Here is a 57,671-nt window from a genome sequence, read left to right as displayed (position 1 = left end):
CTTGGGACGCCTGTGCTGGAGCAGCTGGCCGTGAACTGGCTGTTCAGCACCGGTGGTTGGGAGAAGGCGGTGGACGTGCGGCGTGGTCAGGCCCGGGACAATCGGGAGGCGCTGGTGGCTGCGGTGCGCAGGCAGCTGCCGGAGTGGGAGTTCGAGGTGCCGCGCGGTGGTCTGACGCTGTGGGTGCGGACCGGGGGACTGTCCGGGTCGCGGCTTGCGGAGGCGGGGGAGCGGGTGGGGGTACGGGTGCCGTCCGGGCCTCGCTTCGGGGTCGACGGGGCCTTCGAGGGGTATGTGCGGTTGCCGTTCACTGTGGGGGGTGCGGTGGCGGAGGAGGCTGCGGCGCGGCTGGCTGCTGCGGCTCGGTTGGTGGAGAGCGGTGGGGCTGGGGGAGCCGGGGGGACTGAGACGCCTCGTTCGTTTGTGGCGTAACTGTGTGGGGGGCGCGGGGTGGGGTGCCGCGGCCCGGCGCTTGCGGTGTGCCGCCTGCGCCCACCCGTGCCGCCCCAGGCGGCACGAACGCCCGCTGCTTGGCGCACGCATGCCCGCAGCTTGACGTTCCGGCTACGCGGGTTCCACGGCGGCTGCCTTTTCGGTGAGTTGCTTGGGTTCCGGCTCTCCCGACTCTTCCGGCAGTTGTTCCGGTTCCGCGTCCGCCGGTGTTGTTTTCGGGGGGAGGAGGGCCAGTACCGCCTGGCGGTGGGCCTCTGTTGTGGTGTCGTCGTAGGGGTCCGGGGTGGCGGGGACCTGGAGGCGGTGGACTTGGCCTGTGCCGAGGCGGGCGTAGCCGCGGCCAGGGGGGACGTGGGTGACGGGGGTGGTGTGCGGGGGTGTGCCGAGGATCGTCTTCAGTTGGTCGGCCGTGGCCGGGCCCAGGACGACCCGCGCGCGGGTGTGCTGCCGTACCGGATCGCTCAAGATGTCCAGGCTGTCGAACTGGTCGGCCACGACCACGCTGACGTTCGCCGCACGACCGTGGCGGAGCGGGACCTGGAGCAGGGACTGCGGGTCCTTGCGGCCGTCCGCGGCGGCGACGTGGGTGAAGGCGCTCGGGCGGTCCAGGAGGATCCACAGGGGACGCTTGGTGTCGTCCGGCGGTGGGTGGCCCGCCTGACGCGCGCGATTGACCGCGATCAGGCGGCGCTCCGTCTCGGCGGAGGCCCACTCCAGGCTCGCCAGCGCCCCGGCCAGTGCGCACTCCACGGCCAGCACACCGTCCCGGCCGGTGAGGCAGGCGTACTCGCCGGTGCCGCCGCCCTCGACGATCAGGACGTCGCCGTACTGGAGGGCCTGGAGGGCGATGGAGCGCAGCAGGGTCGAGGTGCCGCTGCCCGGCTGCCCCACGGCCAGCAGGTGCGGCTCGGTCGAGCGGACGCCGGTGCGCCAGACGACCGGTGGGACATCGCGCTGTTCCTCACCGAAGGTGAGGGGGAGCGTGCGCTGGACCTGGATGGGGTCGGTGAAGCCGAGGACCGTCTCGCCGGGGGACGTGACGAAACGCTGGGCGGCGATGTCGGTCGGCAGCGGGGCGAGCACTGTGACGGTGAGCAGGTTGCCCTCCTCGTCCCAGGTGAAGTGGTACTCGCGGCCGCGTCCGGACTTGGCGGTGATCAGATACTCGATACGGGCCCGGGCCTCGGCCTCGCCGTCCGTGAAGTACGCCGGGTAGCGGATCACCAGGTGCGTGACGCGGCCGGTGTCGTCGAAGCCGTGGGTCGGAAAGGCCTTCTCCCACGCGCCGCCGTGCGCGTACAGGGGCGCGGGGTCCTCGGCGGTCGAGAAGTACGGGACCAGGGCCTCGTACAGCGCCTGGAGGCGTTTGGCCTGCGACTCGTCGGGGCCGTCCGGGGCCGGCCGGGTGCGGTCCCGGCCCTGCCAGGCTGCCGCCGCCATCACGGTGATGACGGCCAGCAGTGGGCCGTACGGAAGAAGCGCCACGACCAGGATCACCGAGGCCACCAGGAACAGCAGCGGCCCGCGCCGGTCCTTGGCGGTGTCGGCCCACTTGCGCCGTCCGGCCCCTGCCAGCCGGCGCAGTCCGCGGGTGATCGTGATCAGCGGGTGGAGAACATCGGTGGCGCTGTCGGCCGCCGTCCGGGCCAGCTCCCGGCTCCGGGCGAGCTGTGCGCTGCCGTTGCTCAGAATGCGGGGGAGGGGGCGGCGGGCCACTGCTGTCTCCTGAAGATGCGTGCGTACGGGCGGGAGGGCGGCGTCAGAACTTGATTCCGCCGAGGAGGCTCGCCAGGCTCTCGCCGCCGGCCTTGATGCTCGGGGCGATCGCCGTGCTCGCCAGATAGAAGCCGAACAAGGCCGAGACCAGGGCGTGCGACGCCTTGAGGCCGTCCTTGCGGAAGAAGAGGAAGACGATGATGCCGAGCAGGACCACGCCTGAGATGGACAGGATCATGTGAGTTCTCCTGGTTCGCGGGGACAGTCACCATGAGTACTTCCAGGCTCACAGGATGTATCCATACTATTAAAGGTGCAACTGGGTGAATTTCGGCAGATTTCCCCCACCCGGCGTAGTGTTCATCGGCGGTTCGGGCAGGTCGGGGCGCACCGTGCGGTCCTGCGATGATCATTGCCCCGCGCGCACCCGGTCATGTGCCCGGGAAGCCAGTACGCTGGCGATTCACCCGTACTAGTGAGAGGTGGTCCGGCCGATGACTGAAGCCCCCGACCCCGAGGTCGTGGAGCTGGCAACCAAGATCTTCGATCTTGCCCGGCAGGGGCGGACCGAGGCGCTCGTGGCCTATGTCGACGCGGGTGTACCGGCCAACCTCACCAACGACCGCGGTGACTCCCTGGTGATGCTCGCCGCCTATCACGGGCACGCGGACGCGGTACGGGCGCTGCTGGCCCGGGGTGCCGAGGCGGACCGGATCAACGACCGGGGGCAGACACCCCTCGCCGGGGCCGTCTTCAAGGGTGAGGAAGAAGTGATCCGAGCCCTCCTGGAGGGTGGCGCCGACCCGGCCGCGGGTACTCCGTCGGCCATCGACACGGCTCGGATGTTCGGCAAGGCCGAACTGCTGGAGTTGTTCGGCGCACACTGATCTCAACGTCCTGACCAGGCAAAACAGAAATCCGAAGCAGGCAGGAAACGAACAACGGGGGAGGCGGTACGGGGCCGCCCGAAATTTCGGTCGCGGCAGGCAGAACTGCCGAGTCATCATGACGTCGTGATTCACGGACGCGATGGCTGGGCAGATGTTGCCGCACCGCGCGGGCCGTGAGCGGTCCGCACGGGCCACCAACGAGAGGCAGAGGAAGATGGCTTACAGCAAGCAGGAAACGGCGGGCGCCCCGACGTGTTGTCACGCGGCCAGGTAGAGCAAGATCCCGGTTGCGTCGACGCTTGATGTGAGGCTGTTTCCCATGTTCGATCCGGTCATAGCGCCCAGCGGTACGCTGCTCGGCCTGCTCCAGCGGGGCCGCGGCGACGGCACGCTGCACGCGCTCACCGCCCCGCGCGCCGAAGCGCTCGCGGCACTGAACCACTGCGTGCTGCACGACCCCCGCCACGACTGGCAGGTGGAGAACCGCTCGCTGTACTACGCCCGTCTCTACCTCGACCTGAACGGCGAGCTGGACGAGATCGAGGCCCACCTCTTCGACGTCGAGGACGCCCTCGACACCGAGGAGTCACGCACCGGGCTCGCCCTGGCCGTCCTCGGTCACCTCGCCTCGTACGGCAGGCGGGACGCCCTGGAACTGCTGCGCAGGTATGCCGCCGTGGGCTCCAACTGGGCCTGGGCGCTGGACGAGCTCGCCCTGCGGGACGACGACGCCGGACTGCGTGCCCTCGCGGCCCCCGTCCTGGCGCGCTTCCCCGCCGATGCCGAGGGTGAGGCCGAGCTGGCCGCCACCGTGCGTGACGCCTTCGAGCCACGGCCGTGGCGCCTGTGGGCCGAGGATCCGCGCGAATCCATCGCCACGCGCGTGCGTGCCGCCCAGGAGACCGGCTGTTTCGACCGCTGGCAACGCCAGATGAGCCCGAGCGGACCGCGTCCCGGGTGGAGCGTGCAGGCCGTCTTCGAGTGGGCCCAGCAGGGCGTGGAACGCGGCGTGGCGCTCCATGTTCCGGCCGCTCGCTGTCTCACCGCCGTGGCCGGCCCCGAGGATCGGCCGGACATCGTCGCCGCCGCCAAGGACGGCACCGAGGGCGCCCGCTGCACCGCGCTGCGCTACCTCGCCGACAGCAACGATCCGGATGCCCTCCATCTGATCGAGGGCGCCGTGGCCACCGGCTCGACGGCCGTCGTGGAGGCCGCCGTCGGCACATTCGAACGTATGCGCAGTATTGCCGCCGTCGACCGGGCCCGACGCTGGGCCCGGCGGCCCGACGTCCTGGGTGCCGCCGCCGGACGGGTGCTCGCGTGCCGTGGCGGCGCCGGGGACCGAGACCTGGTTCTGGGGGCGCTGCGGGATGCCGTACGGGGCGAAGGGCCCGACGCACCGACGCTGTGGACCTTGGTGGACGGCGCCGGGCGGCTTGAAATCGCCTGTGCGGCGCCCGTATTGCGGCATATCTACCGCGAGACGGCGTCATCCCATCTACGCGGCCGGGCCGCCCGGGCCCTCGCCGCCACCGATCCCTCCTTCCCCGCCGGGTTCTCCGTCGAATGCCTCTGGGACTGCGAGGAAGCCACGCGCGAGATCGCCGCCCGGCACGCCGAGACCGGCGATGCCCGGGTCGTGGAGCAGCTGCGCAGGCTCGCCGCGGACCCGGCCGAGGAGGCCGAGGTCCAGACAGCCGTACGCGGCCGGATCGGCCCCGACGCGCCCGCTGTGTGAACACGAGATGACTCGCGGGTCAGGGTCCTATGGACGGGATCTGGCCTGATTGGGTGGACAGCGGAACGCTCACGAGTCGTTCGCCGTTGGGAAAGATCCACGTTGACGCGGCCACGTCCAGTACGGCGACAACACCCGTATGCGTGTCGTCATCGTGACCGAATCCTTTCCCCCCGACGTGAACGGCGTGGCCCACTGCGCGCTCCAGACCGCCCGACACCTCGTCGATCGCGGTCACGCTCCACTCGTCGTCGCTCCCGCTCCCGCTCCCGGGAACAAAGCGGCCGGCCTCGCGCCGTGCCCCGTTGTCCACGTCCCCTCCCTACCGCTCCCCGGCTACCCCCAGGTGCGCGTCGCTCTCCCCAGCCGACGCCTCGCCGCCGCGCTCATCGAGCACCGCGCGGACATCGTCCATCTGGCCAGCCCCTTCATCCTCGGCGTCCGCGGCATGGCCGCCGCCGCCCGGCTCGGCATCCCCGCCGTGGCCATCTACCAGACCGACCTGGCCGGCTACGCCCGCACCTACGTCGGCGCCGGCGAGGCCGCGGCCTGGCGTCGTATCCGCTCCGTCCACTCCGCCGCCGACCTCACCCTCGCGCCGTCCAGCGTGTCCCTGCGCGACCTGGAGGCACACAGCGTGCCCCGGGTGAAGCTGTGGCCGCGCGGCGTGGACACCGTCCGCTTCCGCCCCGACCTCCGGGACGAGGCACTGCGCCGGGAACTCGCACCGAACGGCGAGGTGATCGTCGGCTACGTCGGGCGGCTCGCCCCCGAGAAGCACATCGAGCTGCTCGCCGGTGCCTGCAAGCTGCCCGGCGTCCGCGTCGTGATCGTGGGCGACGGACCCAGCCAGCCGAACCTGGCCGAGGCCCTGCCGGGCGCGGTCTTCCTGGGCCGCCGCACCGGCGACGACCTGGCCCGGATCTTCGCCTCCTTCGACGTGTTCGCGCACACCGGCCCCTTCGAGACGTTCTGCCAGACCGTCCAGGAGGCCATGGCGAGCGGTGTGCCCGTCATCGCGCCCGCCGCGGGCGGTCCGCTGGACCTGGTCGCCCACGAGCGCACCGGGCTGCTGGTGCCGCCGCGTGACGCGGGCGCCGTACGGGACGCGGTGCGGACGCTGGCCGCCGACCCCGCGCTGCGTACCGCGTACGGCACCGCAGCCCGCGACATGGTCGAGGGCCGCACCTGGGCGGCCGTCGGAGACCAGCTCATCGGGCACTATGCCGAGGTGCTGAAGACACGGAAGAAGACGGTGGTGGCGGCGTGAACGAGTCACTGCGCATCGTCCGGCTGGCGAACTTCGTCGCGCCCGCCTCAGGCGGTCTGCGCACCGCCCTGCGCGAGCTCGGCAAGGGGTTCAAGGCGGCAGGGCACGAGCCGGTGCTGATCGTGCCGGGTGAGCGGTACTCCGACCGGGAGACCGAGCAGGGCCGGGTGATCACCCTGCCCGGGCCGCTGCTGCCCGGCACCGGCGGCTACCGCGTGCTCATCGACAAGCGGCGTGTGGCCAAGCTCCTGGAGGAGCTGGGCCCCGACCGCCTGGAGGTCTCCGACCGTACGACCCTGCGTTGGACCGGCAAGTGGGCGCGCCGCGCCCGGGTCCCCGCCGTGATGGTCTCCCACGAGACCGCCGACGGCGTGCTGCGCACCTGGGGTCTGTCGGAGAACCTGTCCCGGCGGACCGCCGACGCCCTCAACGTCCGTACGGCGCACACCTACTCGCGGATCGTGTGCACCACCGAGTTCGCCGAGCGCGAGTTCGTGCGGATCGGGGCACGCAATGTCGTACGGGCCCCGCTGGGCGTCGATGTGATGGAACGGCATCCCGCACTGCGGGATGCGGGTCTGCGCGAGGAGTACGCGCGCGTGGACGAGATTCTGCTGGTGATGTGCTCCCGGCTGTCGGTGGAGAAGCGGCCCAGCACCGCGATCGACGCCGTCGACGAGCTGGTCCGGCGCGGGCGCCGGGTGCGGCTGGTGGTGGCCGGTGACGGTCCCTTGCGGGAGCGTCTCGAGCAGCGGGCGCGGGAGCGTTCGCTTCCGGTCACCTTCCTGGGGCACCTCAACGACAAGGGCGCGCTGGGCGCGCTCCAGGCGTCCGCCGATGTCTGCCTGGCGCCCGGGCCCGCCGAGACGTTCGGACTCGCCGCGCTGGAGGCGATGGCCTGCGGCACGCCGGTGGTGGCGAGCGCCTCGTCGGCGCTGCCGGAGGTGATCGGCTCCGCCGGAGCCACCGCCGCGGACCGCGGAGCGGCCTTCGCGGACGCCGTGGACATGCTGCTGGAGCGGTCCGAGGCGGACCGCCGGGAGGCCGCACGCGCGCGTGCCGAGTGTTTCGGATGGGGCGCGGCGGTCGAATCGTTCCTCGCCGCGCACGACGCGGTGGTGACAGGACAGGTGCACCGGGTCGTGCCGGAGCGTGTGATATGAGACCGCTGCGTTTCGTCTCCCTCGGGGATTCGCTCACCGAAGGGGTGGGCGATCCCGTCGGGAAGGTCTGGCGCGGCTGGGCCGCGCTGCTCGCCGACGGGCTCAGTGTGGAGCCCGCGCAGTTCACCAACCTCGCCGTGAGCGGGGCGCAGACGCGTGATGTGCTGGAACGTCAGCTGCCCGCCGCGCTGGACCTGCGGCCCGACGTGGCGTCCGTCGTCATCGGCGTCAACGACACGCTGCGCTACACCTTCGACATCCACGCCGTGGCCGAACGGCTCGACAAGGTGTACGCGGCCTTCGCCGCCCAGGGCACGATCGTCCTCACCGCCTGTCTGCCCGACCCCGGTTCGATGCTGAGGCTGCCGGGATCACTGGCCCGCCCGCTGGCTCGGAGGCAGCGCGCGGTCAACACGGTGGTCCACGCGCTGTCCGAGCGGTACGGCGCGGTGCATCTGCACGCCGCCGAGGAGGAGTGGGCCCAGGACCGGGCGATCTGGAGCGCGGACCGGCTGCACCCCAGCGAGCGGGGGCACCGGGAGCTGGCGCTGCGGTTCCACGGGCTGCTGGCCGAGAGGGGGGTCGCGAAGGGGTTCGCGCCCTCGCCCGTGCCGGAGCTCGCGCCGCCGACCAAGTCGGCGAGCCTGCTGTGGCTGGCCACCGCGGGTACGGCGTGGGTGATCCGGCGGTGCACCGATCTGTTGCCCAACCTGTTGACGCTGGCCGCCGACGAGATGCGGCACCGTGCGCGCGGGACGAGTGCGAAGCTCGATCTGCGGGCGGCGCATGCGGTGTCCGCTGCGCTGGCTGCGCTGTCGATGGAGTTGGACCAGCAGCCGGAGCCGGATGCGGCGTAGCTCCGCTGGTTCGGCCGTGGATATCTGCGGGTGCGTTGTGGCTGGTCGCGCAGTTCCCCGCGCCCCTGACGGGGCGCGGTTGCGCACCCGGCGTTTGCAAGGCCCCGACGGTGACACGCAGGGGGTCAGCGGTGGCGTACGGGGATGAAGCGGACCGGGGTTCCGGGGGCTGCCTGGGCGGCGGGTGGGAGGTCGGGGGTGCGGACCACCGCTATCACTGGGTAGCCCCCGGTGGTCGGGTGGTCGGCAAGGAAGATCACTGGGCGGCCGTCTGGGGGCACTTGGACTGCGCCCAGCACCATTCCCTCGCTGGGGAGTTCGCCGGGGAAGGCTCGCTCCAGGGCGGGTCCTTCGGTGCGTAGGCCGATGCGGTTGCTGGAGGCGGATACGCGGTACGGCCGTGAGGTGAAGGTGCGGATCGCGTCCTGGGTGAACCAGTCGTCGCGGGGGCCGAGGGTGACGTGCAGGATCAGTTCGGCCGGGGGAGCCGGATGCGGGGCCGCGTCTACGCGCGCGTGCGGTGCGACGGGGTGCCCCAGAGGCAGCACCGTGCCGTCCGTGAGTGGTGGTGGGCCGAGGCCGGAGAGCAGGTCGGTGGAGCGGCTGCCGAGCACGGGGTCGACGGCGATGCCGCCGGCGACGGCGAGGTAGCCGCGTACGCCGGAGACGGCGGAGCCGATGTCCAGCACCGACCCTGCCGGAACGCGGACCGGTGTGCCCCAGGCGACGGGGCGGCCGTCCACGGTGACGGGGCAGGGGGCGCCCCCGACCGCCGCGGTGACCGCCGAACGGGGGCGTACGGCGCAGCCGTTGAGCGTGGTTTCCAGGACGGCGGCCTCGGGGGGATTGCCGACGAGGCGGTTGACGAGGGCCGCAGCGGGCCCGTCCAGGGCGCCGGAGCGGGGCACGCCGAGGTGCGCGTGACCGGGACGCCCGCGGTCCTGCACGGTGGTCAGGGCACCGGCCCGTACGACGACGAGCGCACGGTCCGTCATGAGGGCCCCACCGGGACGAAACGGACGGGCGTGCCCGGTGACAGCAGCGCGGCCGGCACGCGCGCGTGGTCCCACAGCACGGCGTCCGTGGTGCCGATCAGCTGCCAGCCGCCGGGCGACGAGCGCGGGTAGACGCCGGTGTAGGGGCCCGCGAGTCCCACCGCACCGGCGGGGACGGCGGTCCGTGGCGTGGCCCGGCGTGGGACGTCATAGCGCTCCGGCAGACCGGACAGGTAACCGAAGCCGGGCGCGAAACCGCAGAAGGCGACGCGGAATTCGGTCTCCGCGTGGATACGGGCCACCTCCCGCTCGGGCACACCCCAGTGCGCCGCCACATCGGCCAGGTCCGGACCGTCGTAGCGCACCGGGAGCTCGATCACGTCACGCGCGCGTGGGGGAACGGGCGGTACTGCGGTGGCGGTCAGGTCGGCGGCCAGCCGGGTCGGGTCGGCGAGGCCGTCGAGCAGGACCGTGCGGGCCGCGGGGACGATCTCGCCGACGGAGAGGGAGCCCTCCGCGCGGCGCCGCAGCAACTCCGCGTGCAGGGCCTGCGCCTCGTCCCCGGAAGCGACCTCGACGAGCAGGGCGCCGTCACCGACAGGCAGCACCCTCATCCGAAGGCCTCCACCCGGACGCCGGACTCCTGGAGCCCCTCCCGGACCCGGCGGGCCAGCTCCACCGCGCCCGGGGTGTCGCCGTGCAGGCACAAGGACTGGGCCCGTACGTCGATCTGCGCCCCGGAGTGGGACGTGACGACGCCGAAGCGGGCCAGCCCCACCGAGCGTTCCACGACGGTGTCCGGGTCGGTGACCACGGCGCCGTCCTGCCCGCGCGGGACGAGCGTGCCCTCCTCGGTGTACGCGCGGTCCGCGAACGCCTCTGTGACGGCCGGCAGTCCGGCCTTCCCGGCCAGCTCCAGCAGCCGGGAGCCGGGCAGCCCGAGCACGGGCAGAGAGGCGTCCGCGAGGAGCACGCCGTCGACGACCGCGCCGGCCTGCTCCTCGTCGTGCACGACGCGGTTGTAGAGCGCGCCGTGCGGCTTGACGTACGACACGCGCGTGCCCGCCGCGCGGGCGAACACCTCCAGGGCGCCGATCTGGTACGCCACTTCGGCCGCCAGCTCGGCGGACGGCACGTCCATCGCGCGCCGCCCGAACCCCGCCAGATCCCGGTAGGCGACCTGTGCCCCGATCCGTACCCCGCGCTCGGCCGCCAGCTCGCACACGCGGCGCATGGTGACCGCATCCCCGGCGTGGAAGCCGCAGGCCACGTTGGCGCTGGTGACGACGGACAGCAGCTGCTCGTCGTCGGTGAGCCGCCAACGGCCGAAGCCCTCGCCGAGGTCGGCGTTCAGATCGATCGCGGTCATCGGTCCCCTCTGGTGTTCATGCCGCTGTTCATGCCAGTGCTCATGCCGCTGTTCATGCCACGCGGAACTGTTCGTCGCGGGCGTCGGTGAGGAACATCTGCCCCGGTGCGTGGGTGATGGCGAACGGCGGTCGCGACGCCATCACGGCGGCCTGCGGAGTCACTCCGCAGGCCCAGAACACCGGGATGTCGTCCGGGGCGATGTCCACCGGATCGCCGAAGTCGGGACGGGCGAGGTCATCGATGCCGAGCCCCGACGGATCGCCGCAGTGCACGGGGCTGCCGTGCACCGCCGGGAGCAGACTGCTCTCCCGGATCGCCGCCGCCAGGTGTTCCGGTGGCACCGGGCGCATGGACACCACCAGCGGGCCGTGCAGCCGCCCCGCCGGACGGCACGGACGGCCGGTCACGTACATCGGGACGTTGCGGCCCTGTTCGAGGTGGCGGATCGGGACACCCGCCTCGGCCAGCGCCCACTCGAAGGTGAAGCTGCACCCGATGAGGACCGACACCAGGTCGTCCCGCCAGTGCCCGCGCACATCCGTCGGCTCGTCCACCAACTCGCCGTTCTCCCACACCCGGTAGCGCGGCAGATCGGTGCGCAGATCGGCGCCGTCCGCGAGGACCGTCGTGAAGGAACCGGCATCCGTGATGTCGAGCACCGGACACGGCTTCGGGTTGCGCTGGCAGAACACCACCAGGTCGTACGCCCAGTCCGCGGGCACGGCGATCAGGTTGGCCTGCGTGTGGCCTGCGGCGACCCCGGCGGTGGGACCTGTCAGACCCGCGCGGAAACGGGTGCGGGCGTTGTTCGGGCTCCACGCGTGCGCGTGCCCGTCGACGAGGGTCAAGGGGCGGTCTTCCGTGCGGTTCACTCCAGTTCCTTCCCGCGCGTCTCGGGCAGCCCGAACAGCGCCAGCGCGGCCACGCCGTATCCGATCGCCCCGAAGACCAGTGCTCCGCCCACGCCCCAGCTGTCGGCCAGGAAGCCGACGGTCGTGGGGAAGACGGCGCCCACGGCGCGACCGGCGTTGTAGGTGAATCCCTGTCCCGCGCCGCGCACCGCGGTCGGGTACAGCTCGCTCAGGAAGGATCCGAAGCCGCTGAAGATCGCCGACATACAGAACCCGAGCGGGAAACCGAGCACCAGGAGCAGGGTGTTGGCGCCGCTCGGGATGTTCCCGTACGCCAGGATGCAGACCGCGGACAGCAGCGCGAACAGCCAGATGTTGCGACGGCGGCCGAGCCGGTCGGTGAGGTAACCGCCGGTCAGATAGCCGAGGAAGGCGCCGGAGATGAGGAACGTCAGATAGCCGCCGGTGTTGACGACCGACAGGCCGCGCTCGGTCTTCAGGTACGTCGGTACCCACGTGGCCAGCGTGTAGTAGCCGCCCTGGACGCCGGTGGACAGCAGCATCGCGAAGATCGTGGTGCGGAGCAGACCCGGCTTGAAGATCGCCTTGAAGGAGCCTTTGCCCGCGCTCTTCTGCCGTACCGCTATCGCCTCGGGCGCGTCCTGCACCCGGCGCCGCATCCAGACGACGAGCAGCGCGGGCAGCGCTCCGGTCCAGAACATCACGCGCCAGGCCAGATCGTCGTCCAGGACCGAGAACACCAGCGTGTACATGATCGCGGCCAGCGCCCAGCCGACCGCCCAGGAGCTCTGGATCGCGCCGAGCGTGCGGCCCCGGTGCTTGGCGCTCGCGTACTCGGCGACCAGGATCGCGCCGACCGCCCACTCGCCGCCGAAGCCGAGGCCCTGGAGGGCGCGGAAGACCAGCAGGGACTCGAAGTTGGGGGCGAAGCCGCAGGCGACGGTAAAGACCGCGTAGGTGATCACCGTGATCATCAGTGCCCTGACCCGGCCGAACCGGTCGGCCATCACCCCCGCGAGGGCGCCGCCGATGCCGGACGCCAGCAGCGTCACGGTGGTGAACAGGCCGGTCTGGCCGCTGTTCAGGCCGAAGTACGCGGCCAGCGCGACCATGCTCAGCGGCAGCGTGAAGTAGTCGTAGGAGTCGAGGGCATAGCCGCCGAACGCGCCGGCGAAGGCGCGGCGGCCGCGCGGACCCAGGGCGCGCAGCCAGCCCAACGCGCCGTCGTCGGCGGTGCTTTCATCTGTGGCCGTGCGGGCGTCGCTGGTCAGGGCCTGCGGTGGAGGGGTCGTGCTCATGGGCACCTCGCAGAGGGAGGACGGAGGGTGCGTGAGGACTGAGCCGGGCCGTGCGGAAGCCGACGGCGCCGTCGTGAGCGGGACGGCGGCGCCGTTCGTAGCAACGTAGAGGATCGTTCAACGATCCTTCAATACCCATGTTGTTTCGTTCTTGTGTCTGCGGTTGAATTCCGGGCATGGCAGAGCAACTGTCGGGACTGGCCGACGACCGCGCCCTCCTCGGGCGCACCAGCACGGCCGAACGGGTCTCGGACATCCTCAGGAGCCGGATCGCCGAGGGCTATTTCCCGCCCGGGACGCGGCTGTCGGAGGACAGCATCGGCGGCGCGCTCGGCGTCTCCCGCAACACCCTGCGCGAGGCGTTCCGGCTGCTCACCCATGAACGCCTGCTCGTCCACGAGCTGAACCGGGGCGTCTTCGTCCGGGTGCTGACCGTCGAGGATGTCGAGGACATCTACCGCACCCGCGGCCTGGTCGAGTGCGCCGTCGTCCGGGGGCTCGGCGAACCGCCGTACGCGCTCGACGGGCTCGCGGAGGCCGTCGCCGAGGGACAGCGGGCGGCGCGTGAAGGTGACTGGAAAGGGCTGGGTACGGCCAACATCCACTTCCATCGGGAGCTGGTCTCGCTCGCCGGCAGCGAGCGCACCGACGAGCTGATGCGGAGCGTCTTCGCCGAGCTGCGGCTGGCGTTCCATGTCGTGGACGACCCGAGGCGGCTGCACGAGCCGTACCTGGCGCGCAATCTGCAGATCCTCCAGGCGCTGCAGGCGGGCGAGCCGGTCGAGGCCGAGAAGCTGCTCGCGGTCTATCTCGACGACTCGTTGGAGCGGGTGGTCGAGGTGTACCTGCGGCGCGTGGGCGAGGACGGATAGCAGATCCGGGTGTGACAACCGTGACGCCGGGGCGCATCTGAGTCGTTTGGGGCGTTGTCAGACCGAGGACTTAGTCTGTGCACCGTGACTTCGCCTGCGTCGACGGACCGTGTTCCGCCCCAGTTCACCGCGGGGCCGCGCCCAGCTCCGGGCCCGGCCGCCGACGAGGGACTGGCGCGGCGGCTGCGCGCGCTCGCCTGCACCGCGCCGCTGCACGATCTGGATGCCCGCAAGGCCAACCTCGCGGGCGAGTACTCGGTATACGGCATGGCCGAGGTCGCCCTCTCCGCCATCGACCTCGTCACGCTGAACATGGACTTCGACACCGGCGCCGACCACGACCAGATCGTCGCCCGGCTCATCCCGCGTATCGCCGCGCAGGCCCCGCAGCGGCCCGTCGTCGAGCATGAGCGGGTGGCCCGGTGGGTGCTGGAGAACCTGATCAATGTCGGCAGCGTCGATCGCGGCTTTCGCGCGGTTTACGGAACCTTCGCGCCGGACGGTACGTATGTTCGGCGGGACTACGACTTCAAGCTGATCGAGGAGGTGCCGGGGCCCGGCGGCAGCGTCTATCTCCGTACGACGGACGAAGCCGTCAATGTGCTGGTGGGCGCCCTCGACACCGACGTCACGAGCGCCCAGATCGCCGCCGAGGTCAAGCTGGAGGTGCTGATCAACCGGGGGCGGCTCGCGGACGCGCAGCTCGCCGCCGAGCAGGCCCGGTATCGGACCGTGCAGTACTCCGAGACACTGCGGCGGGCGCTGGATGCCACCCGGCGCAATGTGCGCGCCGTCGACTGGCTCAGCGCCGTACCCGACATGATCGCCGAGGCGCTGGAGCATGTCGCCGACCGCTATCGGCACGAGAACGCGATCCTCACGAACATCCGCAAGGCGCGGGACGAGTCCGAGGACCCCGAGCACAAGCGGCGTGCGGCCGAGCTGGTCGACATCGTGAAGGACTGCATTCGACGGCACACGCAGTTGCAGTCGCGACTGCTGGAGGCCGGGCCGCTGTTCCGGGCGGAGCAGGACCGGCAGGCGTTCGCTACGCCTATGACGTCGTCGGGGATCGATCTGTACGGGCATCTTGTCGCGCCGGTGCTGCCGTTGGAGCTGGAGCGGGCGGTTCGGGTCACGGATGCGTTCTTCGCTCGCGGGACGGGGTTGCGTACGCCGGTGTCCGTTCGGGTGGGGGACCTTGTGGACATACTGCTGACTCCGCCGGTGGAGCGGGAGCATCTCGGTGCGGAGATGCCTGAGCCGGATCTCATTGCCACGCCGGATGACAGTCGGTTCAGTGAGGAGCAGCTGGCTGCGGCGATGGAGCTGCTGGATCTGCCTGCGGATGCGCCCAGGCGGTTGTCGGGGCTGCTGGTTGACGCGCGTCGGCTGGACCCTGAGTTGCCTTATCTGGTGGCTCTGTTGGCTGTTCATGCGGCCAGTCCGTCTGTGGGCACCGCCTACCGGCAGGGGGAGGAGAAGCTGCTGTTCGCCGTGGACGACGGGACCGAGCTGGATGATCCCGAGTTCGGGGGTGCGGATTTGATTGTCGGGACGGCTTTGTTGGATGCGGTGGGGATGGCGGCGGATCGGAGTGAGGCTGCGTGATGTCTGCCGTCTGCGGGTTGTCTGTGGCTGGTCGCGCAGTTCCCCGCGCCCCTAAAAGCCTTGTCCTGCCGCCTGTTTGCCAGATGCCCGAGGAGTTGCGATCGTGACCGAGCACGTCGACTGGAGTGAGCCGGAGCTTGCCGCCTCCGCGTCGGCATCTGCCGCCGTCACGCCTGCCGATGCCGCCGATGCTGCTCGGCTCGTTGCCTTTGGGTTGCAGCCGAAACTGCAGCCTGCGCGGGATCAGGAGTATGCCGAGTTGCTGCGGCGGTACCGGGAGGATCCGGCGTTCGCCCGGCTTGCCGATGCCGTTGCCGCCGGGCTCGGTCTTGTCGTGCTGGAGGTGTCTCCCCGCGCGGGGATGGCCGTTACCGCTGCCGAGGACTCGGTGTTCGCCGTGCGGATGGGGGATTATGCGCGGCGGACGTCTGCCGACGGTGGGGACCGGTTCCTGCATGGGCTCGCTCATCTCGCCGTTGCCGCAATGGCGTTCCCGCGGCCCGAGGACCTCGCTGATGACGGGTACATCGGGCGGATCACGGTCAATGGGGTCGACGCATTCGTGCGGCAAGCCTGTCGGCGGCTGGAGGAGCGGGCCGAGGTGCGGGGGGAGAACACCGATCCGGCCACGGACGCGCCCGGGCTTGAGGCCGCCTGGCGGATCTGGGTGAGACGGAGTGCGACCGGTGCCACCAAGGACGCGCGGAGACTGGCCGGTTCGACGACCGGCATCATCGGCAAGGCTGTCGCCTTTCTGACCGACTCCGGGTTTCTGCAGCGCACGGGCGACGACAACGGCGGGACGTACCGGACGACGGCCCGGTATCAGCTCCAGGTGCGCGACATGGCGGGCAGTGCTGCCATGGCCGAGCTGCTGGAACTGGGCGTCGTGCCGGTCACCGACGGGACGCCGACGCTGCTGCCCGCCGAGGAGTCCGACGACCTGGAGCTGGTGGCCGACGCCGGGCTGCCGTTCCACTCCTGACCGCATCGACTGCCTTCACGACTACGAGAGTCCGCCATGTACGAGCTGTCCCGGGTCCGCCTCTACTCCATCGGTCCGGCCGGTGCGCGCTACGCCGACACCGTGCTTGACCTGCGGGGTGTCGGCGAGCCCGTGCCCGACCCCGCGCCCACGCAGGCGGAGTTCTTCGAGGAGGAGCCCGTCGGTCCGCCGCGCCGGCCCGCGCCCGCCGGTGTGCTCTTCCTGGAGAACGGCGGCGGCAAGTCCGTCCTGCTCAAGCTGATCTTCTCGGTGATGCTGCCGGGGCACCGGAACACGCTGGGCGGCGCCAGCTCCGGTGTGCTGCGCAAGTTCCTGCTCGCCGACGACTGCGGGCATGTGGCGCTGGAGTGGCAGCACGTGCTGACGGGCGAGTGCGTCGTCGTCGGCAAGGTGAGCGAGTGGCGCGGCCGGCAGGTCTCGAACGATCCGCGGAAGTTCGCCGAGGCCTGGTACTCGTTCCGGCCGGGGCCCGGGCTGAGCCTGGACAATCTGCCGGTCGCCGAGTCCACCGCCGTACGGCCGTCCGTCGAGGGTGCGTCCGGTGCACAGGGGCGGCGGCGGACCATGAAGGGCTTCCGGGACGCCCTTACCGAGGCCGGGAAGGCGTATCCGCATCTGGAGGTGCACTGGGAGGAGATCCACGACCGGTGGATCGAGCACCTCGGCGACCTCGGTCTCGACCCCGAACTCTTCCGCTACCAGCGGGAGATGAACGCCGACGAGGGCGAGGCGGCCGGCCTCTTCGCGGTCAAGAAGGACTCCGACTTCACGGATCTCCTGCTGCGGGCGGTGACCGATACGCGGGACACCGACGGTCTCGCCGACCTGGTCGGTGGCTTCGGCAACAAGCTGGGGCGACGCGCCGAACTGATCGCCGAACGCGACTTCACCGCCGGGTCCGTCGACCTGCTGGGGCGGATCGTCGAGGCCGCCGAGGCGCGGGCACGCGCGCGTGACATCCACGCCGGTGCCGAGCGGCGGACCCGGACGCTGGCCCGGCGGCTGTCCGCGCGTGGTGCGCAGGAGCGGGTGCGCGCCGCCGACCTCGCCCAGCGGGTCACCGCCGCCGCATACGCCGTCACGCACGCCGAGGGAACGCGGGAGCGCAGCGCGCTGATCGCCGCCGAACTCGCTTACCGGCATGCCTCCTTGGCGCTCGCCGGTGCCGAGAAGTCGGCCGCCGCGCAGAAGCGGGAGCTTGCCGACGCGCGGACCCTCCATTCCGCCTGGCAGGCCGCCGAGGCGGTGCTGCGGCACCGTGCCGCCGCCGACCGGGTCGCACGGGTCGCCGCCGCCATCCAGGAGGCCGAGCGCGACGCGGCCCCCGCGCTGGCCGCACGCGCCAAGGCCGCCGTCGATCTCGTACGAGCTCTGCACGCGGCCGCGGACAGCGCCGAAGCCCTGGCCAACGAAGGGGAGGAGCGGTCCGCGGCGCTCCAGGAGGTCAGCGAGTCCGCCTACCGGGACTCCACCTCCGCCGCCACGGAGGCCCAGCGCGCCCGCAGCGAGGCGGGGCATCTGCGCCAGCGTCTGTCCGAGGTCGAGCAGGAGACCGCGGAGGCGGTGCGGGCGGGCTGGCTCGACGACAGCGCGCCCGACGCCGATCCCGCGCGGGCCGCGCTCGCCGCCAGCGACGCCGAGAAGACTGCGGTCGCCGCCTGGGACACCGCGCGCGAGGCATCTCACAGGGCCACCGAGCACGCCCGGGAAGCGGCTTCGGCCGAGTCTCGCGCGGAACTCACGGCGGCCCGCGCGGCGGACGCGGCAACGGCCGCGGAACGGTCGTACGAGGCGGAACGCCGCCTCGCGGAGGGGCTCGCGGCGGAGGAGCGGCTGGCGGAGCTGCTGAGCCTGACCGGTGTCTCCGGGGCGGGGGTTACGGTGCCGGGGCCCCGGACAGGGGCGGATGGCGCGGCTGGGCGTGAGCGCTCCGACACGGCTGGACCTGGCGTGTCCGCGCGGCCCGGGAGCGGCGCGTCCGGTGGAGGCGGCGGTGCCGAGGCAGGCGACGGCGGGGCTTCCTGGGCCGCCAGTGGTGCCTCTGGCCGGGGTCGTGGTGCCGGGGCGGACGTCGGCGGGGATGCACGCGCCGGAAGCGACCCGTCCGCCGAAGCCGGAGGTGGTCCGTCCGCCGGAGACAGGAGGCCGTCGAACGGCGACGATGCCGGCCTGATGACCCCGCGCCCCCTCACCGAAGGCCTCCTCACCCCCGAGGAGCTCGACCGCTGCGCCGACGACCTCCGCCAACTCCTCGACGCCGCCGTCTCCTCCGCCGAGCGCCAGCTGTTCGAGCTGCGGACCGCTGCCGCCGACGACGCCCGGATCCTGGGTGCGCTCGGTGACGGAGGGCTGCTGCCGCCCGGGCCCGACGTGCTGGCCACCGTGGAGTTCCTCGGCGAGCACGCCATCCCGGCGCTGCCCGGATGGCGGTATCTCGCGCAGGCCGTCGACCCCGCCGATCACGCGCGCGTGCTGGCCGCCAGGCCGGAGCTGGTCGACGGGGTGATCATCACCGACCCCGCCACGCACGCGCGTGCCCGCGAGGCGCTGAGCGAGGCTGCACTGCTGCCGCGGTCCGCCGTCGCGGTCGGTACGGCCGCCGCCCTGCTCGCCCCGACTCCGGCACCCGACGCGAGCAGTGGCGACGTCTTCCTCGTACCGCCGAACCCCGCCATGCACGACGAGCACGCCGCCGATGAGGAACGGCAGGCACTGCGGGCGCGGGCGACCGAGCGGGACGAGGAGATCCGGACACTCGCGGCCCGGCTCGGCAAGGACCGGGAACTGACCGCCCGCTTGGCGTCCTGGCGTACCGGCTGCCCGGCCGGACGGCTGGTCGAGCTGGCGGAGGCGGCCCGGGAGACACGCGCGTTCGCCGAGGAGGCCGAGGCCGAGCTGGCGGAGGCACGCACCGTCCGGGCCGAGGCCGACGAAGCCGCCGCCGAGGCCACCCAGGTACGGGACGAACGGCAGGAGGCTGCCCAGCGCGCCCGCCGCTCCGCAGACGCCCTCGCCGGGCTCGCCTTCCGGCTGCGCGAACGGTCCGGCTGGCAGGTGAAACTGCGCGAACTCGCCGACGAGGCAACCGAGTCGGAGGCCCGCGCCCAGGCCTGTCTGGAGCGCGCCCGCGCTGCCGACGAGGACCGGCGTGCCGCCCAGCGCGGCGCCGACGACGCCCGCCGCACCGCGCGTGCGCTGCGTGCCGAGCGCGCCGAGATCGCGGGCGCCCCCGACGACGTACCGGAATCCGACACGGGTGCTCCGACGTCGTCCCTTCCCGCCCTCCGCGAGGCCTATCGCGCCGCATCGCAGCTGTACGAGAAGGTCGGGGTCGACGCCGATCTGCGGGCCGAGCAGGCCCGCGCGGAGAGCGACGAGAGTGCGGCGCGGGCCGAACTCGACCGGCTCAGCAACAAGGTCCGCACGCGCGCGGAGCAGCTGCTTCAGTCCCCGGACGGGTCCGACGGGCCCTCCCGGCAGTCCGCCGTCGCCCGGGCCGAGGAGCTGGTGCAGCTCCTGGAGACCCGGATGTCCAGCGCGAGCGAACAGCTCGGGCGGCTGCGCGGCGAGGCCGAGCGGCACGCGCCCGAGGACGGCGAGGCACACACCGAGCTGCCCGAGGAACTGGTGCCCCGCGACGCCGAGCACGCGCAGGCCCTGCTGCGGACCGCAACTGCTGAACTCGCTTCCCGCACCGAGGCGTTGAGCCAGGCCCGGGAGGCGCACGCCGAACTCCTCGACGCCCACCGGGCCGCCGAGGACGCGGCCGGTGGCTTCGACGAGATCGCCGCGATGCTGCGTGACCTGCTGCGCGAGCACATCTCGGACGAGGAGCAGGAGGAGCCGGAGCCGTATCCCGGCAGCCTGGACGAGGCACGGCAGTCCGGCGCCGAGGCACGGCGCTCCCTGCGGGGCTGCGCCGCCGACCTGTCCGGCGCCGACTCCGCCGTACGAGAGGCGAGCGATGTGCTCGTACGGCATGCCAACTCCACGCGGTACGAGCAGGTACGGACGCCTGCGCGGCAGCAGATCCGGGAACTGCCCGCCGCCGCGCTGCCCGAGCACGCGCAGAAGTGGGCGGACGCGTTCGCGCCCCGACTGCGGGTGCTCACCGATGAGTTGGCGCAGCTGGAGCGGAACCGGGACTCGATCGTGGACCGGCTACGCGGGCTGGTCGAGTCGGCGCTGGCGACTCTGCGGTCCGCCCAGCGGCTGTCCCGGTTGCCCGAGGGGCTCGGGGAGTGGTCCGGGCAGGAATTCCTGCGCATCCGCTTCGAGGAGCCCGACCAGGCCACGCTCACCGAGCGGCTCGGCGAGGTCATCGACGAGGCGACGCGGGCCGCGGTGAAGAAGAACTCCGATCTGCGGCGGGACGGGATGTCCTTGCTGCTGTGGGGAGTCGCGGCGGCGCTGCAGCCGAAGGGTGTGGCCGTCGAGATCCTCAAGCCGGATGCCGTGCTTCGTGCGGAGCGGGTGCCGGTGGGGCAGATGGGCGACGTCTTCTCGGGCGGTCAGCTGCTCACCGCGGCCATCGCCTTGTACTGCACGATGGCGGCGCTCAGAAGCAACGACCGCGGGCGCGACAAGCACCGGCACGCGGGCACGCTGTTCCTCGACAACCCGATCGGGCGTGCCAACGCGACGTATCTGCTGGAGCTTCAGCGGGCCGTGTCGGATGCGCTCGGTGTCCAACTCCTCTACACGACGGGCCTGTTCGACACGACCGCGCTGGCGGAGTTCCCGCTGGTCATCCGGCTGCGCAATGACGCGGATCTGCGGGCCGGGCTCAAGTACATCAGCGTGGAGGAGCACCTCCGGCCGGGACTGCCGCAGGCTCCCGCCGGGGAAGGCGGACACAGCGAGATCACGGCGACGCGGATGTTCAAACGTCCGGCGACCGGCACAACCTAGGGGCGCGGGGCTGTGTCCTTAGGCGTCGGCTTTCAAGAGATCCGCGCACTTTTCGCCGATCATCATCGTCGTGATGCACGGATTCACCGTCACCAGATCCGGCATCACCGAACCGTCCGCCACCCGCAGCCCCTCCACCCCCTTCACCCGCAACCGCGCGTCCAGCGGAGCGGAATCGTCCGCGCCCATCTTCACCGTGCAGGACGGGTGGTAGACGGTGTTGTGGGTCTTGTGGATGTAGTCCAGCAACTCGTCGTCCGTCCGGACGTCCGGGCCGGGGGCCAGTTCCGCGCCCGCCCAGCCGCTCAGCGCAGGTTGCGACGCGATCGTCCGGGCCAGGCGCAGCCCGTACGTCATCACCCGTACATCGTGCTCATGGGTGAAGTACCGCGGATCGACCTTCGGCTTGTCCCGGTAGTCACGGGTCCGCAGCCGCACCGTGCCACGGGATTGCGCGCGGGTCACGTTCGGCGTGAGGCAGAACGCGTTCTCCGACGTCGGGTAGCCCCAGCGTGCGGTGTTCATGTCGAACGGGACGGACCCGTAGTGGAACATCAGGTCCGGCCGGTCCAGGCCCGGTTCGGTGTCGTAGAAGATGCCCGCCTCCCACCACTGGCTGGACGTGGTGGTCATGGGCTGCTTGGCGTCCCACATGATGACGCCCTCGGGGTGGTCCTGGAGGTTCTCGCCGACGCCCGCCGCGTCGACGACCACATCGACGCCGACCTCGCGCAGATGCGCGGCCGGTCCGATGCCCGACAGCATCAGCAACTTCGGTGAGTCGATGGCGCCGCAGGAGAGGATGACCTCGCGCCGGGCCCGTACCGTCCGGGTGTGGATCAGGTCCGGGTCGAGGAACTCGGCGCCGACGCAGCGCCGGCCCTCCAGCACCAGTTTCTTGGCCCGCACCCCCGTCCGTACCTCCAGGTTCGGCCGCTTGCCGAGGACCGGGTGGAGGTAGGCGACCGACGACGACTGACGGATGTTGTTCTCGTCGGAGTTGATCTGGAACCAGTTGGCGCCACGGACGACCGTCTTGCCGGTGTTGAACCCCACTGTGGGGATGCCTGCCTGCGCACATGCCTCCAACAGCGCCGTGCCGCACGGGTCCTCGCTCTTCACTGTGCGGAGTTTCACCGGACCCGTGCGGCCGTGGTGCTCCCCGGGAGCGTCGTTGTTCTCCAGCCGCCGGTAGAGCGGGAAGAGGTCGGCGGCGCTCCAGCCCGTACAGCCCGCTGCGGCCCAGTCGTCGAGGTCCTCGGCCGGGGCCCAGAAGGCGATACAGGAGTTGTGCGAGGAGCAGCCGCCGAGCACCTTCGCTCTGGCGTGCCGCATGAAGCTGTTGCCGCTGGTCTGGGGTTCGACGGGGTAGTCCCAGTCGTAGCCGGACTCCAGCAGGCCCATCCAGCGTTCCAGCTTCAGGACGTCGTCGTCGCCGACGTCGCTGGGCCCCGCCTCCAGGACGCACACGGTGACGGACGGGTCCTCCGACAGCCGGGCCGCCACCACGTTGCCCGCGGTGCCGCCGCCGACCACGACGTAGTCGAACTCATCGATGCTCATGGGGAGTTGACCTCCTTGACATCCTTGGTGCGCTGGGGGCGCCCGATGCGGGATTTCAGTCGGCCGCCGGGGCGGCGAGGGGCCCGGTCGCCGGTTCGGAGTCCAGCCGGTGCTCGGCGAGCACTCCGGTCTTGCGCCGCTGGATGAACCAGTAGTAGGCGAAGCCGCCGCCCATGATCACGCCGACGAAGAGCACGGCGCCCCACTGGAGGTACCAGTGGAAGGGGGCGGTGGCGTTGTAGACGGAGGCCCGTGGCCAGATCAGGTTGATCGTCATGCCCGCGCCCCACAGCACGGCGACGATGTTCACCGGCAGCCCCAAGCGGCCCAGCGAGAACTTGCCGTCGCCCGCGGGCTGCCACTTGCCGCGCAGCCGCGCCACCAGCATCGGAGCGGTGACGCCCAGGTAGGCGAGGTAGATCATGATGATGCCGATGCTGGTGACGACGGTGAAGATCTGCGGCTGGCGGATGTTCACGACCAGGATCGCCAGCGCCAGGATGCCGATGATCACGGCCGGGAGTACCGGCGTCTTGAAGCGCGGGCTGACCTTCGCCAGCATCGACGACGCCGGCAGGTTGTTGTCCCGGGCCATCGCGAACGCCAGCCGGATCGCCGCCGTGTGCACGGCCAGCGCACACACGGTCACGGCGATCAGCACGCACCACAGCATCGCCTTGCCGGCCGTCGGGCCGAGCACGTCGAGGACGATGTACTGCAGGCCGTCGGTCGACAGCTGCTCGCCCTTCAGGCTGGACACGCTCATCAGCGCGAGCAGCAGGATCAGACCGCCCAGGACGAACGAGGCGACGATCGCCCGGATGATCGCGCGCGGTGCGTTCCGGGACGGGTCCAGGGACTCCTCGCCCAGCGAGGCGGCCGTGTCGAAGCCGTACATGACGTACGCCGACGCCAGCGACGCCACCAGGAACGCGCCGAGGTATCCGGCGCCGTACCCCGCGCCCGTGCCGTTGGTCTCCATGACCACCTGCGGGCCGCGGGTGATGTGCACCGCGAACAGGACGATGAGTACGACGGTGGCGACCAGCTCGATGAAGACGCCCGCCGTGTTGATGTTGGCCATCAGCTTGACGCCGAAGGCGTTCACCAGCGTGGTGAACAGGATCAACACCGCGGCCAGGATGACCGCGTTGGTTGCCACGTCGTACTTGCCCGTGCCGTCACCGACGATCTGGAACACGTCGGAGATCTGCGGCAGCGTCAGCTGATAGGCGAGTGCCACGGCCGCGATCGAGACGATCGAGGCGATCAGCATCATCCAGCCGGCCAGCCAGCCCAGATGCGGATTGCCTATCTTCTTCGACCAGTTGTAGACGGAGCCCGCGACGGGATAGCGGGCGGCCAGCTCGGCGAAACAGAGGGCGACCATGAACTGGCCGACGAAGACCATCGGCCACGACCACCAGTAGGCGGGGCCGCCGCTGCCGTATCCGAAGTAGAACAACTGGAAGGTGCCGGTCAGGATGGAGATGTAGCTGATGCCGGCGGCGAACGTGTGGAAGTTGCCGAGGGTGCGCTTGAGTTCGGGTTTGTAGCCGAACTCGGCCAGTTCGGCGTCGTCCTGCTGGCCGGCCGGCTGTTGAGTTGTGGTCATGAGCGAACTCCTGGTGGGGCAGGGGAACGGGGCGAGCGGCTCCTGCGGGTGCCCGGATCAAGGACGGTTGATGAGCCTGCTGCTACCCGGGAGTCAGGCGAACCACCCCTGCGGCGTGGGATTCGTGTTGCGCCAGATGTGCTTGGCCTCGCGGTACTCGGCCAGGCCCGCCGGCCCGAGTTCGCGTCCGAAGCCGGACTGCTTGAATCCGCCCCACTCCGCCTGCGGCACATAAGGGTGGTAGTCGTTGATCCAGACGGTGCCGATCCGCAGCCGCCCGGCGACCCGCGCGGCCCTGGCCTCATCACTCGTCCAGACGGCGCCAGCCAGGCCGTAGATCGTGTCGTTGGCGAGCCGTACCGCCTCGTCCTCGCTGCCGAACCGCTCGACGGTGAGGACCGGTCCGAAGGACTCGTCCTGTACGACGGACATGCCGCCGGTGCACTCGTCCAGCACGGTGGGCAGGTAGTAGAAGCCGTCGGCGAAGTCCGCTCCGTCGGGGCGCGCACCGCCGCAGCGCAGGACCGCACCCTCCTCCAGGCCCTTGGCGACGTAGGCCTCGACCTTCGCGCGGTGCGCCTCCGAGATCAGCGGACCGGTCTGTGCCCGCTGGTCGAACGGCCCCCCGAGCCGGATCTCCGACGCCCGCCGTACGACCTCGTCGACGAACCGGTCGTGCAGCGAGTCCTCGACCAGCAGCCGGGCGCCCGCCGAGCAGACCTGCCCGGAGTGCAGGAACACCGCGGTCAGCGCCATGTCGACGGCCGTGTCGAAGTCGGCGTCCGCGAAGACGATGTTGGGGTTCTTGCCGCCCAGTTCGAGGGCGACCTTCTTCACCGTCCCGGCCGCGGCGGCCATCAGCCGGCGACCGGTCTGGAGCCCGCCGGTGAAGGAGACGAGGTCCACGTCCGGGTGGTCGCCGAGCGGAGCGCCGGCCTCGGGACCGGCGCCCAGGACCAGGTTGGCGACGCCCGCGGGCACGCCCGCCTCCTCCAGCAGCCGCATCAGGTGTATGGCGGTGTGCGGGGTCAGCTCGCTCGGCTTGAGGATGAAGGTGTTGCCCGCCGCCAGGGCAGGCGCGACCTTCCAGGCCGTCTGGAGGAGCGGATAGTTCCAGGGCGTGATCAGTGCGCAGACGCCGACCGGTTCGTACACGACCCGGCTGTCCACGCCCTCCGTGCCCGTGTCGACGACCCGACCCGTCTCGCTCGCTGCCGTCCGGCCGAAGTAGCGGAAGCAGTTCGCGATGTCGTCGATGTCGTACTCGCTCTCGACCAGCCGCTTGCCGGTGTCCAGCGACTCGGCGCGGGCGAGCGCGTCCTTGTCCCGCAGCAGCAGGTCGGCGACGCGCAGCAGCAGGTCACCGCGCTGGTCGGGGGCGGTGTGTGGCCAGGGTCCCTCGTCGAAGGCGCGGCGCGCGGCCGCGATCGCTTCGACGGTGTCCTTGCCGCCGGCCTCGTCCACCACCCCCACCAGCGAGCCGTCCGCCGGACAGCGGATCTCGCGCGTGCGCTCGTCGACCGCACTCCGCCACTCGCCGTCGATGAACAGATCCGGCATGGCCGCCTCCCAGCTGCTGAAGGACCCACTCGTGGAAGATCCCGATGTGGCGCTCGTTCGGAACCAGCACACCACCCTTCCGGTACGCTCGCGACGCCATCGCGGGCCGGGTTCGTTCACAGGCGTCAAAATCCTGTGCGTTCGCCCGGTGGAACAGCTCCACCGACGGCGTCGTCATCGGCGGGGTCGCGCCGCAGGGCCCGTGCCGAGCACTGGACGTCAGCGACGGAACAGCCCAAGGCCGCCATGGCCAACCTGCTCGCCGGACGCAGCGTGCGGAGCGCAGGGTCGGTGCGCTCCTTCTGGTCGGACCAGTACGGCGCGCGCGTCCAGTTCGCCGGCAGGCGTCAGGACGGTGCTCTCCGTGGACCGGCCACGCCCCTTCATGCGGGCGCGCCGGGAACTCGTGCGCGGGGAGCCCCGACCGCAGCCCGCCCCACTCTGAACCCTCACCGGGCGTCGCCCGCGCGGGCTCACGGGTGGGACAGCTGACCCGTCCCGCCCCGGTTCCGTATTCGCTCCTGGGCGCGCTCGGTGGCCCGCTCCTGTCGCCGGGCCCTGCGCCGCTCGCGCCGCAGGGCCCGCGCGGTGCTGCTCGGGGCCGACACGACGCCGTCGCGCTGGTTCCACACCTGGCGAGTCACCCACACATCCAGCGCCGCCCAGGTGGCGACCACCGTGCTGGCCACGCTACTGAGGACCATGGGGAACGCCAGCCACGAGCCGGCCAGCGTGCACAGGAAGGCCACCATCGCCTGGATCAGTGTCACGGCGATGATGAGCACCGCGCGCACCGCCGCCTTACGCACCGGATCCGGCAGCTGACGCCGCTGCGCGGGCTCCTCCACCCACAACGGCCGGTAATACGGCTGAGCGTCCCGCTCGTCCCTCGTCTCCCTGTCGATTGCCGGAATGTCGCGATCCCGTGTCTCAGGGATCCTCTCTGCCGTCGCCTGCGCCGTCCCGCCGTCACCGGGCGCCTCGCGCCGCTCAGCCGTGCCCATCACCGTGTCACTCCCCACCGCCGACAGAACCGCTCGCCCGTGTCCGAAGACACGACTCCCCAGTGGCTGCCCGGCTTGCGTTGTTTTACGCCGCCCAGGTGCGGGATGCGGCTCCTGTGGCCGATTCCGCCCCCAACTCCCGATAGAAGGACGAACGGCACGTCCCGAAGATTCCCAACGACCGTAAAATTCCGGCCAACCGGCCCCGGAAACGACCGGATTGTTCACCGCGGCGACCGCAGGATCGGGGGATGCAATCTCCCGCAATGACCGGACAACTCCCCACGACCCGCCACCGTTGCGGACGTTCGGCTTCCGGACGAGTCTTCGAGTTACCTATGCGTCAGTAGTAGGCTCGCGCCGTTTGTTGACGTACATGTGTACCCCCGCCCGGTGGGGGTCGAGCTGGGGGAGGCCATGCGCTTTCGCGGGAAGTCGATCCGCCGGAAGATCGTGGCGCTGCTTCTCGTGCCGCTGGTGTCCCTGACGGCCATCTGGGGCTTCGCCACGGTACTCACGGGACGTGAGGCGGGCCAGCTGTTCAACGTGTCGGAGGTCGTCGAGAACATCGGCTACCCGGCCGAGGACACCGTCCGGGTGCTCCAGCAGGAACGCCGCCAGACCCTCGTCTATCTCGCGGACCCGCGCGCCTCCGACGGGCTCGCCGCGCTGCGCCGCAGCCGGACCGCCACCGACGACGCCGTCATCAAGATCCGCAAGAACGCCCGGGACGCCGACGTACGCGACGCGCTGGGGCAGGGCACGGGCGAGCGGCTGACCGCCCTCCTGGACGCCCTCGACGGCATCGGGTCCCTGCGCCGCAGCGTCGAGGACGGCACCGTCAACCGCGCCCAGGCCCTCGACCTCTACAACCGGCTCGTCGATCCCTGCTACGTCCTGCTCACCAACCTCCACGTCGTGGACGACACCGACCTGGACAAGCAGTACCGCGCCCTGGTCAACCTGGCCCGGGCCCGCGAACTGCTCTCCCGCGAGGACGCGCTCCTCGGCTCCGCGCTGATCGTCGGCAGGATCACCCGCGGCGAGGCCCGTGACATCTCCGACCTCGTGGCCCAGCGCACGCTGATGTACGACGTCAACCTGCCGCTGCTGCCCTCCTCGGAACGCGACCGCTACGAGCGCTTCTGGAAGAACGCCGCCAGCGCCCCGCTGCGCGTGGCCGAGGAGTCCGCCGGCTCCTCCTCCGGCACCGGCACGCCCAGCGACGTCACCGCACAGAACTGGGACACCGCCGCCGGTGACGTGCTCGACGAACTCGCCACCCTCAACGACCAGGCGAACGACCGCTATCAGGATCGGGTTCGCCCGGTCGCGATCGGCGTCATCGCCCAGGCCGCCTTCGCCGGCGTCCTCGGCCTGATCGCGCTGCTGCTCTCGCTCTTCCTGTCCGTGCGCATCGGCCGCGCCCTCATCCGAGACCTGCGGCAACTGCGCCTGGAGGCGCACGAGGCGTCCGGCGTCCGGCTGCCCAGCGTGATGCGCCGCCTCTCCGCCGGTGAGCAGGTCGACGTGGAGACCGAGGTCCCGCGCCTGGAGTACGACAAGAACGAGATCGGCGAGGTCGGCCAGGCCCTCAACACCCTGCAGCGCGCCGCCGTCGAGGCCGCCGTCAAGCAGGCCGAACTGCGCGCCGGGGTCTCCGAGGTCTTCGTGAACCTCGCCCGGCGCAGCCAGGTCCTGCTGCACAAGCAGCTCACCCTGCTCGACACCATGGAGCGCCGGACCGAGGACACCGAGGAACTCGCCGACCTCTTCCGGCTCGACCACCTCACCACCCGCATGCGCCGGCACGCCGAGGGCCTGGTGATCCTCTCCGGCGCCGCCCCCTCTCGGCAGTGGCGCAAGCCCGTTCAGCTCATGGACGTCGTACGCGCCGCCGTCGCCGAGGTGGAGGACTACGAGCGCATCGAGGTCCGCCGACTGCCCCGGGTCGCCGTCACCGGCCCCGCCGTCGCGGACCTCACCCATCTCGTCGCCGAACTCCTGGAGAACGCCACGGTGTTCTCCCCGCCGCACACCGCCGTCCAGGTCCTCGGCGAACGCGTCGCCAACGGCTTCACCCTCGAGATAAACGACCGCGGCCTCGGCATGGCCGCCGACGCGCTCCTGGACGCCAACCTCCGGCTCGCCGAGACCCCTGAGTTCGAGCTGTCCGACACCGACCGGCTCGGCCTGTTCGTGGTCAGCCGGCTCGCCCAGCGGCAGAACGTACGCGTCTCCCTCCAGCCCTCCCCGTACGGCGGCACCACCGCGGTCGTCTTCATCCCGGACTCGCTGCTGACGGACGACGTCCCGGACACCAACGGCATCGGTTTCCGCCTCGACCGGGACCGCCCCTCCAAGGAGGCCGATCTGGAGGAGAGCCGCCGCGCCGCGCTCTCCCAGGTGCCCGTGCAACTCCCCGGTCTGCCGCCCGCCCTCCTGGACGGGCCGGTCGAACTGGAGGCCCCCGTCGACCTGGACGCCCTGAACGACTTCCCGGGCGGCCTCGGCGACGAGGACAGCGAACGCGGTGGACTCTTCCGGCCCCGCGGCCCCGCACCGGCGGGTCTCCCCGGCGAACAGCACCATCCGGCCGACCCCGGCACGGACGACCGTCCGGGCGCCCCGGTCCCACTGCCTCGCCGCGGCGCCCCCAAGCTCGTCAGCTCGCACGGACGTCCGGTCACCGAGCAACGGCCCCGGCGCGAGAACGGTGACTCCGCGGACACGGCTCCCGCCCTCCCGAAGCGCACGCGGCGCGCCGCCATCGCGTCGGCGGCACAGGACGCCAGACACGAGACCCAACAGGAAACCGGCCCGCAGACCGGCCCCCAGGCCGGGCCGGAGACCCGGCACGAGGGCCGGCTGGAAACCGGCCCCGAGACCAGACACGAGCGCAGACCGGAAGCCGGACCGAGGGCCGGACACGAGCCCGGTCAGGACGGACACGCGGCACCGACCACCGGCTCGGGCACGGCGCCCCTGCCCCGCCGCGTCCGCCAGGCCAACCTGGCCCCGCAGCTCAAGCAGGCTCAGGAGCAGCGCACCGAGCAGCGGACCGAGCCCACCGAACGGGACGCCGACGAGGTACGCAGCCGTATGGCCTCGCTCCAGCGCGGCTGGCAGCGTGGCCGTCAAGAGAACGCCGATGGCGACAATGGTCCCAGCGGCACAGCACCACAACGAACGACAAAGGGGGACGGTCGATGACCGCACCGAAGGCGACCGACCACGGCGACACCGGCAGGACAGGCGAGCTGAACTGGCTCCTGGACGACCTGGTCGACCGCGTCGCGAGCATCCGCAAGGCCGTCGTGCTCTCCGGCGACGGGCTTGCGACGGGGGCATCGAAGGACCTGACCCGGGAGGACAGCGAGCATCTGGCCGCCGTCGCCTCCGGCTTCCACAGCCTCGCCAAGGGCGTGGGTCGGCACTTCGAGGCGGGCAGCGTCCGGCAGACGGTCGTCGAGCTGGACGACGCCTTCCTGTTCGTGACGGCCGCCGGCGACGGCAGCTGCCTCGCCGTCCTCGCGGACGCCGACTCCGACGTCGGCCAGGTCGCCTACGAGATGACGCTCCTCGTGAAGCGGGTCGGCGTACATCTGGCGGCCGCTCCGCGCACCGATCTGCCTGCGGGCGGGTAGTGGGATGACATGAGCGGAGACGGTCAGGGAAGAAGCCACTGGTTCGACGACGAGGCCGGACCGGTGGTCCGTCCGTACGCCATGACCCGCGGCCGCACCAGCCATGCGGGCCAGCACCGCCTGGACCTGATCGCGGTCGTCGTCACGGAACCCCACGCGGACGACTCGGAAGCCGAGAACCAGACACTGTCCCCGGAGCACGTGGACATCGTCGGCCTGTGCCGGGACGCGCCGCAGTCGGTCGCCGAGCTCGCCTCCGAACTCGATCTGCCCATCGGCGTCGTACGCGTGCTTGTCGGCGACCTCGTCGACGAGGAACTCGTCCACGTCAACCGTCCGGTTCCGCCCGCGGAGCTGCCGGACGAGAGCATCCTGCGTGATGTGATCAACGGGCTCCGGGCTCTGTGACCACCGGTCCGATCGACCGGCCCGCCCAGCCGGGCGGCTCCTCCGCGAGCGCCGCGAGGCGCTCGCGGACCTCGGGCGGGAACGGTACGGCGCGCCCCGCCCCCTGATCGACGTGCAGCATCAGCAGCTCGATCGTGGCGACCGGGTCGGGCTCCGCTCGCGGCCCCTCGACGACGTACATCTCATGTGTCAACCGCGCCTTCTTCCCGGCCGCTCCCAGCACGCGCGTGCGGACGGCGAGTTGGGCACCCTCCGGCACCTCCCGCAGGTAGCGGACGTGTGACTCGGCCGTGTAGAGCGAGCAGCCGGTGCGCTCGCGGTACGCGGCGTCCAGCCCCGTCTGCTCCATCAACTGGTCCGTGGCGAAGCCGAAGACGAGGACGTAGTACGCCTCGCTCAGGTGCCCGTTGTAGTCGATCCACTCGGGGCGCACGGTCTCCTGAAACAGCGGCAGGCTCACTCGGCACCGGTCCCGGGCAGACGGCCGGTGGCGCGCAGGACGTCGATGACGCCCCGGTCCCGTTCGGCGACGAGATCGGCGATCGTACGGCCGTCTGCGGCATCGTCACAGCCGGCCACCACCGCGTCGTAGAGGGCCCTGTCCAGCTCGGGTGCCTCCAGACGGGTCCACGGGGACTTCAGGGACGGCCCGAAGTGGTCGAGCATATGGGCCATCCCGCCCTCGCCGCCCGCGAGGGCGAAGGTGAGCATCGGGCCCATCACCGCCCACCGCAGGCCCGGCCCCTCCGTGATGGACAGGTCGATCTCGCGCACCGTCGCCTCACCGTTGGCCACCATGTGCAGCGCCTCGCGCCACAGCGCCTCCTGGAGGCGGTTGGCGATGAAGCCGGGGACCTCGCGGTCCATGGTGATGACGGACTTGCCCGCCACCTCGTAGAAGCGCGCGGCCCATCGGACCGCTTCGGCGTGTGTGCGTTCGCCGCCCACGACCTCGACGAGCGGTATCAGATACGGCGGATTGAACGGATGCCCGACCACCAGCCGACCGGGTGTGACGGCCCCGGTCTGCATGTCCGTCATCGGGTAGCCGGAGGTCGAGGAGGCGACGACGACGCCGGGCGGCGTGGCCGCGTCGAGCTTCGCCAGCAGCTCACGCTTGAGGCCGAGCTTCTCGGGGGCGCTCTCCTGCACGAACTGCGCCTCGGCGACCGCCTCTTCGAGGCTGTCGGTCGCGGTGAGCCGGTCGGCACTCGCGCCCGGGGCAAGCCCCAGCTGCTCCAGCGCGGGCCACGCCGCCTCGACCAGCCGGCGCAGCCGGGCCTCGGCGTCGGGGGCCGGGTCCCAGGCCGTGACGTCGTAGCCACGGGCGAGGAAGTGGGCGACCCAGCCACCGCCGATGACTCCGGCGCCGACACAGGCGACGCGGCGCACGTCCTCGGGCGCGGTGGCGGGGGTGTACGACTCCGTCTCCGTCAACTTGGGCTCCTTCTGGGCTTCTTGATCGGGCCGTGGCTTCTTGGCAGGCGGGAGGGGGATCAGCTGCCGTGTCGTGGCGCGGGGTTCAGCCGCGTGGCTTGAGGCCGAGCTTGAGGCGTGCCTCGTCGGGTGTGGCGACGCGGGCGCCCATCGCCTCGACGATCGTCACGGCGCGCTCCACGAGTTGGGCGTTGGTCGCCTTGACGCCCTTGCCCAGATAGAGGTTGTCCTCCAGACCGACGCGCACATGTCCGCCGAGCAGGATCGACTGCGCCACCCACGGCATCTGCATCCGGCCCAGCGCGAAGCTGGCCCACTGCGCGCCCTCCGGCAGCATGTTCACCATCGACTGCAGCACACCGGGATCCGCGGGCGCGCCCCACGGGATGCCCATGCACAGCTGGAACACGGTCGGGTCGTCGAGCAGCCCCTCGGCGAGCAACTGCCTGGCGAACCACAGGTGACCGGTGTCGAAGATCTCCAACTCCGGCCGCACCCCCAGTTCCTGGATGCGCCGGGCGCCGGTGCGCAGCATGTCGGGCGTCGAGACATAGAGGTTGGAGCCGTCGCCGAAGTTGAGGGAACCGCAGTCGAGGGTGCAGATGTCGGGCAGCAACTCCTCGACATGCGGCAGCCGTTCGAGACCGCCCACGAGATCGGTGCCGGGCAGCTGCTTCAGCGGCTCCTCGGGGTCGATCACCAGGTCGCCGCCCATACCGGCGGTGAGGTTGATGACGACGTCCGTGCCGGTCTCCTTGATGCGCTCGACGACCTCGCGATACAGCCGCGGGTCGCGGGAGGGCGCGCCGGTCTCCGGGTCGCGGACATGGATGTGCACGGCGGCGGCACCGGCCTCGGCGGCCTGCACGGCGGACGTGGCGATCTGTTCCGGGGTGACGGGGACGTGCGGGCTCTTGCGCACGGTGTCACCGGCGCCGGTGAGGGCGCAGGTGATGATGACGTCCTGGTTCATGGTCGCGCTGGTTCCTCTCTCGACGAACAGAGCATTATTCATAATGTGAGCAGCCGTCGCGGAATACGAACATGCGCTGCCGTGAGGTGGTACGTCAAGAGCACCTGCTCTCAGCCGCCGTCCGCCCCTCGGCTCCTCGGCCGCCCTTCGCTCTACGCTTGCGCAGCCGCCGCGATCTCCTCCGCCGCCGCCCGCGCCAGCGCCCCCAGGTCCGCGAACCGCTCCTCGGTCACCCGGTCCTGCGGCCCCCAGATGCTGAGCACGGCGAACGGCCGTCCGCGACGTCCCATCACCGGCGCCGACACCCCGTAAAGATTCCGCTCCATCTCACCCGCGCAGACGCTGTATCCGCGCTCTCGCGTCCGAGCGCACTCCTCCCACAACCGTCCCCGGTCGGTGACGGTCGTGTCGGTGAACGCGGTCAGCGGCTCGCTGAGCAGCGACTCGGCCTCCTCCTTCGGCAGCCAGGCCAGCAGCGCCTTGCCCGTGGACGTGGCATGCAGCGGCACCTGACGCCCCAGCCACTTGGCGCTGAGGACCACCGGTGGGGTCACTTCGTCGATGTACGTCAGCCCCAGCTGCTGCACCACGGCGAGGTTGGCCGTCTCGCCGGTCTGCTCGCTGACCCGGCGCAAGGTGCCGTGCGCCCGGCGGATCAGCCCGTCGAAGCCTGCCGCCGATGCCATCCGGGCGACCGTGAAACCGATGGTGTAGCGATTGCCGGCGGGGTCGCGCTCCACCAGGCCGTACTGCTCCAGCGTGGACAGCAGCCGCCATGCCGTGGCCCGGTTGAGCCCGCACTGTGCCGCCAGGTTCGAGGCCGTGTCGCCGCCCGGTGCGCTGTCGGCGGTCGCCTGGAGCAGCGCGATCGCCCGCTCCAGGGACTGGACCTTGCCCGACGATCCACTCGGCTCGGCGGGCGAGGCGGACTCGCTGTCGCCGGGGGGCCCTGGGGAGTTCGGCATGCGCATCTTCCTGGGCTCCTTGACGGATCGCGGTATCGGCCCCTTGGCCTACGGGACTGCCGCTCCCCATCTTCGCACTATCCGTGCACCGATCGCATCATGCGAACAGCGATCACCACCGCCTTCAACGAGAGGCGCTGCCCGGTGTGGACAGGGCACCGGCGCAGCCCTCCCGATATGATCTGACCGATCGTCGACGACCCTCGGCAGCTCGTCCGCAACCGAGCTGCCGATAGGGTTCCGAGCAGCGCGATCGGGGAGACGGACGTGACGACGGGCTGGCAGTTCTGGGTCGACCGAGGCGGCACCTTCACGGACATCGTCGCGCGACGCCCCGACGGCCGGCTCCTCACCCACAAGCTCCTGTCCGACAACCCCGCGCGCTATGCCGACGCGGCCGTCGCCGGCGTACGTGAACTGCTGGACGGCTCTCATGCCCCTGTCGAGGCCGTCCGGATGGGGACGACCGTCGCCACCAACGCCCTCCTGGAACGCAAGGGCGAGCGCACCCTCCTGGTGATCACCCGCGGCTTCCGCGACGCCCTGCGCATCGCCTACCAGAACCGCCCCCGCATCTTCGCCCGCCGCATCGAACTCCCCGAGCTGCTCTACGAGCGGGTCATCGAGGTCGACGAGCGCATCGCCGCCGACGGCACCGTCCTGCGCGCTCCCGACCTGGACGCCCTCGCCGGGCCCCTCCAGGAGGCGTACGACGACGGGATCCGGGCCATGGCCGTGGTCTGCATGCACAGCCACCTCCACCCCGCCCACGAACAGGCCGTCGGTGAACTGGCCGGCCGTATCGGCTTCCCGCAGATCTCGCTGTCCAGCGAGGTCAGCCCGCTGATGAAACTCGTCCCGCGCGGGGACACCGCCGTCGTCGACGCCTACCTGTCGCCCGTCCTGCGCCGCTACGTCCAGCATGTCGCCGACGAACTCGAAGGCGTGCGGCTGATGTTCATGCAGTCCAACGGCGGGCTCGCGGAAGCCGGGCAGTTCCGCGGCAAGGACGCCATCCTGTCCGGGCCCGCCGGCGGCATCGTCGGCATGGCCCGTATGTCGCAACTGGCCGGCTTCGACCGGGTCATCGGCTTCGACATGGGCGGGACCTCCACGGACGTCTCGCACTTCGCGGGCGACTACGAACGCGTCTTCACCACGCAGATCGCCGGAGTCCGGCTGCGCGCCCCCATGCTGGACATCCACACCGTCGCGGCCGGCGGCGGCTCGGTCCTTCACTTCGACGGCTCCCGCTACCGCGTAGGGCCGGACTCGGCGGGCGCGGACCCGGGGCCCGCCTGCTACCGGGGCGGCGGTCCGCTTGCCGTCACCGACGCCAACGTCATGCTCGGCCGCATCCAACCCGCCCATTTCCCCAAGGTGTTCGGCCCCGACGGCGACCAGCCCCTCGACGACGCGCTCGTCCGCGGCCGGTTCGCCGCTCTCGCCCGGGAGATCCGGCAGCAGACCGGTGATGACCGCACACCGGAGCAGGTCGCCGAGGGCTACCTGCAGATCGCCGTCGCCAACATCGCCAACGCGGTCAAGCGGATCTCCGTCCAGAAGGGGCACGACGTCACCCGCTACGCCCTCACCACCTTCGGTGGCGCGGGAGGTCAGCACGCGTGCATGGTCGCCGACTCGCTCGGCATCCGCACCGTCCTCGTGCCGCCCATGGCCGGCGTGCTCTCCGCACTCGGCATCGGCCTCGCCGACACCACCGCCATGCGCGAGCAGTCCGTCGAAGCACCCCTGGAGCCAGCCTCGATGCCCGCCGTCCTCAAGACCGCCGACGACCTGGAGGGCGCCGCCCGCGCCGAACTCCTCGCCGAGGACATCCCCGAGGACCGCATCCGGATCACCCGCCGCGCCCAGCTCCGCTACGACGGCACCGACACCACCCTCACCGTCGAGCTCACCGAGCCCGCCACCATGCAGCACGCCTTCGAAGAACGTCATCGCGCCACGTACTCCTTCACGCTCGACCGTCCGGTCGTCGTCGAAGCCCTCTCCGTAGAAGCCACCGGCATCACCGAACCCCCCGATCTCTCCGCTCTCGCTCCGTTCGCAGCCGCCCCTGACGGCCGCTCCGCCAAGCCGGGCACCGTCCGCCTCCACGCGGGCGGCGCCTGGCGCGACGTACCCCTCCACCGCCGCGAGAACCTGCCCCCCGGCGAAACCGTCACCGGCCCCGCGATCATCACGGAGGCCAGTGCGACGACCGTCGTCGACGACGGCTGGCGGGCCGCGACGACCGACGACGGGCATCTGGTCATGGAACGCGCGGTGATTACGCAGAGTTCCGATCTCGACACAAAAGCTGACCCCGTTCTGCTTGAGGTCTTCAACAACCTCTTCATGTCGATCGCCGAACAGATGGGCGCCCGGCTGGAGTCCACCGCCCAGTCCGTCAACATCAAGGAGCGCCTGGACTTCTCCTGCGCCCTCTTCGACCCGGACGGAAACCTGGTGGCCAACGCCCCCCATATCCCCGTCCACCTGGGCTCGATGGGCACCAGCGTCAAGGAGGTCATCCAGCGGCGCGGCTCCGGGATGCGCCCCGGCGACACCTACGCCGTCAACGACCCGTACCACGGCGGCACCCACCTCCCCGACGTCACCGTGATCACCCCGGTCTTCGACACCGAGAACACCGAGAACACTCAGGCCACCGCGGACACGGAGAGCAACCGGATCCTCTTCTACGTCGCCTCCCGCGGCCACCACGCCGAGATCGGCGGCATCGCGCCCGGCTCCATGCCCGCCAACAGCCGCACCATCGACGAGGAGGGAATCCTCTTCGACAACTGGCTGCTCGCCGAGAACGGACGCTTCCGCGAGGCGGAGACCCTCCGCCTCCTCACCGAGGCGCCCTATCCCTCCCGCAACCCGAAGACCAACCTCGCCGACCTGCGCGCCCAGATCGCGGCCAACCAGAAGGGCGTCGATGAAGTCGCCCGCATGATCGAGAACTTCGGCCTCGATGTCGTCCAGGCGTACATGAAGCACGTCCAGGACAACGCGGAGGAGGCCGTACGACGGGTCATCGACGCGCTGGACGACGGCGAGTACGCCTACGAGACCGACTCGGGGGCCGTCATCAGGGTCAGCGTGCGCGTCGACCGTACAAACCGGTCCGCGACCGTCGACTTCACCGGAACCTCCCCCCAGCTTGACTCCAACTTCAACGCACCCTTCGCCGTCGTCAACGCGGCCGTCCTGTATGTCTTCCGCACTCTGGTCGCCGACGACATCCCCCTCAACGACGGCTGCCTGCGCCCCCTCGACATCGTGGTGCCGTCCGGCTCGATGCTCGCCCCCGAGCCGCCCGCCGCAGTGGTCGCCGGCAATGTGGAGACCTCGCAGGCGATCACCGGCGCGCTGTATGCCGCACTCGGCGTCCAGGCCGAAGGCTCCGGCACCATGAACAACGTGACCTTCGGCAACGAGCGGCACCAGTACTACGAGACCGTCGCCTCCGGATCCGGCGCGGGCGACGGCTTCCCCGGGGCGGCCGTCGTGCAGACCCACATGACCAACTCGCGGCTCACCGACCCGGAAGTCCTGGAATGGCGACTGCCCGTCCAGATCGAGGAGTTCGCCGTCCGGCGTGACAGCGGCGGCGCCGGACGCTGGCGCGGCGGCGACGGAGCGGTGCGCCGGATCCGGTTCCACGAGCCGATGACCGTCTCCACGCTCTCCCAGCACCGCAGGGTCCCGCCGTACGGCATGGCGGGCGGCGAACCGGGCGCGCTGGGCGCCAACCGTGTCGAGCGCGCGGACGGTACGGTCAGCGCACTGGGCGCAAGCGATGCGACGGACGTCGTCCCGGGCGACGTACTCGTCGTCGAAACCCCAGGCGGCGGAGGCTACGGACCGCCGTCCCCCGACCCCCATCAAGCAGGAGAAGAGATCGATGATCTTCGGGCGTTCTGAGCGCGGCAAGCCCCCGGTCGAGCCCGTCACGCTCAAGATCCTGGTGGCCGGCGGCTTCGGCGTGGGCAAGACCACCCTCGTCGGTGCGGTCAGCGAGATCAGGCCACTGCGCACCGAGGAACTGCTCACAGAGGTGGGACGCCCGGTCGACGACACGAGCGGCGTGGAGGGCAAGCACACCACGACCGTCGCGATGGACTTCGGGCGCATCACCTTGCGCGAGGACCTGGTGCTGTATCTCTTCGGCACGCCCGGTCAGGAGCGGTTCTGGTTCATGTGGGACGAGCTTTCCGAGGGCTCGCTGGGTGCGGTCGTCCTGGCCGACACCCGGCGCCTGGAGGACTCCTTCGCCGCTGTCGACTACTTCGAACGGCGCTCCATACCCTTCGTCGTCGGCGTCAACTGCTTCGAGGGAGCCGCCCGTTACCCGGAGGACGACGTACGCCAGGCACTCGACCTCGACGACCACGTCCCCCTCGTGTTGTGCGACGCCCGCGACCGGGAGTCCGTCAAGGAGGTCCTCATCGGCGTGGTCCAGCACGCCATGGCGTACGCGGCGGAGCGCCGCCAGACGGTCACCACCTGACGCACACGCACGGCCCGCACCCCCACCGACCGGGGTACGGGCCGCAGTTCGCGGACCTGCACGCGCGCGTGCCTAGCTCTCGCCGTCCTCCAGCCAGCCGAAGCTCTTCTCCACGGCCTTGCGCCAGTTGTGGTACTCGCGGTCCCGCACCGACGCCTCCATGGCCGGCGTCCACTCGACGTCCCGCTGCCAGTGCGACTTGAGTTCGTCGAGGTCGTTCCACACCCCGGTGGCCAGCCCGGCCGCGTACGCGGCGCCCAGGCAGGTCGTCTCGGAGACCTTGGGCCGGATCACGGGCACTCCGAGGACATCCGCCTGGTGCTGCATCAGCAGGTTGTTCTTGGTCATGCCGCCGTCCACCTTCAGGGTCGTGATGTGCACCCCCGAGTCCTGGAACATGGCGTCCACGACTTCCCGCGTCTGCCAGCTCGTCGCCTCCAGCACCGCGCGCGCGAGGTGTGCCTTCGTGACGTACCGGGTGAGCCCGGTGACGACTCCGCGCGCGTCGGAACGCCAGTAGGGCGCGAACAGGCCGGAGAACGCGGGCACGATGTACGCGCCCCCGTTGTCGTCGACGCTCGCCGCCAGGGGCTCGATCTCGTCGGCGGTACGGATGATGCCGAGTTGGTCGCGGAACCACTGCACGAGCGCGCCCGTTATCGCAATGGACCCCTCCAGGCAGTAGACGGGCGCCTCACTGCCGATCTTGTAGCCCATCGTCGTCAGCAGTCCGCTCTTCGACGGCACCGGCCGGTTGCCGGTGTTGAGCAGCAGGAAGCTGCCGGTGCCATAGGTGTTCTTCGCGGTGCCGACGTCATAGCAGGCCTGGCCGAACACCGCTGCCTGCTGGTCGCCCAGCGCCGAGGCGACGGGGACGCCGGAGAGCTGCCCGACGGCGGTTCCGTACACCTCGGCGGACGACTTGATCTCGGGCAGCACGGCCTCGGGCACGTTCATCGCGGAAAGGATCGACGGGTCCCACTGGAGGGTTTCGAGGTTCATCAGCATCGTGCGTCCGGCGTTGGTGACGTCGGTGACGTGATGTCCTCCGTCGGTGCCGCCGGTGAGGTTCCAGATGAGCCAGGAGTCGATGGTGCCGAAGGCGATCTCGCCGTGTTCCGCACGCGCGCGCAGCCCCGGCACGTGGTCCAGCAGCCAGGCCGCCTTGGGCCCGGAGAAGTAGCTGGCCAGCGGCAGCCCGGTCTGTTCGCGGAAACGGTCCTGCCCGTCCGATCCGCCGAGTTGGTTGCACAGGGCGGCGGTGCGTGTGTCCTGCCAGACGATGGCGTTGTGCACGGGCTTGCCCGTCGCCCGGTCCCACAGGACCGTGGTCTCCCGCTGGTTGGTGATGCCGAGCGCGCTGAGTTGGTCGGCACGCAGCCCGGCCTTGGCGATCGCGCCGGCGACCACCGCCTGCACCTTGGACCAGATCTCGGTGGCGTCGTGCTCCACCCAGCCGGGCTTGGGGAAGATCTGGCGATGCTCACGCTGGTCGACGGCGACGATCGCGCCGTCCTGGTTGAAGATGATGCAGCGGCTCGAGGTGGTGCCCTGGTCGATTGCGGCGACGAACTTGTCCGTCATGACGTCCCCTTCGTCGGATCCTTCAGAACGCTGCGTTGAAGATCACCCCGGACAGCGCCCCGCCGATCAGCGGACCCACTACCGGAATCCATGCGTAACCCCAGTCCGAGGTGCCCTTGTTGGGGATCGGGAGCAGCGCGTGGGCGATGCGCGGGCCCAGGTCACGGGCCGGGTTGATGGCGTACCCGGTGGGACCGCCGAGCGACAGACCGATGCCGACCACCAGGAACGAGACGATCAGAATCGCGGTACCGGACTCGCCGAGCCCCTTGGTGAGGCCGAACGCCAGGATGGGCAGCACCAGACCGACGGTCGCGATGATCTCGGTGATGAGGTTGGCGACGGGATTGCGGATCGCGGGCGCCGTGGAGAAGATCCCGAGCGTCGGCTGCGCCTTGTCCTCCTCTGCGTTGGCCTGGAACTGCGCGAAATAGACGAGCCAGCACAGGATCGCGCCGAGGAAGGCACCCACCATCTGCCCGGCGACGTAGAGGTGGACCTTGTCCCACTCCCCGGTGTCGATGGCGATCCCGAGGGTCACGGCGGGATTGAGGTGCCCACCGGACAGCGGTGCGGCGGTGTACGCCCCGGCCAGCACGCCGAAGCCCCAGCCGAAGGCGATGACGACCCAGCCGGCGTCCTTGGCCTTGGAGTAGTTCAGTACGACAGCGGCGACCACTCCGGCGCCGAAGAGAATGAGGATCGCGGTACCGATGACTTCGCCAACGAATATGTCTCCGTCGCTCATGGCGGCTCCTAGGCCCTGGCCCGGGACGATCGGCCCCGGTCCTCCGTGCAGGGTGCGGTTCCCTTGGCGAACAGCCGGAGGCGGGGACAGTCCCGCGCCCCGCCCGGCGTCCGTGACGAGCGTGCCGTAGCAGCCGAATCGCCCGTGGGGAGTGGCCCTTGACTCAGGCGGGGCCCGCGCGGCGCAGTGCCTGGTTACGCCGAGAATGTACGGCGATGTCGACTGACACCGGGAAGTTTTCACCGGCACTCAGAGAGCGTCAAGGTCGTCGACGGCAACGGTTGAGAGGCACCGTGAGAAGTGCGACCGGAGTCGACGTGCCCCTCAGCCCCTCCCCGGCTCCACCACCGCGCACTCCGCCGGAGCGGGCCCGGCCCCCGATCCGCGGCGGATCTCGTGTCCGGGCAGACCCGCGCGGCCGAGCACCCAACTCGCCCCGGACAACGATTTCGCGGCCTTCTTGAGCGGCGCCAGGCATGCGGACGCCTGCCGGTGGTCCGCGACGCTGCCCGGCATGCACAGGACCGTGGCCAGGGATAACGTGACGGCTCGCCCGCCCGCGGACCAGGGCGCGTCCAGCACGGAGACGGCCAGCGGATCCAGCCCCTCCGGATCGGCGAGCACCAGGAAGTCGTCCCCGCCGATATGGCCCACCCGGGTGCTCTCGGACGCGGCGTGCTGCAGAGCCCGGCCCACCGACCGGATCAGTTCGTCGCCCGCCGCGAATCCCGCCCCGTCGTTCACCTGTTTGAAGTGGTCGACATCCAGCCAACTCAGCGCGAAGATCCGCCCGTCCGCGATCCGCCGGTCCACCTCACCGGTGATCGCATCCGAACCGGGCAGCCGCGTCAGCGGATTGAGCGACGCCGCTTCCTCGACCCGGGTCTCGGCCAGCGCCCGCACCAGGTCCGCCAGGCGTACGACGCCCACGCACCGGCCGTAGCGGTCGACGACGGCGACATCGTCCGACGTCCGGTCGCTGCCGCCGACCGCGACCACGTCAAGGACCTCCCAGGCGGTCGCGTCGACGCCCACCGTCCGTGGCGGGTCGCCCAGTTTGGCCGCGGGCCGGTCGGCGTACAGGGCATGGCCGTAGCGCCCCGACATGGACAGCAGGAAGCGGGACCGGTGCAGCGAGCGGACCGGCACTCCGTCGCGGTCCACGAGCAGCACCCCGGACACGTCCGGCGATCCCGTCAGCAGCGCCCGCACCTGGCCGGCGGACGCGGTGGCGGGCAACAGCGCGGCGGGCCGTACGAACTCCCGGACCGACGGGCCCGACGGCGGTGTCACCATGGCGCCGGGGGAGCGGGGCGGAACGTATACATCCGCGGCCGGCAGCCGGGCCGGCGGCGCGAACAGCTCGCCCTGTGCCAGCTGCGCACCCGCCGACAGCGCCGCCGCACACTGCAGTTCGGTCTCGACGCCTTCCACCGACAGCAGCGCGCCCAGCTGCTCGCACAAGGTCCGCATCGCCCGCACCGCCGCCGGCCGGGCCAGCAGTGACGCATCGAGCTTCACCAGGTCAGGCGCGAGATCGGTGAGCAGCCGCAGCGGTACGTCCCCGTCCCCGACGCCGTCCGCACTGATGCGGAAACCCTGGCTCCGCAGCGAGCCCACCGCCTCCAGCAGCGCCCGCTGCGGCACATGTGTGTACGGCGGGACCACATCGATGGTCACCTCCCACGGCAGCCTCCCGGCCTCACGCACGGCGGCATGCAGCGGGGTGAGGCCGCCGAGATCGGCGAGGGTGCCCGCGAACACGTTGACGTGCAGCGGCAGCATCGTCTCCCTGCGCGCCGCCGCGCGAACCGCCAACACGGCCACCCTGCCGTCGAGTTCGGGATCGCGGCGGGCCTCGGCCAGGATGTCGCCGGCCTCCGGGCGGGCGAGTATCTCCAGGCCCGCGACTCCGCCGGTGGTCAGATTGACCACCGGTTGGAAGGCGAAGCGGAGAGTATCCGTCCAGGTGTGCACGGGAGCATGATGGCGCCCCCAGCGCACCTCCGAGCCCAGTTCATGAGACATTCACGCAGCATTCCGGACCGATGACGCAGCGTGTGCAACGTCTGCCGCTTTCGGACATATGACGGGTGTGCCGTCGTTGTCCGGCGGAGGTCCGTGGGAGTACGACGGCGGGGTCGCGTTCGTACGGCCGTACCGTCGCGTGTGCCGCACGGTCGGGTCCCTCACCGCACCGCGATCACTGCCGAACCATGGCCGAAAAGGCCCTGGTTCGCAGTGATCCCCACCTGTGCCCCGGCGACCTGCCGGACACCGGCGTCCCCTCGCAACTGCCAGGTCAACTCGCAGACTTGGGCGATCGCCTGAGCCGGGACCGCCTCCCCGAAGGAGGCCAGACCACCACTGGCGTTCACGGGTATGCGCCCGCCGAGCGCCGTCACGCCCTCCCGTAGCAGCTTCACGGCCTCGCCCTCGCCGCACAGCCCAAGATCCTCGTACCACTGCAACTCCAGGGCGGTGGAGAGGTCGTAGACCTCGGCGAGGGAGAGATCCTCAGGTCCGATGCCGGCCTCCTCGTAGGCGGCGCGCGCGATCGACGCGCGGAACGTCTCCGCGGCGGGCTCCACTGTGGCCGCCGAGTCGGTCGCGATGTCCGGCAGATCCAGCACCGTGTTCGGGTAGCGCGGCGTGACCGTGGACACCGCCCGGATCCGCACCGGATCCTTCACCCCGTGGCAGCGCGCGAACTCCATGCTGCACAGCACCAGAGCTGCCCCGCCGTCCGAGGTGGCGCAGATGTCCAGCAGTCGCAGCGGATCGGCGACGACAGCCGAAGCCGCGACCTCCTCCGCGGTCACCGGCTTGCGGTAGCGCGCGTTCGGATTGAGCGCCCCCTGTGCCGCGTTCTTCACCTTGACCTGTGCGAAGTCTTCCAGTGTGTCCCCGTGCACTGCCATCCGGCGGCGTGCGTACAGCCCGAAGTACGTCGGATTCGTCGCGCCGAGGGCCCGGAAGCGCAGCCAGTCGGGGTCGTCCGGCCGGTCGCCGCCGGCGGGTCGGAAGAACCCCTTGGGGGCGGCATCGGCGCCCACGACGAGCACCACGTCCGCGAGCCCGGAAAGGATCTGCGCCCGCGCGGTGTTGACGGCCTGGGCCCCGGAAGCGCACGCCGCGTACACGCTCGCGACCCGGGCTCCCTGCCAGCCCAGCGCCTTCGCGAACGTAGCCCCCGCCACATACCCCGGATAGCCGCCACGCACCGTGTCCGCGCCGACGATCGAATCGACCCGCCGCCACTCCAGCCCCGCGTCGGCGAGCGCCGCGCGGGCGGCCGCCGTCCCGTACTCGACGAAGCTGCGCCCCCACTTGCCCCAGGGGTGCATGCCCGCACCGAGCACCGCCACCTCTCCCGTCATACCGCCTCCCCCGTCGGCCGCCACTGCCAGGTCGTCCAGACCGTCTCCGCGTCCTCATGGAGCACGCCCCGGACCACCTCCACCTCCATGCCCACCGCCAGATCGGCGACGGTGACCCCGGGAACCGCCTGTCCCAGCACCACTATCCGCTCGCGCTCCAGCTCCACAGCGATCAACGCGTACGGCTCCCATGGAAGTTCCGGATCGGTCACATAGGGTGACGGAGGCCGGTATCGGCTGTCCGTGTACGACCAGACACGCCCGCGCCGCGACAGCGGGACCTCGTCCAGATCGCCGCCCGGACAGCCGGGGTTGCGGCAATACGAGTCCTCGCGGGGGAAGAAGACCGAGGCGCAGGCCGCGCAGCGCGTGCCGAGAAGTGTGAAGTCGTCCCCGTCGCCGGTGAACCATCGCTCGACCACAGGTGTGTGTGTACGTGACAAGAACCCTCCCCGGCAGGTGATCTGACGGAACGTCAGAAGTGTGCCATGGGCAACCTGAAATGAGCAGGGCGCATTCAGAGAACCAAACGGGTCCTTGCGGCGTCGTCGTATCGGGAGAGGCGGCCGGGGCCCACGGGGGTGGCTCCGGCCGCCTCTTCGTGTGGCGCCACACGAACGCGTGCCGACTGCATCCGATCGCTTCCCCGGCGGAACACACTCCTGATAGATGCAGGAGACATGACACGATTCCCCGCCGCGCTACGCGGTCTGGTCACCGCGATCGCCGCCCTGCTCGCCCTGACCGCCGGCTCCGCCACCGCCCGGGCGGCAACAGCGCCGAAGGCACCCAGGGACTTCGTCGCCCTGAGAGTGGTCGACCCCACGATCATTCAGGAGATGCGCTATCTCACCCCGCACAACTTCGTCGGCGAACCCATCGACGGCTACGAGCAGCCCGTGTGCATCCTCACCCGGCCCGCCGCCGACGCCCTCCACCGGGCGCAAATCGCGCTGCTGCCCCAGGGGTACAGCCTCAAGGTGTACGACTGCTACCGGCCACAGCGCGCCGTGGACCACTTCGTCCGCTGGGCCGAAGACCTCGACGACCAGGCCATGAAGGGCGAGTTCTACCCGAACGTCGACAAGACACGACTGTTCGCGGACGGTTACATCGCGGAGAAATCCGGCCACAGCCGTGGCTCGACCGTCGACCTCACCCTCGTGCGCCTCCCGGCGAAGCCGACCCGGCCCTACCGGCCCGGAGAGCCCCTGGTGCCCTGCTACGCACCCCAGGACGAGCGCTTCCCCGACAACTCCGTCGACATGGGCACCGGGTTCGACTGCTTCGACACCCTCGCCCACACCCTCGACCCGCGCATCCAGGGCGAACAGCGCGCCAACCGGTTGCTCCTCAAGGGCACTCTGGAGAGCCTCGGTTTCGTGAATCTCGCCGAAGAGTGGTGGCACTTCACCTACAAGCCCGAGCCGTACCCGGACACCTACTTCGACTTCCCCGTGTCCCGGAAATCCCTCGCCGGCAAGCCCTGAGCAGCCCCCGGAAGACGTCCTCACCGTGATCGGATACAGTCCGCCGCGTGTCCGAAAATCAAACCTCCGTCCCCAACTCCGCGCCCGGCTCCCACTGTTCGAGCTGTGGCACGCCCTACGGAGGGGGCGTCTCCGGCTGGCCCCGCACATGTCCGGCCTGCGGGACCGTGGCCTACCGCAATCCGCTGCCGGTCGCCGTTGCCCTGCAACCCGTGTACGACACGAGGGGCACCGCCCTGGTCGTCATCACCCGGACCGTGGCCCCCGCGCGCGGGGGCATCGCGTTGCCCGGCGGGTACGTCGACGACCGGGAGGACTGGCGGCAGGCCGTCGTGCGCGAGCTCAAAGAGGAGACGGGCATCGACGCGGCCGGCCGCGACGTGCGGCTCGTCGACGCGATGAGCTCCCCCGACGGGCACCTGCTGCTCTTCGGTCTGCTGCCGGAACGTCCGGCCGGAGTCCTTCCGGCGTCCACCGCCACGGACGAGACGGAGGGCTGGCACCTCCTGCGCAGGCCGGAGGAGCTGGCCTTCCCGCTGCACACGGTGGCTGTACGGGCGTGGTTCGAGGGCCGCTACATCTGAGATCGGCCCTCGCCGAGCCCTCGTACGCGCACCGGATGAGGCGGCGCGTCCCCGCCGCCCTCACGGTCCCGCTCGACGATCAGCTCCTCGCCCTCCCACCGGGTGACGTACCGCTCGATCCCCGGCTCGTCCCACCCGTCACCCGGGTCCGGCACGACGAGCCCGCCTCCGGTCCGGCCGCGGGCAGGCGCCCATACCTCCAGTTCCAGCTCGCCGTCGTCCCCGCGCACGGGGACGACCGCACCCGCGCGCGCGAGAACGGGAATCCGCGACAGGGGCGCGTCGACCAGCACCTGCGCCGGCCCGTCGTACGCCTGCTCCGTCGCCGTGTCGTACCAGCGGCCCCGCGGCAGCTGCACGGTGCGCCGGTCCGCGCCCGGACCGAGCACCGGGGCCACCAGCAGACTGTCGCCCAGCAGAAACGCGTCCTCACAGTTCCGCAGCGCGCGGTCCTCCGGCGCGCCCCACCACAGCGGCCGTACATAGGGCGCTCCCGTACGGCGGGCCAGATGCGCCAGCGTGACGAAGTACGGGAGCAGCCGACGGCGTTCGACGAGCGCCACGCGCGCGTGCTCCAGCACCTCCGGCCCGAATTCCCATGGCTCCCTGCGGCCGGCCCGCAGGCTCGCGTGCGTCCGGAACAGTGGCAGGTGCGCGCCCAGCTGGAACCACCGCAGATACAGCTCGGGCGACGGACTCCCGTCGAAGCCGCCCACGTCCGGCCCCGAGTACGGCACCCCGCACAGTCCCAGCCCCATGACCAGCGCCAGTGACGCCCGCAACCCCGGCCAGCCCGTCGCCACATCGCCGGACCACGTCCCCCCGTAGCGCTGCATGCCCGCCCATCCCGAACGGGAGAACAGGAAGGGCCGCTCCTTGGGTGCCAGCGCCCGCAGGCCCTCGTACGCGGCTTGGGCCATGCACAGCGCGTAGACGTTGTGCGCCTCGCGATGGTCGCCGCCGCGTCCGTCGAGGTCGTGCCTGGCCGAGCGCGGCAGCGTCGACTCCCCGAAGGCGGTGAACGAGACGGGTTCGTTCATGTCGTGCCAGAACCCGGTGAACCCCTGTGCCAGCCGCTCCTCGTAGAGCCGACCCCACCAGGCACGCACGCGCGCGTGCGTGAAGTCCGGGTAGACAGCCTCACCGGGCCAGGCGACTCCCCGCACGAGTCCGCCCGAGGCGTCCCGCACGAAGGCCCCCTCGTCCGTACCGCTGTCGTACACCGTGTTGCCCGGTGCGGCCTTCACCGCCGGGTCGACGATCGACACCAGCCGGACTCCGTCCCGCCGCAGGTCCTCGGCGAGCTGAGGCAGCTTGGGGAAGTGCTCGTGGTCGACGGTGAACACCTGGTGGGCGTCGTAGTGGTCGATGTCCAGATGGACCGCGTCCAGCGGCAGGCCGCGCTCCTGGTACCCCGCGACGATCCGTCGGACCTCCTGCTCGCTGCCGAAGCCCCACCGCGCGTGCTGATGGCCCAGCGCCCACGCGGGCGGCAGCGCGGGTGCCCCGGTGAGCGACGCCCAGGCGAGCAGCACGCGCGCGGGAGTGCCCACTATGACCCAGCAGCGCAACGGACCTCCGTCCATGCGCAGTTCGCACCCCCCCGACCGGTCGTGGCCGGAGCCGGCACCCTCCTCACCCTCCCGCAGCGTGAGCGTGCCGTCCCAGGAGGTGTCGTGGAACACCAGATGGGTGGCAGCGTCGGCCACGACCAGTTGGACCGGCATCGTGATGTACAGCGGGTCGTCACCGGGACCGAAGGGGCGTCCGGGGTCGGTGTTCCACAGCCGGTATGTGCCGTCCCGCAGCCGAGGCCCGGACGCTCTCCCGCCGAGCCCGAAGAAGCGCGCGTCGGCGGCCACCTCCGACCGCTGCATCCAGCGTGCCGCGCCTCCGCCCACCGGCTCCCACCAGCGGGGCGGCAGAGCGCGACGGAGGGTCACCCCACCGGGCGTACGCACTTCCACGGCGCCGTGCCGGGAGACGACGACCGTCACCCGCTCCGCCACGACCCGCCAGCCGCCGTCCTTGTCCGGTTCCAGCACTGCCCGGGGGTCCGGCTCCGGACAGTGGCCCGCGAGGGCGTACGAGGGCTCGGGAGCGGCCCCGTCCCAGCCCCAGAAGACGGCGCCGTTCACGGCGACGGTGATCCGCAGCTCCGATCTGCTGAAGCGGACCAGGCCGCCCCCGGGGCCGGGCTCCACGTGCTGCACGACACCCGGTACCCGGGCACGCTCGGCACCCCGCGCCGGGAGCCCGGCCGCATCGGCTCGCCTGCGGCGCCATGCCGCCTGCACGGTACGCAACCTCTGAGCAGCTCCCGCAGAGCCGACTGCCTTCACCGAACGCACCAGGCCACGACCGTTCATGCTGCTCACCCTGCCATTGACGGCGCCACACACGCGTGTCGTTCAGCTGCCGTTCACCCGTGGCTGGACCACATCTTCACGACGCGGACTATGTGGGGCGCGCCCTGGTGCAGAAGTCGATCACATGGCATCGTCCGTGTCAGCCGCGTCACGCGCACACCCCAGCCCGTGCGCGGGAGACGCACACGACGCGCACAGTCCGGGAGCCGCCCATGTCGACCGTGAACCCCCAGCCGCTGTGGCAACCAGATCCGGAACGTATCGCCCAGGCACAGGTGACCAAGTTCCAGTCCTGGGCGGCCGAACACCACGGCGCCCCGTCCGAGGGCGGCTACGCGGCGCTTCACCGGTGGTCCGTCGACGAACTGGACACCTTCTGGAAGGCCGTCACGGAGTGGTTCGACGTACGGTTCTCCACCCCGTACGCGCGCGTGCTGGGCGACCGCTCGATGCCCGGTGCCCAGTGGTTCCCCGGGGCCACCCTGAACTACGCCGAGCACGCCCTCCGCGCGGCCGCGTCCCGAGCGGACGAGCCAGCCCTGCTGCACGTCGACGAGACCCACCAGCCGCGCCCTGTCACCTGGTCCGAGCTGCGCCGTCAGGTCGGCTCCCTCGCCGCTGAGCTGCGGGCCCTCGGCGTGCGCCCCGGAGACCGTGTCAGCGGCTACCTCCCGAACATCCCGCAGGCGGTCGTCGCCCTCCTCGCCACGGCCGCGGTGGGCGGCGTGTGGACGTCCTGCGCCCCCGACTTCGGCGCCCGCAGCGTCCTCGACCGCTTCCAGCAGGTCGAACCGGTCGTCCTGTTCACCGTCGACGGCTACCGCTACGGCGGCAAGGAACACGACCGCCGCGACATCGTCGCCGAACTCCGCCGCGAACTGCCCACCCTGCGCGCGGTCGTCCACATCCCCGTCCTCGGCACACCGGTCCCCGAAGGCGCCCTGGAGTGGTCGGCCCTGACGGCCGCGGACACCGACCCCGTCTTCGAGCAGGTGCCCTTCGACCACCCCCTGTGGGTGCTCTACTCCTCGGGCACCACGGGCCTGCCGAAGGCCATCGTCCAGTCCCAGGGCGGCATCCTCGTCGAGCACCTCAAGCAGCTCGGCCTGCACTGCGACCTCGGCCCCGAGGACCGTTTCTTCTGGTACACGTCGACCGGCTGGATGATGTGGAACTTCCTCGTGTCCGGCCTCCTCACCGGCACGACGATCGTGCTCTACGACGGCAGCCCCGGCTACCCGGACACGGGCGCCCAGTGGCGGGTCGCCGAACGCACACAGGCCACTTTGTACGGCACCTCGGCCGCCTACGTCATGGCTTGCCGCAAGGCCGACGTGCACCCGGCACGCGATTTCGACCTCTCCACGGTGCGGTGCGTCGCGACCACCGGATCCCCCCTTCCGCCCGACGGGTTCCGCTGGCTGCACGACGAGGTCCGCGACGGCCTGTGGATCGCGTCCGTCAGCGGGGGCACGGACGTGTGCTCCTGCTTCGCAGGAGCGGTACCGACCCTCCCCGTGTACATCGGCGAACTCCAGGCAGCCGGCCTGGGCACCGATCTGCAGTCCTGGGACCCCAGCGGCAAACCCCTGATCGACGAGGTCGGCGAACTCGTGGTCACCAACCCCATGCCGTCCATGCCGATCCACTTCTGGAACGACCCCGACGGCAGCCGCTACCACGACAGCTACTTCGACACGTACCCCGGCGTGTGGCGCCACGGCGACTGGATCACCGTCACCCCACGCGGCTCCGTCGTCATCCACGGCCGCTCCGACTCCACGCTCAACCGCCAGGGCGTGCGCATGGGGTCGGCCGACATCTACGAAGCCGTCGAGCGCCTCCCCGAGATCAAGGAGTCCCTTGTCATCGGCATCGAACAGCCCGACGGCGGCTACTGGATGCCCCTCTTCGTGCACCTCGTCCCAGGAGCCGCTCTCGACGAGCCCCTCCTGAACCGCATCAAGCAGACCATCCGCGAACAGCTCTCACCGCGGCACGTCCCCGACGAGATCATCGAAGTACCGGGAATCCCGCACACCCTGACCGGCAAGCGCATCGAGGTCCCGGTCAAACGCCTCCTCCAGGGCACACCTTTGGAGAAGGCGGTCAACCCCGGCTCCATCGACAACCTCGACCTGCTGCACTTCTACGAGGAGCTCGCCCACAAGCGCGCCTGAGCATCAACCCCCGTACGTGGCCTCGGACTCACCGAGCACAACGGCGAAGTCCGAGGCCAGCCGCATCGCGTCGGCCGGCTCGAGATCGGCCACCGAGATCCGTACACCCGGACCGGCCGCCAGCCGGAAGCGAGCACCGGACGCGACCCACCACCCGTACGACCGCAGCCCGTTCACCACGGCCGACTCGTCGCGCACAGGAACCCACACATTCATCCCGCTCGCCCCATGTGCCTCGATGCCCCGGTCTCCGAACTCTTGAAGTAGGGCGCTCCTGCGCAGGGCATAAGCCTCCCCGGCACGCGTCACCAACGCGCGCGTGCCGTCGTCGGTCAGCAGCCCGTACACCGTTTCCTGGAGCAGATGGCTGACCCAGCCCGACGTCAGCAGCAGCCGCCCGTCGTGCCGCGCCAGCGTGGTCGCGTCACACGCCGCCGTCGCCCACCGCAGGTCGGTCCCGAGGAACTTGCTCACCGTCCGTACGTGCACCCAGCGCGCCGGCGCACGGGCCGTCAGCGTGTGCAGGGGCGCTCCGGCGACTTCGGATGCATGGTCGTTCTCGACGACGAGCACTTCGGGCTCGTCCCGGAGAACGTCGACCAGCGCGTCCCTGCGTACCGCGGAAAAGCGGCCACCGTACGGGTTCTGGGCCCGAGGACTGCACACCAGGGCGCGCACACCCGCCCGTAGAGCCGCGCGCAATGCGTCGGGGCGCACACCCTCGTCGTCCACGGCCACGGGAACGATCCGCAACCCCAAAGCCGTTACAAGATCCAGCAGATGGTGATACCCGGGATCCTCCATCGCGACGGCATCGCCCGGCCGCAGCTCCACCGACAGCAGCCGCCCGATCAGATCCAGCGCCCCGTGAGCGAACGTCACATGTTCCACGGGCACACCATCGGGCAGCAGCCAGTCACGCACGGCATCCTCCAGCCGCTCCAGCCTGGGCGTCGACCGGTGTGACCGTGCGCCGGACGACAGACGCGACGGAGGTACGAGCGCAGGCAGCAGCGCGGGGTCGGGATGCCCACCCGACAAGTCCCGCAGCGCCTCGGGCACTTTCGGCGGCCGCCGTGACGCCACAGCCGGCTCCGGCGCCACCACGGTGCCGCCCCGCCCTCGCGTGACCACGATGCCGCGTCCCCGAAGTTCCTTGTACGCGGTGGCGACCGTCCCCGGACTCACCTCCAGCTGGTCCGCGAGCCGTCGTACCGGAGGCAGCACGGCCCCCGGGGCCAATGAGCCTTCCGCCACGCCCCGTTCGACGGACGCGGCAATCCCCTTGGCCGTCGTACCAGTGATCCCATATTGTGTTGCCACGTTGATGATTATGTACCAATACATAATGCGAAGCAAGGGGGAGCAGTGCGGTCGAGAGGTCTCACGGCAGCATGGTCATCACGCATTCCCGGAGGCCGCGACGGACGCAGAATGCTCACGGTCGCCCTCATCGACCGAGTCGGCAGCGGACTGTGGGCCTCCGTGTCCGTCCTGTACTTCACCTACGTCTCCGACCTCTCCGTCGCCGAGGTCGGTAGCCTCGTCGCCATCGCCGGGGCCATCGGAATCGCCGGGGCACCCCTGGGCGGACGCATCGCCGACCGGTTCCCCCTCACCCGAGTCCTCATCGCCGTCCAACTCCTGCGCGCCCTGGCCTCCTTCGCCCTCCTCACCACCCATGACTACGCCCTCCTCCTCGCCTTCTCGGCCGTCGGCAGCCTCGGCGACCGCGCCTCGAGCGTCCTCACCAGGCTGTACGCCGCCCGCGTCGCCGGAGCCGACCGAGTCCGCTACCAGGCCGTCCACCGAACCGTCGCCAACGCCGGCTGGGCCCTGGGCGGCCTCGCCGCGGCAGTGGCACTCGCCGTCGGCACCACCGCCGCGTACCAGTGGCTCCTCATCGGCGACGCACTGTCCTTCGTCGCCTCCGCGCTGCTGACCCTGCGCTGCGGCGAGCCACCCTCCCCATGCCGAACCGTGATCACGTCGAAGGACCCGGCACCCACAACAGAAAGGGCGAACCCCTGGCGTGACCGCACCTACCTCGCCTACGTCGCCACCGAGACCCTCCTCTCCCTCCACGACTCGGTCTTCAAGGTCGGCCTGCCCCTATGGATCGCTCACGCGAGCAACGCCCCGCATGGCCTCGTCCCCCTGCTGCTGGTCCTCAACAACGTGATGGTGGTGGCCCTCCAGGTACCGCTGGCCCGCTTCGGCACAACGACCGCGGCGGCACGCGCCCTGCTGAAACCGCTCGCGGCCACATTCGCGCTGGGTGGTGTCACTCTGGCGGTCGCAGCCACCGGCGGAACCGTCACCGCCGTGCTGCTCCTCACCGCCTCGGCCGTGGCGTTCACCGTGGCGGAGATGCTCCACGCCACCGTTTCGTGGGAGCTGTCGCTCGCCCTGGCCCCCGACACCGCGCAAGGCGCTTACCTCGGCGTCCATGGCCTCGCCCTGTCCGCCCAGCGCAGCGTCGGACCGCTCGCCGTCACCGCCGCCATCGCCACCGGTCCGGCAGGGTGGGTCGTCTTCGGCGCGGGCACCGCCCTGACCTGCCTGATCCAGCACCGCCTGGTCCGCGAACGCTTCGCTCGGAAGCCGTTGTCAGTGCCGCCAGTTACTCTGAGTGAGCATTGATCGACTGCACGCAGGGGGAAGAATGGCGCACACCGACCACCAGACCATGCGGCGCGTCCTGCGCCGTGAAATCGCGGGCACCATCGGCCTGCTGACGGACGAGCACGACTTCCGCGCCATGCGGCGCTATCGCACCTTCACCTTCGACGACCACAGGACATACCTCCAACAAGTGGAGGCGCTGCTCAAGACGCGCGCCTCTCAGGGCAACCACACGACAGTCGCCCTCTTCGACCCGCAGGAGTACGCCGACTTCTGCGCGGACACAGGCCTGGATCCCGACATCCCGACGAGCCGCACCCGCTTCACAGCCGAACTCGCGACCACTGGCCCAACGGTTCCCTACGAGGGCCAGCCCCTCGCCGACCTCGTCCCGACCCTGATCGACGAGGCCGTACGCCAGGCCACGTGGGAGTACGCGTCCACGCTGCTCGCCCGACTCGGCGCCTGCGCGTCCTGTGGGGAGGACATCGGCCGTGCGGCCTTCGTCCGCGCATCACAATTCCTCGTCCGCATCCTCGACACCGCCCAGCCAGGCGCCCGCCACCTCGTCTGCAGCGTCTCGGGAACACCGGAAACACTCGTCTCCGTCCTCCACGCCGACGGAGGCGCGGACGGCACCACCCAGCTCGACGAGGCCGAGGCCCTCGAATTCACCACAGTCCTGGCCCTCGGCCTCGCCACCGAAAGCCCGGGCGGACTAGTGATGCGGACCAGCGCGCCAGACACGCCCGACCAGATCTACGGCTGGCGCCTACGTGGAGACGGCCTCGAACCCCTCACCGCCGGCGAGGTCTTCGACGCCTACTGCACCGACGTCGAATCCGGAGACCTCATCTCCCCGGAATCAGGCGTGGACTACTGCACGCCACCCGACCTCGGACTGGACGGGGAGCGACCAACGACGGGGCACGACCACTGAACGCGTGAGGGGCGCCCCACCCGAAGGCGGGGCGCCCCTCATCAACAGCCCAAGACGGCCTGCTGCTTCGGACTACTCGCCGGACAGCACAGCCTGTGCCGCGGTGCGCGCCTCCTCGGCGCTGTCCGCAGCCCGCGCCGCCGCGGCAGCACGCTCACACTGAGCCAGCGTGTACTTCGCGAGAGTCGCCCGGACATAAGGAATCGACGCCGCACCCATGGAAAGGGAGGTGACCCCCAGACCGGTCAGCACACACGCGAGCAGCGGGTCCGACGCCGCCTCACCGCAGACACCACAGCTCTTGCCCTCGGCCTTCGCCGCTTCGGCGGACAGCGCCACCAGGTCGAGCAGCGCAGGCTGCCACGGGTCCTGCAGCCGGGAGACGGCCCCCACCTGCCGGTCGGCGGCGAAGGTGTACTGCGCGAGATCATTGGTTCCCAGGGACAGGAACTCGACCTCCTGCAGAACCGAGCGGGCCCGCAGCGCGGCCGACGGGATCTCGACCATCGCACCGAACTTCGCCTGCAGCCCAGCCGCACGGCACGCGTCGGCGAACGCCTTGGCGTCGGCACGGTCCGCCACCATCGGGGCCATGACCTCGAGGTAGACCGGCAACCCCTCCGACGCCTTAGCCAGCGCTGTGAGCTGGGTGCGCAGCACCTCAGGATGGTCGAGCAGCGTCCGCAGACCGCGTACACCCAACGCCGGGTTCGGCTCGTCGGCGGGCGTCAGGAAGTCCAGAGGCTTGTCCGCACCCGCGTCCAGCACCCGCACGACGACGCGCCCCTCGGGAAAGGCCTCGAGCACCTGCCGGTAAGCCTCGACCTGCTTCTCCTCCGACGGCGCACTCTTGCTGTCGTCGAGGAAGAGGAACTCGGTACGGAAGAGCCCGACGCCCTCGGCGCCGGCCTCGACGGCGGCCGGCACATCCGCCGGACCGCCGACATTGGCCAGCAAGGGCACCTTGTGACCATCGGCCGTGGCCCCCGGTCCGGTCGAGGCGGCCAGCGCGGCCTTGCGCTCGGCAGCCGCAGTCTCGAGCTGGGACTTCTTCTCTTCGCTCGGGTTCACGAAAATATCGCCGGTGCTGCCGTCCACGGCGATCACCGTGCCCTCGGCGAGCTCACCGGCGCCCGGCAGCGCCACGACGGCCGGAACGCCGAGCGCCCGAGCCAGGATCGCGCTGTGGCTGGTCGGCCCGCCCTCCTCAGTCACGAAACCGAGCACGAGGGTGGGGTCCAGCAGCGCCGTGTCGGCAGGCGCCAGGTCACGAGCGACCAGAACGTACGGGTGGTCGCTGTCCGGAACGCCGGGCATCGGCACTCCGAGCAACCGGGCGACGATACGATTCCGCACGTCGTCGAGGTCGGCTACGCGACCGGCGAGGTACTCGCCGGCACCCGCCAGCAGCTCGCGATACGCGGCGAACGCGTCGTACACCGCACGCTCGGCCGTGCTGCCGACCGCGACTCGGCGGTCCACGTCCGCCATCAGCTCGGGATCCTGAGCCATCATTGCCTGCGCCTCGAGCACCGCTTGGGCTTCGCCCCCCGCCAGATTGCCGCGCGCAATCAGATCGGCCGCCACAGCTTCCACAGCCTTGCGGGCGCGCCCCTGTTCACGCTCCGCGTCGTCCGCCGGGATCTGCTTGGCAGGCGGTTCGAGGACCGCCGTTCCCATGTGCCGAACCTCGCCGATCGCCACACCGTGGCTCACGCCGACGCCTCGCAGCGTTGTCTCCATCTCACCCGTCTCCGATAGTGCGGCGGGTCCCGCCGCCGCGATGGTTGTCCCTACTTGCCGTCATACGACGGCACCGACGTCACTTCCAGACGAAAAGACTGTCGCCGGCCTTCACATCACCGTCGTCACGGAGGTCGGAGAGCGCCTCTGCCGTGGCCTCGAGCGCCACGATCGGACACACCGCGGACTTACCGGCGGCCTCGACGGCAGCCGGGTTCCAGCGCACGATGCTCTGACCGCGCTGCACGGTGTCGCCCTTGTTCACGAGCAGCTCGAAGCCCTCGCCGTTCAGCTGAACCGTGTCGATACCGAGGTGGGTGAGCACACCGTGCCCCTGCTCGTCGACGACGACAAAGGCGTGCGGGTGAAGAGAAACGATCACTCCGTCCACGGGCGAGACCGCCTCGGAAGGCTCACGTACGGGGTCGATCGCCGTACCGGGGCCGACCATGGCCCCGGAGAAGACCGGATCCGGCACGGCGGCCAGTCCGATGGCGCGTCCTGCAAGAGGGGACGTCACGGTGGTCATGGGAAGCCTCCCAGGGGTGGAGATGCACACGGGCCGTCACCGTCACTGTCTGTCCCGGACGGCGCACTGTGCAGCAGCGTATGTCAGATGAAGTGCGCGTTCCGCATGAAAGATACCGCCTAGTGGTCTAGACCACCAGCCCAATCGATTTGCACCGTCTTCGAGGCCCCGTGTACAGTCGTATCCCTGTTGGAGGCCGAGCGACGCGATCCAGCGTCCTGGCTCCGACAGCATCCAACTTGTCAGATCCTATCTCGGGATCATCTTCTGCATGTCTGCAGGATGATGGTCAGAGGGCCGGAAAAACACTGATAGAGTTTGGAGCACCGAAGGGAAGCGCCCGGAGGAAAGCCGCGAGAGAGTCTCTCGGGTGAGTACGAAGGAAGCGTCCGTTCCTTGAGAACTCAACAGCGTGCCAAAAATCAACGCCAGATATGTTGATACCCCGTCCGTCGGACTGTGTCCGATGGTCGTGGTTCCTTTGAAGAAATACACAGCGAGGACGCTGTGAACGGTCGGGCTTATTCCGCTCGGCGGTTCCGCTCTCGTGGTGTCGTCCCGATTACGGGAAAACATTCACGGAGAGTTTGATCCTGGCTCAGGACGAACGCTGGCGGCGTGCTTAACACATGCAAGTCGAACGATGAACCACTTCGGTGGGGATTAGTGGCGAACGGGTGAGTAACACGTGGGCAATCTGCCCTTCACTCTGGGACAAGCCCTGGAAACGGGGTCTAATACCGGATAGCACTTCCACGGGCATCTGTGGGGGTTGAAAGCTC

44 protein-coding genes, 1 rRNA gene and 1 pseudogene (1 of these 46 running past the window's edge) are annotated in these 57,671 nt (G+C 70.7%); 21 read left to right on the top strand and 25 right to left on the bottom strand.

Annotation, left to right across the window (positions count from 1 at the left end):
* Nucleotides 1–432, top strand: the 3' portion of a protein-coding gene (locus tag ACTWQO_RS23380) for an SCO1417 family MocR-like transcription factor (RefSeq protein ID WP_443239292.1). Its footprint begins 1,077 nt before the window's first position; only the last 432 of its 1,509 coding nucleotides appear in the window; the start codon falls outside the window, past its left edge; it ends in the stop codon at nucleotides 430–432.
* 132 nt (nucleotides 433–564) lie between these two features.
* Here the strand turns inward: ACTWQO_RS23380 and ACTWQO_RS23375 are convergent, their stop codons facing one another.
* The gene (locus ACTWQO_RS23375) at nucleotides 565–2,169 is read right to left on the bottom strand and encodes a hypothetical protein (RefSeq protein WP_443239291.1); all 1,605 of its coding nucleotides are present in this window, start codon (nucleotides 2,167–2,169) and stop codon (nucleotides 565–567) included.
* A 43-nt stretch (nucleotides 2,170–2,212) separates the two neighbouring features.
* Nucleotides 2,213–2,407 carry a hypothetical protein gene (locus ACTWQO_RS23370; protein WP_016434155.1) on the bottom strand — a complete coding sequence of 65 codons (195 nt, stop codon included), beginning with the start codon at nucleotides 2,405–2,407 and terminating at the stop codon, nucleotides 2,213–2,215.
* Between the two features lie 256 nt (nucleotides 2,408–2,663).
* On the opposite strand from ACTWQO_RS23370, the gene ACTWQO_RS23365 reads away from it, so the two are divergent.
* The 5 genes from ACTWQO_RS23365 to ACTWQO_RS23345 all read left to right on the top strand — a co-directional run bounded on the left by ACTWQO_RS23365 (nucleotide 2,664) and on the right by ACTWQO_RS23345 (nucleotide 8,087).
* Nucleotides 2,664–3,056, top strand: a complete 393-nt coding sequence (locus ACTWQO_RS23365; protein WP_301978254.1) for an ankyrin repeat domain-containing protein — start codon at nucleotides 2,664–2,666, stop codon at nucleotides 3,054–3,056.
* Between the two features lie 322 nt (nucleotides 3,057–3,378).
* Nucleotides 3,379–4,797: a HEAT repeat domain-containing protein gene (locus tag ACTWQO_RS23360; protein WP_443239290.1), complete on the top strand. Its 1,419-nt coding sequence runs from the start codon at nucleotides 3,379–3,381 to the stop codon at nucleotides 4,795–4,797.
* Nucleotides 4,798–4,936: 139 nt separating this feature from the next.
* Nucleotides 4,937–6,067 carry a glycosyltransferase family 4 protein gene (locus tag ACTWQO_RS23355; protein WP_443239289.1) on the top strand — a complete coding sequence of 377 codons (1,131 nt, stop codon included), beginning with the start codon at nucleotides 4,937–4,939 and terminating at the stop codon, nucleotides 6,065–6,067.
* Nucleotides 6,064–7,230, top strand: coding sequence for a glycosyltransferase (locus ACTWQO_RS23350; RefSeq protein WP_443239288.1), 1,167 nt, complete (start codon nucleotides 6,064–6,066; stop codon nucleotides 7,228–7,230). The genes ACTWQO_RS23355 and ACTWQO_RS23350 overlap by 4 nt, the downstream gene beginning before the upstream one ends.
* Nucleotides 7,227–8,087, top strand: coding sequence for an SGNH/GDSL hydrolase family protein (locus ACTWQO_RS23345; protein WP_443239287.1), 861 nt, complete (start codon nucleotides 7,227–7,229; stop codon nucleotides 8,085–8,087). The genes ACTWQO_RS23350 and ACTWQO_RS23345 overlap by 4 nt, the downstream gene beginning before the upstream one ends.
* Before the next feature lie 125 nt (nucleotides 8,088–8,212).
* Here ACTWQO_RS23345 and ACTWQO_RS23340 read toward each other — a convergent pair whose 3' ends face one another.
* The 5 genes from ACTWQO_RS23340 to ACTWQO_RS23320 are packed head-to-tail and all read right to left on the bottom strand — an operon-like array spanning nucleotide 8,213 to nucleotide 12,623.
* Complete coding sequence (locus ACTWQO_RS23340) at nucleotides 8,213–9,082, bottom strand: biotin-dependent carboxyltransferase family protein (RefSeq protein ID WP_443239286.1); 870 nt, start codon at nucleotides 9,080–9,082, stop codon at nucleotides 8,213–8,215.
* Nucleotides 9,079–9,696: a 5-oxoprolinase subunit PxpB gene (gene pxpB, locus ACTWQO_RS23335; RefSeq protein WP_443239285.1), complete on the bottom strand. Its 618-nt coding sequence runs from the start codon at nucleotides 9,694–9,696 to the stop codon at nucleotides 9,079–9,081. The genes ACTWQO_RS23340 and pxpB overlap by 4 nt, the downstream gene beginning before the upstream one ends.
* Nucleotides 9,693–10,451, bottom strand: coding sequence for a LamB/YcsF family protein (locus ACTWQO_RS23330; RefSeq protein ID WP_443239284.1), 759 nt, complete (start codon nucleotides 10,449–10,451; stop codon nucleotides 9,693–9,695). The genes pxpB and ACTWQO_RS23330 overlap by 4 nt, the downstream gene beginning before the upstream one ends.
* Nucleotides 10,452–10,503: 52 nt before the next feature.
* Entirely contained in the window at nucleotides 10,504–11,325 is an 822-nt protein-coding gene (locus tag ACTWQO_RS23325) for a putative hydro-lyase (RefSeq protein ID WP_443239283.1), read from the bottom strand.
* Nucleotides 11,322–12,623 (bottom strand): MFS transporter, encoded by a 1,302-nt coding sequence (locus ACTWQO_RS23320; RefSeq protein WP_443239282.1) that lies wholly within the window; start codon nucleotides 12,621–12,623, stop codon nucleotides 11,322–11,324. Before ACTWQO_RS23320 ends, ACTWQO_RS23325 begins: the two co-directional genes overlap by 4 nt.
* Before the next feature lie 176 nt (nucleotides 12,624–12,799).
* Between ACTWQO_RS23320 and ACTWQO_RS23315 the strand changes: the two genes are divergently transcribed.
* The 4 genes from ACTWQO_RS23315 (at nucleotide 12,800) to ACTWQO_RS23300 (ending at nucleotide 21,023) form a co-directional block, all read left to right on the top strand.
* Complete coding sequence (locus ACTWQO_RS23315; RefSeq protein WP_362947724.1) at nucleotides 12,800–13,495, top strand: GntR family transcriptional regulator; 696 nt, start codon at nucleotides 12,800–12,802, stop codon at nucleotides 13,493–13,495.
* A gap of 84 nt (nucleotides 13,496–13,579) precedes the next feature.
* Nucleotides 13,580–15,106 carry a hypothetical protein gene (locus tag ACTWQO_RS23310; protein ID WP_443239281.1) on the top strand — a complete coding sequence of 509 codons (1,527 nt, stop codon included), beginning with the start codon at nucleotides 13,580–13,582 and terminating at the stop codon, nucleotides 15,104–15,106.
* A gap of 103 nt (nucleotides 15,107–15,209) precedes the next feature.
* The gene (locus ACTWQO_RS23305; RefSeq protein WP_443239280.1) at nucleotides 15,210–16,091 is read left to right on the top strand and encodes a hypothetical protein; all 882 of its coding nucleotides are present in this window, start codon (nucleotides 15,210–15,212) and stop codon (nucleotides 16,089–16,091) included.
* 36 nt (nucleotides 16,092–16,127) lie between these two features.
* On the top strand, nucleotides 16,128–21,023 hold the full coding sequence (locus tag ACTWQO_RS23300; RefSeq protein WP_443239279.1) for a hypothetical protein: 4,896 nt from the start codon (nucleotides 16,128–16,130) through the stop codon (nucleotides 21,021–21,023).
* A gap of 18 nt (nucleotides 21,024–21,041) precedes the next feature.
* Here ACTWQO_RS23300 and ACTWQO_RS23295 read toward each other — a convergent pair whose 3' ends face one another.
* The 5 genes and pseudogenes from ACTWQO_RS23295 to ACTWQO_RS23275 all read right to left on the bottom strand — a co-directional run bounded on the left by ACTWQO_RS23295 (nucleotide 21,042) and on the right by ACTWQO_RS23275 (nucleotide 26,765).
* The gene (locus tag ACTWQO_RS23295) at nucleotides 21,042–22,586 is read right to left on the bottom strand and encodes a GMC family oxidoreductase (protein WP_443239278.1); all 1,545 of its coding nucleotides are present in this window, start codon (nucleotides 22,584–22,586) and stop codon (nucleotides 21,042–21,044) included.
* A gap of 55 nt (nucleotides 22,587–22,641) precedes the next feature.
* Nucleotides 22,642–24,201, bottom strand: coding sequence for an APC family permease (locus tag ACTWQO_RS23290; RefSeq protein WP_443239277.1), 1,560 nt, complete (start codon nucleotides 24,199–24,201; stop codon nucleotides 22,642–22,644).
* A 93-nt stretch (nucleotides 24,202–24,294) separates the two neighbouring features.
* Entirely contained in the window at nucleotides 24,295–25,761 is a 1,467-nt protein-coding gene (locus ACTWQO_RS23285) for an aldehyde dehydrogenase family protein (protein ID WP_443239276.1), read from the bottom strand.
* A gap of 7 nt (nucleotides 25,762–25,768) precedes the next feature.
* Nucleotides 25,769–25,927: pseudogene (locus ACTWQO_RS23280) on the bottom strand (SRPBCC family protein); the annotation flags it as partial.
* Nucleotides 25,928–26,234: 307 nt separating this feature from the next.
* Nucleotides 26,235–26,765 carry a hypothetical protein gene (locus ACTWQO_RS23275; RefSeq protein WP_443239275.1) on the bottom strand — a complete coding sequence of 177 codons (531 nt, stop codon included), beginning with the start codon at nucleotides 26,763–26,765 and terminating at the stop codon, nucleotides 26,235–26,237.
* Nucleotides 26,766–27,182: 417 nt separating this feature from the next.
* On the opposite strand from ACTWQO_RS23275, the gene ACTWQO_RS23270 reads away from it, so the two are divergent.
* The 3 genes from ACTWQO_RS23270 to ACTWQO_RS23260 are packed head-to-tail and all read left to right on the top strand — an operon-like array spanning nucleotide 27,183 to nucleotide 30,820.
* Nucleotides 27,183–29,978: a nitrate- and nitrite sensing domain-containing protein gene (locus ACTWQO_RS23270; RefSeq protein WP_443239354.1), complete on the top strand. Its 2,796-nt coding sequence runs from the start codon at nucleotides 27,183–27,185 to the stop codon at nucleotides 29,976–29,978.
* On the top strand, nucleotides 29,975–30,412 hold the full coding sequence (locus ACTWQO_RS23265; protein WP_443239274.1) for a roadblock/LC7 domain-containing protein: 438 nt from the start codon (nucleotides 29,975–29,977) through the stop codon (nucleotides 30,410–30,412). Before ACTWQO_RS23270 ends, ACTWQO_RS23265 begins: the two co-directional genes overlap by 4 nt.
* Nucleotides 30,413–30,421: 9 nt before the next feature.
* Nucleotides 30,422–30,820 carry a DUF742 domain-containing protein gene (locus ACTWQO_RS23260; protein ID WP_301978237.1) on the top strand — a complete coding sequence of 133 codons (399 nt, stop codon included), beginning with the start codon at nucleotides 30,422–30,424 and terminating at the stop codon, nucleotides 30,818–30,820.
* Here ACTWQO_RS23260 and ACTWQO_RS23255 read toward each other — a convergent pair.
* The 4 genes from ACTWQO_RS23255 to ACTWQO_RS23240 form a co-directional block, all read right to left on the bottom strand.
* Complete coding sequence (locus ACTWQO_RS23255) at nucleotides 30,798–31,280, bottom strand: thioesterase family protein (RefSeq protein ID WP_443239273.1); 483 nt, start codon at nucleotides 31,278–31,280, stop codon at nucleotides 30,798–30,800. The genes ACTWQO_RS23260 and ACTWQO_RS23255 overlap by 23 nt on opposite strands.
* The gene (locus tag ACTWQO_RS23250; RefSeq protein WP_443239272.1) at nucleotides 31,277–32,257 is read right to left on the bottom strand and encodes a 3-hydroxyacyl-CoA dehydrogenase NAD-binding domain-containing protein; all 981 of its coding nucleotides are present in this window, start codon (nucleotides 32,255–32,257) and stop codon (nucleotides 31,277–31,279) included. The genes ACTWQO_RS23255 and ACTWQO_RS23250 overlap by 4 nt, the downstream gene beginning before the upstream one ends.
* 85 nt (nucleotides 32,258–32,342) lie before the next feature.
* Nucleotides 32,343–33,230: a 3-keto-5-aminohexanoate cleavage protein gene (locus ACTWQO_RS23245; RefSeq protein WP_443239271.1), complete on the bottom strand. Its 888-nt coding sequence runs from the start codon at nucleotides 33,228–33,230 to the stop codon at nucleotides 32,343–32,345.
* A 152-nt stretch (nucleotides 33,231–33,382) separates the two neighbouring features.
* Nucleotides 33,383–34,195, bottom strand: coding sequence for an IclR family transcriptional regulator (locus ACTWQO_RS23240; protein WP_443239270.1), 813 nt, complete (start codon nucleotides 34,193–34,195; stop codon nucleotides 33,383–33,385).
* Between the two features lie 267 nt (nucleotides 34,196–34,462).
* On the opposite strand from ACTWQO_RS23240, the gene ACTWQO_RS23235 reads away from it, so the two are divergent.
* Together ACTWQO_RS23235 and ACTWQO_RS23230 are read left to right on the top strand one after the other, a co-directional pair.
* Complete coding sequence (locus ACTWQO_RS23235) at nucleotides 34,463–38,131, top strand: hydantoinase B/oxoprolinase family protein (RefSeq protein ID WP_443239269.1); 3,669 nt, start codon at nucleotides 34,463–34,465, stop codon at nucleotides 38,129–38,131.
* Complete coding sequence (locus ACTWQO_RS23230) at nucleotides 38,112–38,717, top strand: GTP-binding protein (RefSeq protein WP_443239268.1); 606 nt, start codon at nucleotides 38,112–38,114, stop codon at nucleotides 38,715–38,717. Before ACTWQO_RS23235 ends, ACTWQO_RS23230 begins: the two co-directional genes overlap by 20 nt.
* A gap of 72 nt (nucleotides 38,718–38,789) precedes the next feature.
* Here the strand turns inward: ACTWQO_RS23230 and glpK are convergent, their stop codons facing one another.
* From glpK to ACTWQO_RS23205, 5 genes are all read right to left on the bottom strand, one after another.
* Nucleotides 38,790–40,301, bottom strand: coding sequence for a glycerol kinase GlpK (gene glpK / locus ACTWQO_RS23225; protein ID WP_443239267.1), 1,512 nt, complete (start codon nucleotides 40,299–40,301; stop codon nucleotides 38,790–38,792).
* Nucleotides 40,302–40,323: 22 nt separating this feature from the next.
* Complete coding sequence (locus ACTWQO_RS23220) at nucleotides 40,324–41,049, bottom strand: MIP/aquaporin family protein (protein WP_443239266.1); 726 nt, start codon at nucleotides 41,047–41,049, stop codon at nucleotides 40,324–40,326.
* Nucleotides 41,050–41,373: 324 nt separating this feature from the next.
* Nucleotides 41,374–43,026, bottom strand: coding sequence for an EAL domain-containing protein (locus tag ACTWQO_RS23215; RefSeq protein WP_443239353.1), 1,653 nt, complete (start codon nucleotides 43,024–43,026; stop codon nucleotides 41,374–41,376).
* Between the two features lie 212 nt (nucleotides 43,027–43,238).
* The gene (locus ACTWQO_RS23210; protein ID WP_443239265.1) at nucleotides 43,239–44,429 is read right to left on the bottom strand and encodes a lipid-transfer protein; all 1,191 of its coding nucleotides are present in this window, start codon (nucleotides 44,427–44,429) and stop codon (nucleotides 43,239–43,241) included.
* Nucleotides 44,426–44,851 carry a Zn-ribbon domain-containing OB-fold protein gene (locus ACTWQO_RS23205; protein ID WP_443239352.1) on the bottom strand — a complete coding sequence of 142 codons (426 nt, stop codon included), beginning with the start codon at nucleotides 44,849–44,851 and terminating at the stop codon, nucleotides 44,426–44,428. The genes ACTWQO_RS23210 and ACTWQO_RS23205 overlap by 4 nt, the downstream gene beginning before the upstream one ends.
* A gap of 258 nt (nucleotides 44,852–45,109) precedes the next feature.
* Here ACTWQO_RS23205 and ACTWQO_RS23200 point away from each other — a divergent pair, with 258 nt between their 5' ends.
* Both ACTWQO_RS23200 and ACTWQO_RS23195 read left to right on the top strand, forming a co-directional pair.
* Nucleotides 45,110–45,919, top strand: coding sequence for a M15 family metallopeptidase (locus ACTWQO_RS23200; RefSeq protein ID WP_443239264.1), 810 nt, complete (start codon nucleotides 45,110–45,112; stop codon nucleotides 45,917–45,919).
* Nucleotides 45,920–45,966: 47 nt separating this feature from the next.
* On the top strand, nucleotides 45,967–46,503 hold the full coding sequence (locus tag ACTWQO_RS23195; RefSeq protein ID WP_443239263.1) for an NUDIX domain-containing protein: 537 nt from the start codon (nucleotides 45,967–45,969) through the stop codon (nucleotides 46,501–46,503).
* On the opposite strand, the gene ACTWQO_RS23190 is transcribed toward ACTWQO_RS23195, so the two are convergent.
* Nucleotides 46,494–48,872: a glycoside hydrolase family 31 protein gene (locus ACTWQO_RS23190; RefSeq protein ID WP_443239262.1), complete on the bottom strand. Its 2,379-nt coding sequence runs from the start codon at nucleotides 48,870–48,872 to the stop codon at nucleotides 46,494–46,496. The genes ACTWQO_RS23195 and ACTWQO_RS23190 overlap by 10 nt on opposite strands.
* A gap of 212 nt (nucleotides 48,873–49,084) precedes the next feature.
* On the opposite strand from ACTWQO_RS23190, the gene ACTWQO_RS23185 reads away from it, so the two are divergent.
* Nucleotides 49,085–51,052, top strand: a complete 1,968-nt coding sequence (locus ACTWQO_RS23185) for an acetoacetate--CoA ligase (RefSeq protein ID WP_443239261.1) — start codon at nucleotides 49,085–49,087, stop codon at nucleotides 51,050–51,052.
* A 3-nt stretch (nucleotides 51,053–51,055) separates the two neighbouring features.
* On the opposite strand, the gene ACTWQO_RS23180 is transcribed toward ACTWQO_RS23185, so the two are convergent.
* Nucleotides 51,056–52,375 carry an aminotransferase class I/II-fold pyridoxal phosphate-dependent enzyme gene (locus ACTWQO_RS23180; protein ID WP_443239260.1) on the bottom strand — a complete coding sequence of 440 codons (1,320 nt, stop codon included), beginning with the start codon at nucleotides 52,373–52,375 and terminating at the stop codon, nucleotides 51,056–51,058.
* Between the two features lie 111 nt (nucleotides 52,376–52,486).
* Between ACTWQO_RS23180 and ACTWQO_RS23175 the strand changes: the two genes are divergently transcribed.
* A complete protein-coding gene (locus tag ACTWQO_RS23175) occupies nucleotides 52,487–53,695 on the top strand; it encodes an MFS transporter (protein ID WP_443239259.1) in 1,209 nt (402 codons plus the stop codon).
* A gap of 22 nt (nucleotides 53,696–53,717) precedes the next feature.
* Entirely contained in the window at nucleotides 53,718–54,617 is a 900-nt protein-coding gene (locus ACTWQO_RS23170; RefSeq protein WP_443239258.1) for a hypothetical protein, read from the top strand.
* A 72-nt stretch (nucleotides 54,618–54,689) separates the two neighbouring features.
* Here ACTWQO_RS23170 and ptsP read toward each other — a convergent pair whose 3' ends face one another.
* On the bottom strand, nucleotides 54,690–56,360 hold the full coding sequence (gene ptsP / locus ACTWQO_RS23165; RefSeq protein ID WP_443239257.1) for a phosphoenolpyruvate--protein phosphotransferase: 1,671 nt from the start codon (nucleotides 56,358–56,360) through the stop codon (nucleotides 54,690–54,692).
* Between the two features lie 79 nt (nucleotides 56,361–56,439).
* Nucleotides 56,440–56,889, bottom strand: a complete 450-nt coding sequence (locus tag ACTWQO_RS23160; RefSeq protein ID WP_210581459.1) for a PTS sugar transporter subunit IIA — start codon at nucleotides 56,887–56,889, stop codon at nucleotides 56,440–56,442.
* A gap of 575 nt (nucleotides 56,890–57,464) precedes the next feature.
* Between ACTWQO_RS23160 and ACTWQO_RS23155 the strand changes: the two genes are divergently transcribed.
* Nucleotides 57,465–57,671 (top strand): 16S ribosomal RNA (locus ACTWQO_RS23155); the annotation flags it as partial.

Source organism: Streptomyces sp. 4N124, from assembly GCF_052245395.1.
GTDB lineage: Bacteria > Actinomycetota > Actinomycetes > Streptomycetales > Streptomycetaceae > Streptomyces.
Note: the sequence above shows the minus strand (reverse complement) of the source record. Positions and strands in the feature narration are given on the sequence as shown.

Excerpts from the sequence above, each read along its gene's own strand:
- glpK (WP_443239267.1), bottom strand. The coding sequence starts at position 40,301 with ATGACGGACAAGTTCGTCGCCGCAATCGACCAGGGCACCACCTCGAGC.
- ACTWQO_RS23170 (WP_443239258.1), top strand. The coding sequence starts at position 53,718 with ATGGCGCACACCGACCACCAGACCATGCGGCGCGTCCTGCGCCGTGAA.
- ACTWQO_RS23260 (WP_301978237.1), top strand. The coding sequence starts at position 30,422 with ATGAGCGGAGACGGTCAGGGAAGAAGCCACTGGTTCGACGACGAGGCC.
- ACTWQO_RS23270 (WP_443239354.1), top strand. The coding sequence starts at position 27,183 with ATGCGCTTTCGCGGGAAGTCGATCCGCCGGAAGATCGTGGCGCTGCTT.
- ACTWQO_RS23275 (WP_443239275.1), bottom strand. The coding sequence starts at position 26,765 with ATGGGCACGGCTGAGCGGCGCGAGGCGCCCGGTGACGGCGGGACGGCG.
- ACTWQO_RS23295 (WP_443239278.1), bottom strand. The coding sequence starts at position 22,586 with ATGAGCATCGATGAGTTCGACTACGTCGTGGTCGGCGGCGGCACCGCG.
- ACTWQO_RS23320 (WP_443239282.1), bottom strand. The coding sequence starts at position 12,623 with ATGAGCACGACCCCTCCACCGCAGGCCCTGACCAGCGACGCCCGCACG.
- ACTWQO_RS23345 (WP_443239287.1), top strand. The coding sequence starts at position 7,227 with ATGAGACCGCTGCGTTTCGTCTCCCTCGGGGATTCGCTCACCGAAGGG.
- ACTWQO_RS23285 (WP_443239276.1), bottom strand. The coding sequence starts at position 25,761 with ATGCCGGATCTGTTCATCGACGGCGAGTGGCGGAGTGCGGTCGACGAG.
- ACTWQO_RS23290 (WP_443239277.1), bottom strand. The coding sequence starts at position 24,201 with ATGACCACAACTCAACAGCCGGCCGGCCAGCAGGACGACGCCGAACTG.
- pxpB (WP_443239285.1), bottom strand. The coding sequence starts at position 9,696 with ATGAGGGTGCTGCCTGTCGGTGACGGCGCCCTGCTCGTCGAGGTCGCT.
- ACTWQO_RS23355 (WP_443239289.1), top strand. The coding sequence starts at position 4,937 with ATGCGTGTCGTCATCGTGACCGAATCCTTTCCCCCCGACGTGAACGGC.
- ACTWQO_RS23175 (WP_443239259.1), top strand. The coding sequence starts at position 52,487 with ATGCTCACGGTCGCCCTCATCGACCGAGTCGGCAGCGGACTGTGGGCC.
- ACTWQO_RS23370 (WP_016434155.1), bottom strand. The coding sequence starts at position 2,407 with ATGATCCTGTCCATCTCAGGCGTGGTCCTGCTCGGCATCATCGTCTTC.
- ACTWQO_RS23265 (WP_443239274.1), top strand. The coding sequence starts at position 29,975 with ATGACCGCACCGAAGGCGACCGACCACGGCGACACCGGCAGGACAGGC.
- ACTWQO_RS23220 (WP_443239266.1), bottom strand. The coding sequence starts at position 41,049 with ATGAGCGACGGAGACATATTCGTTGGCGAAGTCATCGGTACCGCGATC.
- ACTWQO_RS23160 (WP_210581459.1), bottom strand. The coding sequence starts at position 56,889 with ATGACCACCGTGACGTCCCCTCTTGCAGGACGCGCCATCGGACTGGCC.
- ACTWQO_RS23190 (WP_443239262.1), bottom strand. The coding sequence starts at position 48,872 with ATGAACGGTCGTGGCCTGGTGCGTTCGGTGAAGGCAGTCGGCTCTGCG.
- ACTWQO_RS23300 (WP_443239279.1), top strand. The coding sequence starts at position 16,128 with ATGTACGAGCTGTCCCGGGTCCGCCTCTACTCCATCGGTCCGGCCGGT.
- ACTWQO_RS23210 (WP_443239265.1), bottom strand. The coding sequence starts at position 44,429 with ATGACGGGAGAGGTGGCGGTGCTCGGTGCGGGCATGCACCCCTGGGGC.
- ACTWQO_RS23245 (WP_443239271.1), bottom strand. The coding sequence starts at position 33,230 with ATGAACCAGGACGTCATCATCACCTGCGCCCTCACCGGCGCCGGTGAC.
- ACTWQO_RS23315 (WP_362947724.1), top strand. The coding sequence starts at position 12,800 with ATGGCAGAGCAACTGTCGGGACTGGCCGACGACCGCGCCCTCCTCGGG.
- ACTWQO_RS23185 (WP_443239261.1), top strand. The coding sequence starts at position 49,085 with ATGTCGACCGTGAACCCCCAGCCGCTGTGGCAACCAGATCCGGAACGT.
- ACTWQO_RS23340 (WP_443239286.1), bottom strand. The coding sequence starts at position 9,082 with ATGACGGACCGTGCGCTCGTCGTCGTACGGGCCGGTGCCCTGACCACC.
- ptsP (WP_443239257.1), bottom strand. The coding sequence starts at position 56,360 with ATGGAGACAACGCTGCGAGGCGTCGGCGTGAGCCACGGTGTGGCGATC.
- ACTWQO_RS23200 (WP_443239264.1), top strand. The coding sequence starts at position 45,110 with ATGACACGATTCCCCGCCGCGCTACGCGGTCTGGTCACCGCGATCGCC.
- ACTWQO_RS23360 (WP_443239290.1), top strand. The coding sequence starts at position 3,379 with ATGTTCGATCCGGTCATAGCGCCCAGCGGTACGCTGCTCGGCCTGCTC.
- ACTWQO_RS23330 (WP_443239284.1), bottom strand. The coding sequence starts at position 10,451 with ATGACCGCGATCGATCTGAACGCCGACCTCGGCGAGGGCTTCGGCCGT.
- ACTWQO_RS23365 (WP_301978254.1), top strand. The coding sequence starts at position 2,664 with ATGACTGAAGCCCCCGACCCCGAGGTCGTGGAGCTGGCAACCAAGATC.
- ACTWQO_RS23230 (WP_443239268.1), top strand. The coding sequence starts at position 38,112 with ATGATCTTCGGGCGTTCTGAGCGCGGCAAGCCCCCGGTCGAGCCCGTC.
- ACTWQO_RS23240 (WP_443239270.1), bottom strand. The coding sequence starts at position 34,195 with ATGCCGAACTCCCCAGGGCCCCCCGGCGACAGCGAGTCCGCCTCGCCC.